A 57498-nucleotide genomic window follows, 5' to 3' on the forward strand; every position below is an offset into this window, starting at 1 on the left:
GTTCTCCGCGTTCACCGCCTTGAGCTCGTAGATGCAGCCGCCCCGGTCCGCCAGGACGATGGCCCCGGTGACGTCGTTCTGGAGCGGCTCGCACGCGTCGGTGCCCGCGCCCGTGCCGTCCTCCGCCAGGGCCAGCGGATGCTGGGACTGCTGGATGCGCTGCGGGCCGAACTCGGCCTTGCCCGTGACGTAGCGCGTACCGCCCACGGTGAACGCGCGCGCCTCCTCCGTGTCCCAGAGCGAGAACTCCAACCGGGGCGACAGCCCGTCCCGGGGCACGTACGCGCTGGCCAGGTTCCGCGCCTGCGCGTCCGGGCCCAGGTTCTGCGCCTCGGCCAGCACGGGGTCCCCCCCCAGCCCTCCCGGAGCGTGACTCACGTCCTGTGCGTTGCCCGCCGCCTCGTCGAAGCCCGAGTCGTAGAAGTAATCGTGCAGCCAGTTGGTGGTGTAGAACAGTTGCACCACCGAGGCGGACACCTGCTCCACGCTGTCGAGGGGCGCGGCTTCCGGGTCGTAGACGTGGGGGAAGTCGCGCGTGCCGGGCGTCACCTGCGCGCGTCGGTCCTGGCCCTCGGTGTAGCCATCCGGGTCGAAGTGGTCCGCGTAGGCGTGGACGTTGTTGCCCCAGGTGGTCGTGGCGCCCTGGGGGAGCCACGGGAACACGCGACCCGACTGCGCGTGCACCCGCCCCTCGTGCGTGAGCTGTCGGGGCGCGACGAAGCCGGGCTCGGCCGTCTCGGGGTTGCCCGTGCGGTGCGGCGAGTAGTCCTCGTGGGGGTTGTCCGCGGGCGTGCCGTCCGCATCCGCCCAGACGCGATACGAATAGGCGTCCTGCGCCACCCGGTCCTCGCGCAGCAGCACCTGGCCCGTGGCCGCGTCGAGCACGTGCAGGAAGCCGCGCGCGGGGGCGTCCCCGGCCCGCGTGGAGAGCGCGTCCACGGCGTAGGCGGGCACCAGCCGGCCCCCGGAGGGGAAGTACAGCCGCGTGACGCGCGCGGGCTCCACCAGCCGCAGGCCCGCGCGTTGGAGCGTGCCGCCGGGCGCCAGGTCGAAGCGGGGCGCGTCCGCGTGCGCGAAGCCGGCGGCCACCACCTCGCCCACCAGCGACAGCCCATGCACATCCCCCAGGGCCCGCAGCACCGCCTCGGACGCGGGCAGCGTGAAGCCTCCGTCCCGCGTCAGCCGCGTCGCGTCCGCGTGCATCGCCGCCACGCCGCCGTGCAGGTTCCCCGTGAGCCCCACCAGCTCCAGCCCCCGGTCCAGCAGCACCTTCAGCTCGGTGCGCCCCACCTCCAGGCCCGCCACCCGCTGGCGGAAGAACACGATGATGCCGCCCCGGCCCGTGTCGTGGACCCGATGGACATACACCGACGCCAGCTCAGCGGCACTCAAACCATACAGTGACGCTTGTTGTTCCAGATAGACGCGGGCCGCGGCCTCCGGGGTGTCATGGACACGCAGGCCTGGCGCCGCGCCACGCTGCCCGGCCCACACCACCGTGGGGTGGCCCCGCGCCTCGTCCCGCGACAGCACTGTCACGATGTGAGGTTTTTCCGCCGCCCCGTCGGCCCGCGAGCGCGAGTCGACGGGGCTTGGCGTGGGGGGCTCCACCGCGCACCCGCCCCAGCAGGCGAGGGCCAGTACCACGACGGAGACACCGCTCCCTGGACGCTTGGGCACTTGACCCCCCACGAAATGTCGCGCGAGTCCCCGCGAGGGGACCCGAAGCCTTCATCGACAGATATCACTATCCCGCAGCTGGCCCAGATGGCCAACCGCATTGCCTGTCATCGAGCGCGCGTAGAGGCCGCCCACCCAGGCTCCATCACTGAAGGAGACGTGGGCATGGGGTGCAAGGACTGTTCCGTAGAAGCCATAGTCAAACGCGGTGAGCGTGGTGGCCTCCGGGAGGTTGAAGAGCACGCCGTGCTCGTCGATGCCGCCGGCGAAGACATGTCCGAAGTTGGTGAACAGGGGGGAGGTGCCTCGGACGTTGATGACGACGAGCGAGGTGGCGGGGGCTTCGATGGTGAGCAGCGCCGCGCTGGCGATGGCGCTGGCCTGGACGTGGAAGACATTCACCTTGGGGTGGGTGCCCCGCAGGAAGATTCCACCCCAGGGCTCGAGGGTGGTGGTGCCCTGCTGGGGTAGGGCGGCCAGGTCCGCGGAGAGCTTGCGCAGCGAGCCGAGGACGTCGGTGAAGGGGACGGGCGTGCCGCGGGTGACCGAGCCGCGCGGGAAGGTGAGGGTGCCCGCGGGCAGGTAGCGGTCGCCGAACCGGGCGTGGCCCCAGACGGTGCCGTTGTTCAGGTTCAAGTCCCTCCCGGCGACCAGGAGGTTGTCGGTGTCGGTGTCGGGCAGGTTCCAGCCCACGCGGAAGTCCTTGAGGAAGATGCTGCCGCCGGCGGCGACGCGGCCCGCCACGTCATTGCCCTGTCGGTAGTCCTCCGCGACGAGGAGGTTGTAGTCAGCCAGGCGGACCTGGATGCAGTGCTCCACGCGCTGCTCCACGACGGTGACGGAGATGCTGGTGACGGCCGGTCCGTTGCGGATGACGATGGTGGCGATGCCAGGCCCCTGCGCGGTGACGACGCCCGCGGTCGACACCGTGGCGATGGCCTCGTTCGATGACGAGTACACCGTCCCCACCGCCTGGGAGGTGATGTCGCGCTTGATTCCGTCGTTGTAGAGGCCCGTCACCACCAGGTTGCGCGTGGAGCCCACCCCGTGCAGGACGCCATCTCCGTTGAGCACGGAGATGAGGTTGAGCTGCGCGGAGGAGACGACCTGCAGGGACACGGGCGGCGACGACCTGCGCTGGCGCGCGTCGTCGATGCCCGTGGCGACCAGCTGCACCGTGCCGATGGCGTGGGGTGGCACCTGGAACGTGGTGGTGAAGGGCGCCTCGGGGATGACGACCGCCTTGTCGGTGCTCGAGACATAGACCAGGTGGGGCGCGAAGCCGCCGGTGCCCTCGGTCACCACGGTGAGGGTGCTCCCGGGGCTCACCGCCGTGCCGGGCGCGGGGGACACGATGCGCATCCCGCCGGAGGCCAGCAGGGGCGAGGGGCGCTCCCACCCGGTGATGACGGGCAGCGGCTCCTCTTCCGGCGCGAGCTGCTCGTCGTCGGGCATCCACGCCCCGCCGCCTCCCGCGTCCGGCGGCGGGCAGTTGGTGGCCGCGACGGGGGCGGGGAGGGACGGGGCGAAGCTGTCACTGGCCACGGGGCTGTTGAGCAGGTTGACGATGCTCGCGTAGTAGCTGGTGTTGGAGGGCGTCTTGAAGTGCTCGAGGTCCGGCACGCTCGCGTCCATGGCGAAGGACGTCGTGGCGGTGGTGGGCGCGCCTCCGCGCTGGTCCGCCTCCGAGGCGAACATGTCGTAGTCCTTGTCGCAGAACAGCCGGCTGGGCTGCGCGGCCTGCTGCGGGTTGCGCGAGGTCTTCGCGCGCATGATGAGGTTCCAGTTCGCGGGGGGCGTGAGCTTGTCCACCAGCGGGTGGTACGCCTCCATGTTGGTGTAGAGGACCTTGATGTGGTCGAAGAGCATGCCCTGTCCCTGGGGACGCTCGATGTTCTTCCCGTTGAGGCTCACCAGCACGTGGGTGGGCACGTTCGTCACGCCCACGGAGGTGAGCAGGGGGTTGCCCGGCTGCAGGTCCTCGAAGGACGTGGTGCCCGAGTTCACCTCGAGCGAGACGTTGAAGTCCCGGAGCATCTCCAGCTTCAGCTCGTCCCAGGCGACCTGGTAGCTGGCCGTCCCCTTCATGTGGTTGCGGGTGTCGACGATGGCCTTGGCGATGGCGCTGCCCGCGTGGGGCGTGTTCAGCAGGATGAGCCGGTTGAGGTCTCCCTTGTTGAAGTTGTCGGCGCGCAGGTAGTCGCTCCTCGCGGCGAACCTGCGCGCCATGATGCCGCCCATGCCGTGGGCGAGCGCGTCCACCTGGGTGACGGCGATGTAGCGCAGGCGCATCTCCAGCAGCGCCTCCCGGATGGCCTTGCCGAGCGCGGCGCGGTTCGCCTCCGAGTCGATGCTCTCCGAGCTGGTCGTCGAGTAGTCGGCGCACGTCACGTCGAACAGGATGTTGGAGGAGATGCCCGCGTGCCATTCCCAGTACTGGCAGTCGGACCACAGGTCATGGATGGCCACGATGGGCGGACGGACCACCTCGATTTCGTGGGTGTCCGGGAAGGGCGTCCCATTGGCCGGGGTGTAGAGGGTGGAGAGCGTCACGGCGCGCTTCTTGAGCAGCCTGTCGGCGGTCTCCTGGCCCGGGCGGATGAAGTCCTCGGGCGCGGTGTAGAGCGCGAAGGCGTAGTACTGGTTGGTCGCGACCTGCTGGGCGGTCGCGTCGATGACGTTGGTGGGGGCGTCCGAGGAGCCCACCAGGCTGAGCCCTCCGTTGGCGGGCAGGTGCGTGTCGCCCAGCTTGAAGCGCAGGGTGCCGGGGCCCGGCAGCCGCGCGCGCAGCAGGATGACGCTGACGCCGTCGGCGGCGACGCCGCTGGCGGGCGTGCCCAGCGTGGCGAGCCGGCCCGGGTTGGTCTCCACCTTGCGCAGCAGCGGGTCGATGAGGATGGGGTTGGGGTCGATCTTCTCCAGGCTGGAGATGCTCACGTTGTCGATGACCACGCTGGAGTCCAGGATGCCGTCGCCCAGGTCGCGGATCTCGAAGACGAGCGTCACCTGCCCGCCGCCGGCGATGGCCACGTTGACCGTCTTGAAGTCGGTGATGCCCGCGTCCGGGAAGAGCTGGATGCCGTCCGGGTAGGTCGCCGGGAAGAAGTCCACGCCCGAGGGGTCGTCCGCGAGCAGCACGTCGAACTGGGTGTCCTTGGCGCGCGTGGCGGAGGCGTCGAAGAAGTGCGCGCTGTTGACCGAGGTCTGCTCGGCCAGGCGCGTGCCCTGCGCGTCCTGCACGTGCGCGGTGAACTGGTCGTTGTACTCGCTGCCCACGAAGTCGGGCGACTCGGCGCTCAGGAAGCGGTAGTCGAACGACAGCCGCGTCATGCCCGCGGGCACGTTCAGCGTCAGCCGCAGGGTGACGACGTCCCCCTCGGCCCCCTCGGGGGCGAAGTCGGTGCCGGGCTCGGGCAGCCGGGCGCGGTCATTGACGTAGCCGGTGCCCAGCACGATGAGCGAGGGGCCCTTGCGCGGGGTGATGATGCCGTAGTTGGACATGACCTTCGTCGTCTGGTCGGGCGCGGGCGCGGTGAGCTGGCTGCTCACCAGCATGCCCGCGGGGATGTCCAGCGCCGCGGCCAGGTCGGGCGCGGTGGCCTGCGCGAGCTGGGCCGCGGGTTGCACGACCTGGCGGCTCGCGATGCGCCGCCGCTCCGCGCGCTGCGCCTCCTCCCGGAGCGTCGCTTGGGATTGCTGTTGGGGCGGTGAGGCTTCGGGAGGGCTGGCGTCGCCACATGCCAGGGCCAGCGCGAGGACGAGCGGGAGCAGGGGGACGTTGCGAGGCTGCATCAGGTTCACTCCGAGGTCTGGGGCGGCGGGAGGCGAACGGCGGGGCGGCAACGGGCACGGCCATCCAGCGGACTTCCACTGGATGGCCGGCGGTCTGGAAGGGTGATGACGTCGGGCGAGGGGCGCGGAGGCCTTCGGGGCCGCGCCCTCGCTGCTGGGCGGCTACTGGCGCCGGGCGGCCAGCTTGTAGTCGCGGTGCCACCGGGACGGCAGCGAGGCCAGCACGTCGGCGCTCTTCTGCGTCTGGGCGATGGACTCGTACTTCTGCTGGATCTGCCCGTCACCCACGACGAAGCCGTTGGCGTAGACCACCGTCTGGTCCTGGGCGAGCGCGAGCTTCTCCGCGTCCGAGCCGACCTTCACGTTGTACACCTTGCCGGCGTACGGCTCGCGGCTGACCTCGACGAGCCTGCTGGGGCCCGCCTGGGTCATCACCACGTCGCCCTGCTTGAGGGCGCGGGCCTGCACCATGCCGCGCGCCAGGACCTGGATGGGGTGCATCTCCGTCATCAACAGGCTGTGGCCCGCCGCGCTGCGGATGCGCACCATGGGCACCGTCTCGGTGCCCACGGCCGTGTCCATGACGGTGAGCGTGGGCTGGTGCGGGTTCTTCACCTTGTCGCCGGCCTTGAGCGACTCCACGGGCGCCACCTTGCCCTCGGCCAGCGCGATCTGCGTCCCCGCCGCCAGGCAGCTGTTGGTGACGGTGATCTTCTTGAAGGTGTAGTCCGGGCGCGGCACGGCGCGGTCGTTGCTCAGCGTCACGGAGGACTGGTACGTGGCGCCGCCCGTCCCGACGACGGGCAGGACGATCTTCAACGTGAGCTTCACCTCGTCCTGCACCTGGCGGCAGCCGTCGTCGAAGAAGGCCGCGTGGGCGCCCGTCAAATCCCAGGAGAAGGTCTTCTTGTCGGCGCTGAGCGAGGCGCGGTCCCAGAACTGCCCCATCCTCGCCTCGATGAGGTTGCCGTCCGTCACGTCGCAGCCGCCGCCCGCGTTGGTGAGGATGAGCTTGAGGTGGCCCACCTCATACGTCGGCGTCCCCAGGGCCAGGTCCGCCTTGAACTGGTTGATCTTCGCCTGGTCGAAGGTGTGGGGCGCGGAGGTGAGCGACAGCTGCCCCTTGAGGGGCAGCTTGATGGCCTGCGGGGTGCCGGTCAGGTCGTAGTCGCAGTCCTGGGTCCACGTGCGGTTGAGGCACACGGAGATGAGGTTGTCGTTGAGCACCGTGTCCACGGGCGCCTGGACGGTGAGCGCGGAGTACGTGGGGCGCGTGGAGGTGGTGCCCGGCGGCGAGCCGAACTCCGAGTAGAGGTACGAGTCCTTGAACCCCTCGACGGAGTCCTCGACCTTGTACGAGGAGACCCGGTAGCGGCCCAGCTGGGTGAGCCCCAGGTTCGCGGTGGTCGGGACGGTGAGGTTGGTGCCCTGGTCGTACTCCTCCGCCCAGGCGAGCTGGGTGAGCGGGTGGCCCGTCTGGTCGGTGAAGTTGGTGTCCGTGTACGTGTAGTACGTGCCGCCCGGGAAGGTGGACGTGGACACGCCCTGCCCGTCGTTCTCCTCGCGCGTGGTCTCACCCGCGTTGGCCGACTCGATGGCGTGCATCTCCTTGCGCTCGGCGGACGTCGCCAGCCCGGCGTCCTCCGACGACAGCTGGCCCGGCGCGAAGCCCCGCGACACGTGCTCCTTCTGGCGCGCGGCCAGCGCCTCGAACAGGTACGGCGAGTTCTCCGGCGTCTTGCCCGCCAGCTTCAGGCGCGCCTTCGCGAAGCGGTACTGGGCCGGGTCCGCCAGGTTCAACCGGACGCGCACGTCCGGCTTGGCGATGGAATGCAGGTAGGCCTCGTCCGCCCGGTACGTGGTCCACTCGGCCTGGCTCAGCCGGGTGGCGTCGCCGAGCCCGCGCAGCGTGCGGCCGAAGTCCGCCACCTGCTGCTCGTGGGGACTGGAGGTGCAGCCCGACAGCAGGGCCAGGCAGGCGGTGCTACCCATCACCAGAAAACGACGTGCTCGTGACATGGTGTTTCCTCCTCCGCTTGGAACGGCTCTCACATGCAGACTTGCTGGAAGTCGGGGCAGCAGTCGTTGAACTCCAGGCAGCTCGGGTCGCAGAAGCAGCCCTCCGCGCCCACGCCGCACAGGCCCACGCAGCTGTTGGCCTCGCCCACGCAGAAGCCGTTGCCCTGCGTCAGGTCGCTGAAGAGCAGCGAGTCGGGCGAGCCCTTCAGGTCCTCCACGCACTCGAGCGTGGCGGAGTCGCGCAGGTTGGCGACGATTTGCGCGGGCGTGGCGGTGCGGTGGGTGCCCAGGTATTGCGCCACCGCGCCGGCGACGTGGGGGCTGGCCATGGACGTGCCCTCGTCGACGACGCTCGCCACCGCGTCGCCCATCCAGGCGCCGAGGATGCTCACCCCCGGCGCGAAGATGTCCACGCACGGGCCCCAGTTGGAGAACGTCGCCCGGGCGTCCGCGTCGTCGACGGCGCCCACGGTGATGACCAGGGGCTCGCTCGCGGGGGACTGGGTGCAGGCGTTCAGGTCGTCATTGCCCGCGGCCACCACCACCGGGATGCCCGCGTTGACCAGCGCCGCGGCGGCCAGGTTCGCCGGCACGTACAGCGGCCCGGTGATGCTCACGTTCGCGACGCAGGGCCCGTCCTGCCGGGGACAGTCGGCGCGCACGAAGTCCATGCCCGCGATGATGGCCCCCCAGGTCCCCAGGCCGTTGCACCGCAGCACCCGCACCGGGTGCACGGTGGCCTCCTTGGCCATGCCATAGAGCGTGCCCACGGCGGTGCTGGCCACATGGGTGCCATGGCCGTGGCAGTCCTCGACCCCCCGGCCGTCCGGCACGAAGGTCTGTGACGAGCCCACCCGTCCGGTGAACTCCGAGTGCTCCGTGTTGAGCCCGGTGTCGAGCACGTACACGTGCACCCCGGCGCCCGTGTTGTCGAAGTCGTTGTACTGGCCGTCGCGCCCCTGGCGCTGGTCCACCCGGTCGATGCCGTCCGCGGGGCTGGGCACCGTGGCGCTGAGGGAGACCTGCTGGTCCTCCTCGATGAGCGCCACGCCCGGCTCGGCGCGCAGCCGCTCCACCTGGGCGCTGTCCAGGCGCGCCGCGAACCCGGGGATGAGCTGGTAGCGGTGCCGCACCTGATTGATGCCGCCCGCGCGCGCCACCCGGCCCACGGCCGAGTCGATGGCCTGCCCCGTGATGCCCTCGGAGAAGACGACGATGTACTCGTCGGGGACGCGGCGCGCCTCGGGCGCGCGGCCCAACGGCGCCAGCTTCGGAGCCGGGCCGGGCCCCTGGGCGGAGGCGCCCTGGGGCGGGCGCTCCTCGCAGGCGATGAAGCCCAGGACGAGCGCCCCCAACAAGGGCAGGGCCTCAAGCTTCATTCCAAGCAAGGGATGGGCACGTCGGGGCAGGGGCCGCATGGTGTCTCGGTCTGGGTGGGCCGAGCGACGCCCGCGCCGACACGGGGCCTCTCGGGATGGACGGGGGATGTCCGCGGCGGCGGAGGGCTTCCGCTACCGCGGGGGGAGGCGTGGACGTGGATGGCGTGAGCGCGAGCCCCAGGCGGGCCCGAGCGACGTTCGCGTCTTGAAGACGCACGCCCGAATCAACCTATGCATCAATTCTCGATATTCACTTTGGGTGAATTGTTTCATCGAGGATGCGCGTGAGGCTGAGATGCAGATGGCTCTCCACGCTGCGCAGGACGCTGGTGAACTCCTGGGAGGAGAGGTCCAGGCGTTCCTTGAGCAGGCGCCGCGTCTCGTCGTGCACGGCCTGCTGGGCGCTGTGCAGCCAGCGCGAGACGGTGGACTGGTTGACGCCGAAGAGGGTGCCGAGCTTCGGGGTGGAGAGGCGGTCCACGAAGTGGAGGCGCAGCAGGTAGCGGTGCTCTCCGGGGAGGATGGCGAAGGCGTCCTCCAAGGCCTTCCGGAACGCGTCGTGGTACCGGCGTTGGATGGCCTCCAGCTCGGGGTCGGGCGCGGGCGTGGGCAACAGCTCCAGGACGGTGTCGCTCGACGGGCAGGGCTCCTGGGACTTGCGCAGCAGGCTCAGGGCCGTGCGCAGGGCCACCACCCGCACCCAGTTGGCCAGGGTGCCCCGGCCGGAGTACTCGGCGATGCGGGGCGCGGCGGCGGTGCGCACCAGCAGCCGCTCACGGACCTGCTGCCGCACCTCGTCCACCATCGCCGCCGGCAGCCGCATGTGCGCGAGCACCGTCGGCACGCTGGCCATGTGGTGCCGCTCGAAGGCGGCGAGCGCCGTGCCCAGTCCCTGCACGCAGCCGCACGCCAGATAGAGGTCGCCGGCCTCGAGCCGCTCCAGCGCCGTCCCCCAGTCCTCGCCCGGCGCCAGGCGCGGGAGGTGGAGGGCCAGGTGTCGCATGAAGCTCTCGGCGCCCAACGGGATGTCCGGCCAGTGCTCCCGGCCTTCGTTCCAGAGCCGTGACAGCCACGGCTCCAACACCTCGGGCGTGACGTCCTCCGGCGGGACGCCCGCATGCGCCAGGAATAACGGTGCGAATGCCAAGCCCCCCTCCTCCATGCCGCCATTATAACCGATGGAGCCTGACTTACTCTGAGTGCGGGTTAATCTGGGTGAAGGTCGTCTTTGGGCATGAAAGGGGAGATTTTCTCGCTTTACCGGATGAAGTCCGTTTTGTGAGAGGCTCTGACCGGGGGCATACAGGGGGGTGTCAAATCCTTACATCCGGCTGCCTGTGCGAGGAAGACGTGGTGGCGCTCGTCGAGGAGCGGCTGGACGGCGCGGCGAGGGGGCGCGTCCATCGCCACGCCGCCGAGTGCCCCGCGTGTCGGGAGCTGCTGGTCGCCGTCATGCGCAGCCAGACGGGGAGCGTGGACGCGCCCGCGCCTGCCTGGGGGCCCACGGTGGCGCGGACCTGGGTGCCGCCCGGGGTGCTGGACGAGTTCCACCTGGTGCGGCTGTTGGGGCGGGGGGGCATGGGCGCGGTGTACCTGGCGCATGACACGTCGTTGGACCGGCTCGTCGCGCTCAAGCTGAGCGTCGCGCTGGAGCCGGACACCAGCACGTTGGACAGCTTCGCCATCGAGGCGCGCGCCATCGCCCGCATCAAGCACCCCAACGTCGTCACCGTGTTCCGGGCGGGGCAGGTCGAGGGGCGGCCGTATCTGGTGTACGAGTACGTGGACGGCAAGAGCCTGGCGGAGCTGGCGCCGCCCCTGCCGTGGCGGTACGTGCTGGACATCGCGCTGGGGCTTTCGCGGGGCTTGAGGGCCGCGCATCAGCGCGGGGTGCTCCACCGGGACGTGAAGCCGGGCAACGCCATCCTGGACGCGGATGGCAGCATCAAGCTGCTCGACTTCGGGCTCGCGGCCTTCGTGGGGACGGACCGCTCGAAGCCGTGGGCCGTGCCGGGCGTCGTCGGCACGCCGCGCTACATGGCGCCCGAGGTGCGCCTGGGGGCGCCGGCCACGCCGCAGAGTGATTTGTATGCCCTGGGGCTGCTCGTGTACGAGCTGTGCACGGGGCGTGTCCCGCCTGTGCGCGCCTCCGGTGCGGACCTGGAGGCGGGCCGGGTGGCGGCCGCGCTGGTGCCGCTGGTGGACCTGGTGCCGGGAATCGACCTGGACTTCGCGGAGGCCGTCGAGCGCTGTCTGGAGGAGGACCCGTCCGCGCGCTTCGGCCGCGTGGATGCGCTGTGCACCGCGCTGGAGCGTCTGGTGTCGCAGGGGCCGGCCGCGGGCTTCGCGCCCGTGCGGTCCGCCGCCATCGCGGAGACCCGCCCGTGAGCGGGTCTCCGGCTGCTTGGGGCGCTACAGCTCCACCTTCTTCTCCGTCTGGTTCGTCCCGTCGAAGCGCAGCATCACGCCCTTGTTGTCGTAGCGGGTGATGATGTTGACGGGGCGGCGCCACAGGGACTGGAGGTTGCGCAGCGTCTCGCGGGCGTAGTCGCCCTTGAGGTCCTGGCCGTCGTGCTTGTGCGCGAGCAACAGCTCCCCACGGTTCTCGTGGTTGCCGTCCACCACCTCGATGATGGGCTGGCCGAAGTTGGTGAGCCCCTGCAACAGCTTGCTCTTCACCTTGCGGAACTCGCGGTCGAGGATCTCCCACGAGTTGCGCTTGTCGTTGAAGCCATACACGAAGAGCTTCTGCTCCATCGCGAACTCGGGCGTCAGGAACGTGTCGATGAAGGTGATGTCGTTGTAGTGCTTGCGGACCTCGAAGATCTTCTCGCGTCCGGCGCCCAGCTTCTTGTCCCAGTTGCGGCGGGCGCGCAGGTCATCACACTCGTCCCACTCCTTGCCGAAGCGGCCCTTGTTCCAGCGCTCCTCGATGTCCCGCCACAGCTCGATGCCCAGCTTGTAGGGATTGATGGCGCCGGGGCGTGTCCCCATGGTGCCGGAGTGGTGGTCCGCGTAGTCGATGATTTCGTCGTCGCGCAGCGCCCTGCGGGTCATGATGGTGGAGTGCCAGTAGCTGGCCCAGCCCTCGTTCATGATCTTCGTCTGACCCTGGGGCGCGAAGTAGTAGGCCTCCTCGCGGAGGATGGCCAGGATGTCCGACTCCCACGGCTCCAGCGGCGCCTCCTCCAGGAGGAAGAGCAGCACGTCGCGCTGGGGGCGCTCGGGGAACTTCTTGGCCCGCTGCTTCTCGTCCTCCACCTTCTTGCGCTGGGAGTCGAGGAACTCGGACGGGTTGATGTAGCCGCGCATGTACTCGCGGCCGACCTTGAAGCCCTCCACGCGCTCGTTGGACTTGAGCTCGTCCTCGGCGCGCCTGGGGTCCGGGTTGCGCCGGATGTGGGGCGAGTGCTGGTCGATGAGGTTCTCCAGGCTCAGGGTCCGGTCGATGAAGTCCTCGACCTTCTCCACGCCGATCTTGTCCACCCAGCGGCGCACCCGCGTGGCGTGGTTGGCCATCTCGTCGATCATCCGCCGGTTGGTGTGGCGGAAGGAGAAGTTGTTCTTGAAGAAGTCGCAGTGACCGTAGACGTGGGCCATGACCAGCTTCTGGTCCACCTCCGGGTTGCTCTCCATCAAGTACGCGTAGCAGGGGTCGTTGTTGATGACGAGCTCGTAGATCTTGCTCAGGCCGTACTCGTAGCCCTTGGAGAGCTGCTCGTACTCCATGCCCCAGCGCCAGTGCGGGTAGCGGGTGGGGAAGCCGCCGTAGGCGGCGACCATGTTCATCTCGTCGTAGGACACCATCTCGAAGACGGTGTCGAAGAAGTCGAGTCCGAACTCCTTCGCGTAGCCGTGGATCTCATCCCTCAGCGCGGCGAGACGGGGCGTAAGGCTCTTGGGCATCGGGAAGTCTCTCCGGAGGACAGGTGGGGGCGCTGGCTCTTCAGCGTCCCTTGCCGAGGAAGTCCTTGATGGACGCGTAGATGGCGTCCTTGTCCGCGATTTCGCTGAGCGCGACGTTGGGGGTGTCACCCACCGCCTCGCGAAGGTCCTTGATGAACTGACCGCTGCCGTAGGGGGACTCCACCTGTCCGTAGGCGAACTGGTTGACGTTGGGCAGCACGTCGTTGCGCAGCATCTCGATGCACTGGCGCGTGTCGTCCGCGCTCCAGTTGTCGCCGTCGCTGAAGTGGAACGGATAGACGTTCCAGGCGCTCTTCGGGTAGTCGGCCAGGATGATGTCGCGGCAGAGCTTGTAGGCGCTGGAGATCATCGTCCCGCCGGACTCGCGGGTGTGGAAGAACGTGTCGCGGTCCACCTCGCGCGCCACCGCGTCGTGGATGATGTAGCGCGCCTCCAGGCCCTTGTATTGGTGGCGCAGCCACGTATCGAGCCAGAAGCTCTCGATGCGGACGATCTCCTTCTGCTCGTCACCCATGGAGCCGGACACGTCCATCATGTAGATGATGACGGCGTTGGTCTCCGGGAGGTCCTGCAGCTTGTAGCTGCGGTAGCGGCGGTCCTCGCGGGTGGGGATGATGACGGGCCTGGCGGCGTCGTAGGTGCCGGCGGCGATTTGTCTGCGCAGGGCCTGCTTGAAGGTGCGCTTGAAGTGGCGCAGGGATTCGGGGCCGGTGGTGTTGATGCCGGTGTAGCGAATCTTCTGGGTGATGATCTTCTCGTTCTGGCGCCGCTCGATGTGGGGCAGCTGCAGCTCCTCGCCCAGTATCTGCGCCAGCTCCTCGAGCGTGACATCCACCTCCAGGGCGTGGTCTCCCTCACCCTGGCCGGCCTGGTGCCCGTCCCCGGGCTCCACCGCCCCGGGGCCGAGCTGCTGGCCCACCTCGCCGTCACCCTGTCCGACGCCGCCCTGCTCCTTGTGGCCGTACTTGAAGCGGGGGATGTCGATGAAGGGGATGGGGATGCTGATGGCATCCTTGCCCTTCTTCCCAATCATCTCGCCCTTCTGCACGTACTTGCGCAGGTTGGCTTTGATCTTCCCGCGGACGATCTGTTTGAAGCGGGAGTGGTCCTGGTGGATCTTCAAGGTCACGACGGCTCGCCCTTCTCCTGAGGTGGTTACTCCTTCGCGTCGCCGCGGGCGAAGATGCTCGCCACGAAGTTCAACACGTCGGTGGAGCAGATCTCGCAGTAGCCGTAGTTCTTCATCATCCGGTCCTTCACCAGGTCGATCTTCTCCTGGGTCTCCTTGTCCACGACGGAGGAGACGAGGTTCTTGAGCTTGATGCTGTCCTTCTGGTCCTCGAACAGCTTCAGCTCGAGCGCCTTGTGCAGCCGCTCGTTGGTCCGGTAGTTGAAGGTCTTCCCCTCCACCGCCAGCGCGCCGATGTAGTTCATGATTTCGCGCCGGAAGTCGTCCTTGCGGCTGTCGGGGATGTCGATCTTCTCTTCGATGGCCCGCATCAGCCGCTCGTCCGGCTCCTCGTAGAGGCCGGTGTACTTGTTCTTGACCTTCTCCTTCTGGGTGTAGGCCTTGATGTTGTCGATGTAGTTGCCGCACAGCTTGCCGATGGCGTCCTCGTCGGCGCTGATGGCGCGCTGGACCTCGTTCTTGACGATGTCCTCGTACTCCTGCTTCACGGAGGTGAGCAGCTCCTTCATCCGCTTGCGCGCGTCCTCGTTGTTGATGAGCGAGTGCGTCTTGAGGCCCGCCTCCAGCTCGTTGAGGACCATGAAGGGGTTGATGCAGCCCTCGCCCTTGTCGCTCACCAGCGCGTTGGAGATTTTATCCTGGATGTAGCGCGGGGAGATGCCCTCCAGGCCCTCGCGGATGCTCTCCTTGCGCAGCTCCTTGATGTTGTCCTCGGTGAAGTTGGGGAGCGTCTTGCCGTTGTAGAGCTTGAGCTTCTGCAGGAGCGACAGGTTGTGCTTCTTGGGCTCCTCCAGGCGCGTGAGCACCGCCCACATGGCCGCCATCTCCAGCGTGTGCGGCGCGATGTGCTTGCCCTTGATGGCGCGGGAGTTGAAGTCCTTCTCGTAGATCTTCACCTCCTCGGCGAGCTTGGTGATGTACGGCACGTCGATCTTCACCGTGCGGTCGCGCAGGGCCTCCATGAACTCGTTGTTCTCGAGCTTCTTGTACTCGGGCTCGTTGGTGTGGCCGAGGATGACCTCGTCGATGTCCGTCTGCGGGAACTTCTTCGGCTTGATTTTGTGCTCCTGCGACGCGCCGAGCAGGTCGTAGAGGAAGGCGACGTCCAGCTTGAGCACCTCGACGAACTCGATGATGCCGCGGTTGGCGATGTTGAACTCGCCGTCGAAGTTGAACGCGCGCGGGTCGGAGTCCGAGCCGTACTCGGCGATCTTCCGGTAGTTGATGTCACCGGTGAGCTCGGTGGAGTCCTGGTTCTTCTCGTCCTTGGGCTGGAAGGTGCCGATGCCCACGCGGTCCTTCTCGCTGAAGACCAGCCGGTTGACGCGCACGTGGTCCATCACCCGCGCGAAGTCACCGTGGTACTGGGTCATCAGGTCCTTGAAGACGAAGCGGCAGGCGGGGCACAGCTCCGAGCCGTCCGGGATGGTGTAGCCGGAGTCCGGCGGCGACAGCTCCTGGTAGACCTTGGCGCGCCACTCGCGGGGAACCAGGTTGAGCGGCTCCTCGTTCATGGGGCACTTCATCTTCTCCTTCACGACGGTGCCGTCCGGCAGCTTCTTGTCGGTGGTCCAGGAGAAGGTGTACGCGGCGCCCTCGGGCGTCTTCGAGTAGTCCTCGGTGCCCTTCTTGAGCAGGCGCGCGATGGTGGACTTGGACGAGCCCACGGGGCCGTGCAGCAGGATGACGCGCTTCTCGGTGCCGTAGCCCTGGGCGGCGGACTTGAAGACGTTCACCAGCTTCATCAGCGGCACATCCAGGCCGAAGATGGCGTCCTTGCCGCCGAACTTCTCGTCGCTGAAGAAGTGGTAGCGGATGAGCTTCTTCTTGTTGTCGATGTACTCCGTCTTCCCGTGGCTGAGGATCATGTCGTAGATCCTCTGGAAGGCGGTGCGTGTCACCTTGGGGTTCTTCCGGACGATTTCGAGGTACTCCTCGAAGTTGCCTTCCCAGTTGAGCTCCGCGTAGGTCTTCGCGTCCTGGAGCGCGGCGATTTTGGAGACCCACGAACCCTTCTCAGCGTCCCTCATGTCTCTCCCTCGGAAGCCGGCCTGGGGTGCGAGGCACTCGCGCCCTAGGGGGCCAGAATGGTGAACCTGGAGGGCTGGATTGCCATTCCACAACCATCCCGCCGAGGTCCCAGGCACGACAGCCCTGCAGCCAATTCGGGACCCCGCCGCGGAATGGGACCGCGCGTTACGCTCGTGTCAGGGGCAGGACGCCGGAACAGGCGCGCCCCCTCCACGGGGTGAAGAGGCAAGGGTGATTATAGGGCGGCGCGTGCAACGGGGTAGGTGCCCCCCCGGAACGCGAGGGGTATTGAACGCCTGACGGCCTTGCCGGAGGCGGACTGTTGGCTGGCTGTGGGGCGGCGTCTGTGTTCCTTCCACATGTCGGCGGTGCAGGTGAGGGGCGCCAAGACATCCCTGACAGCAGCCAGGCGGGCGTGCCTGCACCGAAGGGTGATACATTCGCCACGCGGTACACGTTGGCTCGGGCCCGCTGTGCCTCCGGGGCGCGCGAGGGCGGCGGTGTGCTCGCTCCGGCGCGCGGTTCGCTGAGGGTGAAGTCGGCTGCGGGGAGGCTGGAGAAGACAGGGTCGCCGGCTTGGCTTTGGGCCGTGCCTGCGTATCCTGCCGCGCGTCATGGCGACCGCACCTACCTCTGTCTCCCACCCTCCGTCCTCCGTGCCGAGTCTCGCGGCGGTCCCGTCCCCCGCGCCCGAGCCGAGCACGCGCCTCCTCATCGGAGTGCTGTTGGCGGTGGCGCTGGTGCCCCGGCTGCTCGTCTTCTTCGTGAACGAGAACCTGTACGGCGACGCGGTGGTGCGCACGGAGCTGGCGGAGCGGTGGCTGCGCGCCCCGCACCTCATCACCGCGTACGGTGATGGCGCGTACCAGTTCGGGCCGCTGCACCTGTACCTGGTGGGCCTCGCGCTGTCGGTGTTCGACCGGGAGGTGGCCGGGCGCGTGGTGAGCCTGCTGTTCGGCGTGCTGTCGGTGGTGCCGTTGTTCGCGCTGACGCGGCGGCTGTTCGACTGGCGTGCGGGCGTGGTGGCCGCGCTGGTGTTCAGCGCGTGGGGCATGCACCTGCAGTTCTCCACCACCGCGGGCAGCGAGGCGGTGTCGCTGTTCTTCATGCTGGCCGCGTTCGCGTTCTACGCGGAGGGGGTGGACGAGAACCGCTTCGCGCCGCTGTTCCAGGCCGCGCTGATGCTCAACCTGGCGTGCGCGCTGCGCTACGACGCGTGGATGTACATCCCGCTGTTGTGCCTGGGGCTGTTCTTCAGCAGCCAGGACAAGGTGGCGGCGGTGACGCGCGCGGTGGGCTTCGGCCTGGCGTGCCTGCCGTTCCCCCTGTTGTGGATGCAGGGCAACGAGCTGATGCACGGCGACCCGTTCTACCCGGTGAAGGCGGTGGAGGACTTCCACCGGGACTGGGTGCTCTCCTCGGCGGGCTCGGGGGCGGCCATCGGCTGGCGCGCGCAGCAGCTGTTCTTCTGGCCGGGCGTGGCGCTCTTCACCCTGACGCCGGGCGTGGGGCTGCTCGGTCTGTGGGGCATGGTGAAGGCGTGGAAGGCGCGGCCGGACACGCGCTGGCTGGTGGCGGCGGCGGCGGTGCCCGCGGCGTACTTCACGTTCCGCGCGGTGGTGCTGCTCAACTTCGTGCCGCTGGGGCGCTTCACGGTGACGCAGCTGGCGGTGGTGCCGGTGTTCGTCGCGTTCGGCTTCTGGGCGCTGATGGGCTCGCGCGGCGAGGGCGCGCGCAAGGCGGTGGCGGGGGTGTCCGCGCTGCTCGCGGTGGTGCTGCCGGTGGCGCTGGGCCTGTACACGTTCCGCGACGACGGGCGCCTGCAGACGTCGCTGCGGCCGGTGAGCCCCACGTCGACCAACCCCGTGCCGGTGATGCGCGTGGCGGACTTCGTGAAGGCGGAGGTGGCCGAGAAGGGCGGGGCGCTCGCGCTGGATACGGACCCCAACTACATGGACCTGCAGGTGGCCTTCTTCTCCGGGCTGCCCGAGGAGCGCATCGCGCGCGTGCGTTGGGACACCTTCCGCAAGCTCATGGGGGAGGCACGGCCGGAGGTGCTGGTGCGCTTCGACCAGGGCTCGCTGGCGAAGGACCCCGGGGTGAGGCTGGAGGGGCGCACGCTGACGTTGGACGGCGTCGCCTACGAGGAGCTGGACGGCTTCACCGCTCCGCTGCACGTCTACCGGCGCCGGCCGTAGCCGCCCGGCGTCACCCGGAGTGTCCGGGCTCGTCGTCGTCGTAGTCGTCCGGGTGGTAGTCGGTGTCCCTGGGGCGGCGCGCGTCCAGCCAGCCCTGGAGGATGAACTGGGCGGCCACCTGGTCGATGACCTCCTTGCGGCGGGCGCGGCTGACGTCCGCTTCCAGGAGCGTGCGCGTGGCGGCCACGGTGGACAGCCGCTCGTCCCAGAGCTCCACCGGGATGCCGAGCGCCTGCGTCAGGGCGTCCGCGAACTTGCGCGAGGCCTCCGCGCGCGGGCCCTCCGAGCCGTCCATGTTGAGCGGCAGGCCGAGGACGAAGCGGTCCGCCTCGTGCTCGCGCGCCAGGGCGCCGAGGGCGGCCAGGTCCGCCTTGAGGGACGTGCGGCGAATGGTGGTGACGCCCTGGGCGGTGAGGCCCAGGCCATCCGAGACGGCCACGCCGATGGTCTTGGTTCCGAAGTCCAAACCCAGGGTTCGCATGCGTGGCGCAACTTAACCGCATCCTCCCTCACGGACCGCGCCGTCCGTTGACGGGGACGTGCCCGGGTTGTCAGTCCGGCTAACCGACGGAATTCGCTCGCGTGGTCGCCGGGCCGCCTGCCGGCACCGTCGCTGCAACCCCCACGAGTCATCGCGCGGCACTCCATCAACCCGCCGCGTGGGAGGACTCATGGTGGACTTCTTGAAGAGCGCGACGAACCTGCTGGCCCGCCCGGAGGGCACGGCGATGGAGGGGGCGGGGGACGCGGGGACTCTCTCTCCGCTCGTCTCCAGCTCCATCAAGGCCGCCACGGGCGTCATGACGGGCAACGTGCTGCAGGCGGCGACGGGCGTGGCGGGCGTGGCGGAGGAGCTGAAGAAGAACCCGGCGGCGAAGACGGAGTACGCGACCTCGGCGGGGGCCGCCGGGAAGACCCAGGGCTATGCCCCGCTGCTGCCCGCGAGCACCAGCGCGTTGGACCCGAAGATGCTGGAGTACGAGGCCGCGCTGAAGGTGCTGGAGGCGAACTTCGAGCAGCTGGACCTCGCGGACGGGAAGAAGTCCGGCTCGCTGTCGAAGGAGGAGCTGCGGCGCGCGGCCAACGACGCCAGCCTGTCCCCGCAGCTTCGCGACGCGGCCCGGTTCCTCACGCAGAACGCGGCGCTGTTCGAGCGGGTGGACTCGCGGGGGCTGCTCTCGTCGCTGATGCCGGTCCTGGGGAGCATCTACAACGACGACCGCATCAAGCTGTCGGGCGTCCGCGCGGAGCTCAAGCGGGTGGGGGAGGAGTTCGCCCGTTATGGCCGGCCGACGGCGCCGCCGGTGTCCCCGCCCAAGCAGGAGGACTGCCCGCCCGGCACGACGCCTCCGCCCACCACCGGTGGGCCGTCCCCGGGGCCGCGTCCCACCACGCCGGGCAATCCGTCACCGGGGACCGGAGATGGCACGGGCGGTACGGGAGGCACCGGTGGCACGGGTGGTTCGAATGGCTCGGGCGGCGCGGGGCCGGTGGGGGGCGGCAAGCCGCCCACGTCGAAGGACCCGGACTTCCGCGAGTACCTCGAGGCGGTGGCGGTGCTGCGCGACAACTGGGGGACGTTCGACACGGCGTCGGGCGTGAAGGATGACCGCGTGACTCGCGCGGACATGCTGGCGCTGCTGAACAATCAGGGAGCGTCCTCGACGCTGAAGAAGGCCGCGCAGTTCTTCAAGGACCACCCGGAGTACTTCGACCGGCTGGAGATGGCGGCGGGCATCGACGGGCGCGACGGCATCATCGGCTGGTTGGATGTGAAGGCGGAGCTGGAGCAGTCGAAGGACGTGAAGACGAACACGCCGAGCAAGGCGAGCTCGAGTGTTCGCGGCATCGTCGACAACCCGCGCATGAGCATCGAGGACAAGGTGCAGGCGATCCTCGGCGCCATCTCCAGCGACACGGACACCGAAATCATGGAGGTGATGGAGCAGATGGCGACCGCGGGCGAGGACCGCGCGACGCTGGGCACCACGGACGTGGACAAGAAGAAGGCGGCGAAGCTCGACGGGGACATGCGCGAGCTGGAGCTGCGGCTGCAGCGGCTGCTGGAGAAGCGCAAGGCCATGTTCGACCTGATGAGCAACATGTCCGCCAAGTTCAACGAGATGGCGAAGACGGCCATCTCCAACCTGCGCGGAGCCTGAGTCCATGGGCCGCGTCATCAAACACGAGGGAGTCGAGGGCATGCGGATGGAGACCGGGGCGGTGCACAGGATGCGGTCCTTCGCGCGGGGCGAGGCGACGTGGGCGGAGGTGGAGGGGATGACCTTCGAGGAGGCGAAGGCGATTGCGCAGGTGGGGTGTGACCTGGCGGCCGCGGGGCGGCTGGAGGAGGCGCGCATCCTCTTCGAGGGGCTGGTGGCCGGGAATCCTCGGGACGCGGGCGCTCACGCGGCGCTGGGCACCGTGTACCAGAAGCTCGGGCGGCTGGAGGAGGCCATCGCGGAGTTCAGCGCGGCGCTGGCGCGGGACGCGGGGCATCCGGTGGCGCTGGCGAACCGGGGGGAGCTGTACCTGCGCAAGGGGGAGCGGCAGGGCTTCACGGACCTGTCGAAGGCGGTGGAGGTGGACCCGCACGGTGAGACGGCGGCGGGGCGCAGGGCGCGGGCGCTGGTGAAGGCCATCACGTTGGTCGCGGTGGAGAAGCTCAAGCAGGACGCCCAGCAGCCGTAGCTGGGTGGCGTGGGGGGGAGGAAGTGCCGCTGGCGCTCGGGGGAGTGGCCCGGCGGCGGCTGTCGGCGGGTGGGCTCGGGTGGAGAGGGGAGGGGAAGGGGAGAGCCCACCTGCCGGCCGCTTTTTCACGTCAGGGCGCGGGCAGGTCGGCCAGGCGCTCGCCCACGGGGGGATGGCTCATGCCCTTGAGGACGACCCAGCGCGGAGGGTCGGGGTCCATCTTGTTGACGCGCGCGGCCTTCACCAGCATTCGGCGGAACGCGTCGACGTCGTGGGTGAGGTTGAGGGCGAAGCGGTCCGCCGCGCGCTCGCGCTCGCGGGAGAAGGCTCCGGCGATGGGCGCGCCCAGCAGCAGCACGAGCGACAGGAGCAGCGAGAGCAGCGGCAGGGTGCGGATGTCCGCGAAGCGCGAGGTGCCGAACCAGCTCCGCGCCGCCGCGACGCGCAGCATCCGGTCGATGGCGAAGAGGAGCGCGACGACAGCCAGGGAGGAGGCGATGCGGCCCGGCCACTTCTGCTCCTGCACGTGGCCGGCCTCGTGGGCCACGGCCGCGAGCACCTCGTCCTCGGAGAGCTCCTGGAGGATGACGTCGTTGAGGACGATGGCGCGCGTGGGGCCCTGGCCCGCGAAGTACGCCTGGATGCGCCGCGAGGCCACGGAGGTCTTCTCCACCAGCACGTCGGAGAAGGTGATGTTTGCCTGGGCCATCAGCGCCGTCATCCGCGTGCGCAAAGGCCCCGGGGGCAGCGGCTCCTGCTCGAAGTAGAGCCGGCCCCGGTACGTGTCCAGCGCGGAGGAGACGAGCATCAGCAGGGCCACGGGCACGCCCAGCACCCACCACCAGTGGCGCGTGCGACGGGCCAGTCCATACAGGCCGATGACGAGCGCGGCGATGGCGAACCCGCCCAGCAGGTGTCCCTTGAGCATGTCCCGGGCGAAGGCGGCCGGGGTGTAGTTGGACATGCCGTGCTGGTGCTCCAGCGTGTACGCGAACCAGATGTCCACGGGGGCGTAGACCAGCTTCACGAACAGGTCCGTCATCAGCGCGAAGAGGACGGCCGCGCCCCAGCCGGACTCACCCCACAGCCGGTCCATGGCGCTGAAGAAGGCGCGGCTGACGGGCGCGGTGCGCAGGAAGCCGAAGCGGCGCTCCAGCCCCGCCGCGGCCGCCGTGGCCATGCGGAAGAAGGGCCGCACCAGCACGCCCAACATCAGCGCCAGCAGGGCGAACCGTGCGAAGGGGTTCACCGCCGCGCGGATGTAGTGGGGCAGGTGGTAGGCGTGAATCTCCGCGAGCTGCTCGGGCGTGAAGAGGGGCTCCATGGCAGGGCCCCAGGCTACGCCGCCCGGCCCGGGGCTGCCCAGTGCGGCGGCCTCCGGGCGACTTCAGCCGCGGCTCACGTGTGGGGCTCGTCCTTCGACGCGGGAGGCTCGGGAAGGGGCTCGCCCTCCGCGTCCGCCAGCAGCAGGGCCTTCACCTTGGCGAGGCTCTCGCGCGTGCGGTCCACGAAGCTGCTCTGCGAGCCGATGCGCTCGGCCGTCTCCAGGGTGCGCTCGTAGATGTTGATGGACTTGGTGAGCAGCACGCGAATCTTCTTTCGCAGCTCCTGCCGGTAGACGACGGCCTCTTCCGCGTTGAGCTCCGCGGGCGCGGGCGAGCTCACCATCTGCGCGTAGAGGTCCTCGTACATCGCGCCGATGCGCGAGCCCGACGCGGTGGCCCAGTAGCCGTTGCCCACGCGGATGGAGCGCAGGTAGTGGCCCTGCGAGGAGAGCAGCAGCTCCGCCTTGTAGTTGAGGTCCTCGGCCAGCTTGTCCGCGCCCTTGGAGGGGTCCAGCTTCACGTCCTCGTAGTCCAGCCGGTACAGCTCTCCCACGAAGAAGTGCGCCTGCGCGGGGAAGTAGTCGTCCACCTCGTCCTTGTCGGACAGGGCCTCGTAGGCGGACAGGGCCTTGCGCAGCGTGGCCTCGGCGGCGTCGGTGCGGCCCGCCTCCAGCTCACACACGCCCTGCTGCACGCGCGCCTCGATGCGGCGGTTGACCGGGATGTCCTCGCGCGCGGCGAGCGTGGACAAGAGGGCCACGGCCTCGTCGTAGCGCTCCAGGTGGTACTGCGTCTCCGCCACGCGGAAGGACGCGTCCAGCGCGTCTCCCTGGCCCGCCTTCGCGTCCGCCAGCTCGGAGAAGCGCAGCCACGCCTCCTCCCACTCCTTGAGGCGCTGGTGGGCGAGCCCCGCGTTGTAGAGCGCCGCGCGACGGTGCTGGCTCTTCGGGTGGAAGTCCACCAGCCGCCCGAAGAAGCGCGCCGCCTGCTTGAAGTCGTTGGCCGCGAAGGCGGACGTGCCCCCGGCGAAGAGCTCCTCGTCGTTGAGCTTGTCCAGCTCCAGGTCCGCGGTCACCGTCACCGCGTCGAACTCAATCTCCTGCTTGGCCGGGGCCACCTGGGCGGTGTCCGAGCTGCCCGCCGCGCCCGTCGTCCGACATCCGGCGACACCCAGGCCCAGCGCCAACACCCAGCCCCAGCGACTGACCGACATGTACGTTCGCTCGTTCCGCGTCACGGAATGCGTCCTCCTGGCCCTGCCGTCTCCGGACAACGCGCCGTGCCCTGGAGTTCCCACCGCCGAGGGTGGGCGCGCCCAGTTTAATGCGTCCGGGGCGCGCGCGCCGCCGTCCCGCCTGTCCGGCCCCCGGGTGGCTGCTGGCCGCGACGAGGGGTGAGCCCGGGCCCGCTCAGAAGGGGTCGTCTCCCAGCAGGTAGCGTCCGGTCTGCCACAGGCTGGTGATGTCGTGGACGTCCAGCCCGAAACGCGGCACCCGGATGAGGGGGATGCCCGGGCAGGCGGCCTGCAACTGGGCGATGCCCTTCTGGTCCTGCTCGGCCAGGACCTGGAGCTCGCGCAGCGTCTCCTCCACCTTGGCGCGGCGGGTGGGCGTCAGCGTGGCCGCGTCCGCCCACATGGCCTCGGTGGGCAGCGGGTGCACGCGGTTCACCACCAGGGACACCACCTCCATGCGGTGCTGCTTGAGGAGGCTGTTGAAGTGGATGGCCTCGTCCATGCGCTCGGGGTGGGGGCTGGTCACGAGCACGAAGCCCGTCGTCTTGTCCTCCAGGAGCGAGCGCACGCCGCGCGCCCGCTCGCGGAAGCCCTCGTTCATGCCCGACAGGGACAGCATGAAGCTGGAGAGCTCCTGGAGCATCTCCGTGCCGGTGAACTTGGACAGCGCGCGCAGCACGTAGCCGCTGCGGTTGAAGAGCGACAGGCCCAGCTTGCCCGCCTTCAGCGCGGGCGCCAGCAGCCACTTCGCCGCCTCGTTGTCCAGGAAGTCCAGCACGCGGTTGGGCGCGTCCAGGAAGTCCAGCGCGTGCGCGGTGGGTGGCGTGTCCAGCACGACGAGCTCGTACTCGCCCTTGCGGCGCAGCTCCCACACCTTCTCCATGGCGATGTATTCCTGGCTGCCCGCCAGGGCCGTGGAGAGCGACTGGTAGAAGCGATTGGCGAGGATGCGCTCGCGCTGCTCCGGAGGCGCGACGCGGGTGATGAGGTCATCCCACGTCTGCTTCATGTCCAGCATCATCGCGTACAGCGCCGCGCGCGGCGTGACGCCCAGCGGCTGCAGCGCGGAGGCCGGCACCTGTGTCTCCGCGTTGCCGAGCGCGGACAGGCCCAGCGAGTTGGCCAGCCGCTTCGCCGGGTCGATGGTGCACACCAGGCTCTGACGGCCCTCCACCGCCGCGCGCAGGGCCAGGGTGGCGGCCACCGTCGTCTTCCCGACACCGCCGGAGCCGACACAGATGAGGACGCGCTTGTTCGCGAGCGCGGGCGCGAGGGCCGTGGTGCTCACCGCTCCCCCATCACCAGTGTTTCGAGGTGACCCATGACCTGCTCGATGGCGTCCCGCCCGAAGGCGGGGAGGAACAGCCGGGGGATGTTGAACACCGGCGTGTGAAGGTTGCGCTCCAGCTTGGTGCCCGCGAGCACCGTCAGCGCCGCGCGGTCATGGTGTGCCTGGGCCACGTGGTGCAATTCGGGGTGGCCCGCCAGGGCCTCCAAATCGGCCTCCGTGAAGCGCTCGGGGATGGCCTGGTTGAGCACCGCCGCGTGCGTGCGGAGGTTCACCCGGTCCGTGAGCGCGGCGTGCAGCTCCAGCGCCTCGTTCACCGGCATCTCCTCCGGGAGCGCCACCAGGATGGCGGCCGTCACGGACGGGTCCACCAGCAGGTCGCGCATCTTCTGGGCCTCGCGCGACATGGGGCCCGGGGGCACCGTCTGCACGAGCACCTGGGGCACGCTCAGGAAGGAGATGGCGTGGCCGGTGGCGGGCGCGTCCAGGACGATGGTGTCGAAGCGCCAGCGCCCGTCCGGCAGCTTCTCCTGCAGGTGGTACATGATCTTCCCCAGCAGGACGAGCTCCTGCAGGGACGGCACGAAGCGCAGGAAGTAGCGCACCAGCTTGTTCTCGAAGACCGTCTTGTAGAGGGCCTCGAAGCGCAGGACCATCAGCCCGTACTCGCGCATGGCCTCCTGCGGGCGCACGTCCACGGCCCAGAGGTTCTCCTCCAACAGCTTCACCTCGGGGCCGGCGGGAGGGTGCTCGAGGAAGCGGCTGATGCGCTCCTGCGTGTTCACCTCGCACACCAGCGTCCGACGCCCCGCGCGCGCCGAGCGCAGGGCGAGCGCCGCGGCGACGGTGCTCTTGCCCACGCCGCCCTTGCCGGAGACCACCCACAACCGCTTGTCCAGGAGCCCTGCCATAAGCGAGCGGCGAACCGTAGGAATCGAGTCTCCAGGAGTCAACGCGTTTGGCCCGGGGTTGTTGCCTTGCTTGACACGTCGCGTTGCCCCCTCGCAGAGTGCGGCGTCTTTTTCCCGACGTCCCGACGGTGGGGTTCCACCGGGCGGGTGAAAACCAGGCGTCCCATGCTGAAGAACAACCCGGTGATGAAGAAGCTCGTGGAGACGGGCGAGGAGCGCGTCGGCAAGCTGGCGCAGCAGCTGCTCTCCAACGAGAAGTTCGTGGCGGCGGTGCAGACGCTGGTGTCGCGCTCGCTGTCGGCCAAGGGCACGCTGGACAGCGCGCTGCGCTCGGCGCTGTCGGCCATGAACCTGCCATCCACGGCGGACCTGGAGCAGCTGCGCTCGAAGGTGGATGACCTGGAGCGGCTCTTGGCGTCGGTGGAGAGCAAGGTGGACACCCTGGTGGCGCAGAAGGCGCCGTCGAAGAAGTAAGCACCCGGACAGGTCCGGGGGAGCCCGAGGCCACCATGCGGCGCATCGCCTTCATCAACGAGAAGGGCGGCACCTGCAAGACGACGCTGGCGGTGAACACCGCCGCCTGGCTCGTCAGGGAGCGCGGCCTGCGCGTGCTGCTGGCGGACCTGGACACGCAGGGCCATGCGAGCAAGGCGCTCGGCCTGGACGTGCGCACGCTTCCTCGCAACGTCTTCCACCTGCTGACCGACGACACCGTCGCCCTGGCGGACGTGGTGCGGCCGTCGGCCGTGGCCGGCCTGGACGTGCTGCCCTCGTACAAGGAGATGGCGGACTTCCCGGTGGTGGTGGCGTCCCACGCGCGGCGCTCGCACCGGCTGGCGGACCGCCTGGAGGCGGCGAAGGACGCGGGCTACGACGCCGTCGTCTTCGACTCGCCGCCGTCCATGGGGCTCACCACGCGCAACATCCTGGTGGCCGCGACGGAGGTGGTGGTGCCGGTGGCGCTGACGTACCTGGCGCTGGATGGCTGCGCCGAGGTGGCGGACACGGTGCGGCAGGTGGGCGAGGCCGAGGGCCGCTCGGACCTGAGCGTCACCAAGGTGGTGCCCACGCTGTACCGCAAGACGGCGCTGGCCACGGCCATCCTGGAGCGGCTCAGGGCGTACTTCCCGGAGTCACTCGCCACGACGCCGCTGGGCTACGACGTGAAGGTGGACGAGGCCCAGAGCCACGGGAAGACCATCTTCGAGTACGCGCCCCGCAGCCGGGGCGCGCAGATGCTGGCGGCCATCGCCTCGGAGATTCACGGCGGGCCCGCTCCCCGGAAGCGGAAGCGGGCGGCGCCCAGGGCCTGACGGCTACTCGGACTTCTTGGACTGCTCGAGCTGCTCGAGCTTCTTCTCCAGCTCCTCGAGGCGCTGGGTGAGCGACTGCATGTCGCGGCCCAGGGCGGGGAGGTTGCCGGTGAGGTTCTCGACGACGTGCTTCACGCGCTCGTCGATCTTCTTCTGCCAGTCCTCGAAGGCACGCTGGCTGGCCTTGAGCAGGTCGGCGGGGGACAGGCCACCGGCGGGCAGGTTGGCGTCCGCGGCCTGCTGGGGCTCCTCGGGAGGAACCTCCAGGCCGGCCTTCACGGCCTCTTCGCGGCGCAGGAGCTTGTCGAGGCGGGACTCGGCCTCCTCGCGGATGGAGGCGACGCGAGGGCTGACCTCCTTCTGGATGAAGCCCGAGATGGACTCGCCGGGGTGGCGGATGATCTCCCGCAGCACCGACAGCGGCATCTGGTTCTTCTTCTTCTCCTCCTCGAAGATGATTTGCGCGAGGGTGACCGAGGTCAGGTCTTCTTTCGTGCGGTTGTCGACAATCCGCACCTCGGTGCCCTCCTTGATCATCGCGGCGATCTCATCGAGGGTGACGTACCGGCTCTCCACGGTGTCGTAGAGCTTCCGGTTCGTGTACCGCTTGATGATCTTCGGCTCCTTGCTGCTGGGAGCGCCTGCTTGCTCGGCCTCGCTCATCGGTTTCTCCGCCCCTTTTGGGCTCGACTCCAAGCCAGCTTCCATGCCTGAGTCTCGCAGGGGCGAACCTCGTACCAGAGGGGTTGGAGGCGAGCAAGCAGCGAGAACCCGTCTCGCCGGACCCGCCCGGTGCCTCTATACTCGTGCCTGCCCCAGGCCTGCTGAATGATCGTCAAGTGCGCGCGGTGCCAGACGCGGTTCAAGATCCCCGACGAGAAGGTGACCGAGAAGGGGGTCAAGGTCCGCTGCACCAAATGTCAGAACACGTTCCGCGTCACCCGTGAATCAGGCGGGGAGGATGCCGGTGCGTCCTCGCCTTCCTCGTCGGCCGGGCAGGCCGACCCCTTCGCCGCCTTCGGGGCCGCTGCCGACCCCAAAGGCGTTGAAATCACGCGGCCCGGCTTCTTCGCCCAGGGCGTCGCGGCGACGCGAACAGCCCCCGCGGGCCCCCCTGGGGGTGGCTCGTGGAACAGCATGGATGGGGACCTCGACACGGAGGACGGCGTCTTCCGCGAGCCCACCCGCGTGGGTCCCATCCCGCTGCCGCCGGCGCAGTCCTCGGGCCCTCCCGTGGCCGGGGCTCCTGGCGTCGCCGCGGTGCGCAACGCTGGCGCGGTTCCACTGCCCGGGGCCGCGCAGCCCGTTCGTCCGCCAGTCGACACTTCCTCGGGCTTGTACGGTGGCGCGGTGCCTCCGCCGGTCGATGAGGCCGCCGCATCGCGGCAATCGGGGCCCGTGCCCCTGCCCGGAATCGCGTCCCGGCAGCCTCCGGGAGTCGCGGCGCCTCGGGGGGCGCCAGCCCGCACCGCGCCGCCTCCGCCTCCCGGGGCGGGAAGCGCCGCGTCGCGAGGCGCGGACCCGTTCGCTGATTTCCTCGCCGCGCCCGTTGGGGCGGTGGGTGGGGCGGATCCGTTCGGTGCGTTGCCTGCGCCCGTGGGGCCTGGCGCGAAGCCTCCCGCGCCTCCGGTCGATGCGGATCCGTTCGCGTCCATCGACATCGATGACGCGCTGCCTGCGCCTCGGACCGCCGCTCCTCCCGCGGCCGAGGATGACCCGTTCGCGTCCATCGACATCGACGACACGACGATGTCGGCGCCGCCTCCGTTCGCTCCGGCGAGTGCTCCGGTGGCGGGGCAGAACGCTGCTCCTCGTGGCGTGACGGGGCAGCCGCCTCCTCGGGCTCCTCAGGCGGGGGCACCTGGCGCCCCGCGTGCTGGTGCGCCAGCGGCAGGGCGGCCCCCCGCGCATGGGGCGGCGGGTGCCTCGCCGTTCACGGCGCCCGAGGAGGCGACGCTTCCGGGGCGTCCTCCGGCTCCACCGTCGGATCCGTTCGCCTCGCTCGACCTGGATGTAACGCAGGCGGGTCGACCTCCGGCTTCTCCGGCGGACCCGTTCGCTTCGCTCGACCTGGGTGATGCGACGCAGGCGGGGCAGCCGCCGGACCCGTTCGCGGCCCTTGACTCGAGCGACGCGACGCAGTCGGGTCGTCCGCCTGCTGCTCCTGGTCGCGTGGAGCTCTTCGCGGCCCTGGCTCCGAACGAAGCGACGCAGGCCGGGCGTCCGCCCCCGGCGCCCGCTCGCGCAGGAGGCGCGCCGCTCAATCCGAGTGATGCGACGCAGGCCGGACGGCCTCCCGCCACGGTTGCTCGCGGGGCCGCGCCGCTCAACTCGAGTGATGCGACGCAGGCCGGACGGCCTCCCGCCTCGGCTGCTCGCGGGGGCGCCGCGCCACTCAATCCGAATGATGCGACGCAGGCCGGGCAGCCTCCCGCCTCGGCTGCTCGCGGAGGCGGCGCGCCGCTCAATCCGAGTGATGCGACGCAAGCCGGGCAGCCTCCCGCCGCGGCTGCTCGCGGGGCCGCGCCGCTCAACCCGCGCGATGCGACGCAGCCGAGCCGTCCACCTGCTGCTCCTGCTCCCGTGGACCCCTTCCTCGCCCCGAGCGACGCGACGCTCCCGGGGCGTCCTTCCTCGGCCGCAGACCCGTTTGCTTCCCTCGACCTGGGTGACGCGACGCACCCAGGCCATTCGCCCACCGCCGCGTCACCGGGACATCCCCCTTCGTCGCCTCCCGGCGCGCAGGACCTGTTCGACCTGAACTCGGACGGTGGCGAGGCCTTCGGCGAGCACGCGGGACTCGAGGCCTCGGACACCGGGCGCGCGGCGCTGTTCGGTGACGTGTCACCAGGCGCTCTCGACCACGATGGCTCGCACGGCGGTTCGTTGGGCTCGCTCCTGGACGACGTGCCTCCCGTGGACGCGGGCCAGGGTGGAGGCGTCACCCTGGGACGCGTGGGGAGCGGGGTGGGGCAGCGCGAGGTGCTGGAACTGGACCCGAGCATGTCCTCCGCGCCCGTGGTCTCCGTGGCCAAGCCCACGGCCCGGCCCGAGGACGTCGGAATCCCCCAGGCCCGCCCGCCCAGTCGCGCGCGCAAGGTGACGGCCCTGTTCGTCAACCTGGTGGTCGCCGCCGCCCTCGTGGTGGGTCTGGGCGCGCTGGGCTGGGTCTACCTGCACGAGGGCCGGGTGGACTTCTCCGTCCTCTCTCCCGAGCGCCTGCGCTCACTCGTCGTCCCCGCGCCCACGCCGCTGGTGGCTCTCGACGTGTCCAACGGCCTGTACGAGACGCAGTCCGGCAAGCCGCTCTTCTTCATCCGAGGGGACGCGGAGAACCGCACCGGCTCGGCGACGCACCTGCGCGTGCGCGGCGCCCTCTTCGATGGGAACCAGCGCGTGCGCTCCGTCGAGGGCCTCGCGGGCTCGGTGGCCACGCCCGAGGAACTCTTCGCGGTGGGCAACACCGAGTCGGCCCAGGCCCTGCGCCAACGCATGGACTCCTCCGCCGTCTCCGTGGCCCCCGGCGCCAGGGCACCCTTCCTGCTCGTCTTCCACGAGTACCCGGCCGCCCTCGATGGCTTCCGCCTCGAAGTCACGGTGGAGGCCGTCCCCGCGCCCGCCGCGGCCACTCCTCCTCCCGCCGAGCCCACCGCGCCGGCCCAGGCCAAGCCCACGGAGTGAGCCGCCATGCCCTCGCTGGAGGAAGCTCGCAACGTCGCCCGATTCCTCCACGCGCTCGGTGGCGGTGCGTCGGTGCGTCGCAAGGCGGCCGCGAGGGAGCTGTCGCGCGGAGACCCGCTCGACGCGAATGAACTGGTAGGGCACCTCATCTCCCTGGCCCGTCAGGGCTGGGAGCCCGCCACCTGCGTGCTGTCCGACTTCATGGCCGCGCTCGCGCAGGAGGCCGAGCACATCCCCCACGTGGGTGCGCTGCGCAGGCTCGCGCATGTGCAGTCGCTCGACACCGTGGCGGACCTGTTCGCGCAGGGCCCCGCGAAGCGCGAGATGAACCCCGATGCCGCGGCGCGCGCGGACGCCAACGCCTTCTCGCAGTCGCTCGGGCACCTCAAGCAGCAGGCCCGACTGACGAGGGACCCGGACACGCTGTCGCGCCTGGCCACGGTGAGCAACCCCTCCGTCCTGCGCAACGTCCTCATCAACCCCCGCCTCACCGAGGAGCTGGTGGTGCGCGTGGCCGCGCGCCGTCCCGCGCGTCCCGAGCCGCTGCTCGAAATCTGGAGGTCCCCGCGCTGGTCCGTGCGCCACGCGGTGCGCCGGGCGCTCGTCTTCAACCCGTACCTGCCTCCCGAGGTGGGCGCGAAAATCGTCCCGCTGCTCAACACGGGGGACCTGCGCGAGCTCATCTCGGACAACGCCGTGCACGCCTCGCTGCGCGAGCAGGCCTCCCGGCTCCTGGCCGAGGGCCCCGAGTCCCTCCGCCCCGCGAGCCCTCGCGCGACGGAAGTCCCCGGAACTCGCGTCGGGCACCACGGCCCGGACTGAATCGAGGAGCCTTCCGCTTCACGAGGCCCCGAGCGCCGGGAACCCACGTTGGACTCGACGGCGCGGGCCCGCGCGGACAGTCGAGAAGCAGCGGGGAGGGGCGGCCGACCTAGCGGCGGCGCGGGGCGTCCTGCTCGGTGTACTCGGCGTCGGTGGAGCCCCGACGTGAGGACGGCAGCGACTTGGCGTCGATGAGGTCCTCGCCCTTGGACGCCTTGCGGAACGAGTAGACGAACTTGCCCACCGCGTTGCCGAGCTGACCCATCCGGGCGGCCGAGAAGACCACCAGCAGGATGAAGCCGAGGACGATGAATTCTCCGAGGCCGAGGCCCATGATGAAGGCACAGTGCAGCAAAGGGGCGGGGGAGGCAAGCCGCGCGTCCAGCCGTGGACGCCTGCCCGCACTTCGGCTGCACGCGGCGGCCGCTTCCGTCGCACACTGCGACCATGCTCCTGCTTGCCCACCGAGGCGCCTCCGCCGACGCCCCCGAGAACACCCTGGAAGCCTTCACCGAGGCCGCCCGTCAGGGCGCCGACGGCGTGGAGCTGGACGCCATGGTGTGCGGCTCGGGCGAGGTCGTCGTCTGTCACGACGAGCGCCTGGAGCGCCTGGCCCGCCTGCCCTGGGAGGTGCGCACCACCCCCTGGTGGAAGCTCCAGAAGGCCGACGTGGGCTCACCCCTCGGCTTCGCTCCGGCCCGCATTCCCCTGCTGGAGGAGGTGCTGCTGTCACTGCCCCCACAGTTCATCGTCAACATCGAGCTCAAGTGCGAGCGCTTCGATGACGACGGCCTGGCGCGCAAGGTGGCCCGGCTCGTGCGCGACCTGGACATGGCCGAGCGCGTGGTCATCTCCAGCTTCAACCCGCTGTGCCTCTTCCGACTGCTCGCCGTCGCGCCCGAGCTGCGCCGGGGCTACCTCATCGACCCGGACCGGCGCTGGGGCGTGCAGGCCTACGCGGTGAGCCCGCTGGTGTCCTCGCACTCGGTGCACCCGTACCACGTGGACTGCACGCCGGAGCGGGTGGCCACCTGGCGAGCCGCGGGGCTGCGCGTGGCTGCGTGGACCGTGGATGACGCCGCCCGCGCGAGCGAGCTCGAGCGCATGGGCGTCAGCTACCTCATCACCAACAGGCCGGGCGCGGTGCGCGAAGCCCTGCGCGCCGCGGCCTGAGGGCGCCGCTCAGAAGTCCAGGCCCAGCGTGGTGCTGAACGCGAAGACACCCGGCAGGCCCCGGTCCTCGCTCGCGCCCGGGTCCTCGACGCTGCCCGTGCGGGTGATCGACAGCTCCGCGCCCAGTTGCAGCACGCCGCCGATGAAGCGCACGCCGCCGTAGAAGCGCTGGTTCACGTTGTCGCCGAAGGACACCTTCCGGTACGGCGCCGTACCCTCCAGCGCCGCGCGTGAGTCGTTCCCGGTGGAGTCCTCGTAGGAGCGGTTCGGCTGGAAGTCGATGCGGCTGCTGGTGGCGCCCACGAAGCCCAGGTCCAGACCGCCGTAGGGCGTCAGCGTCACCATGCCGCCCAGGGGGAACTGCTTGCCCACGCCCAGGTCCAGGCCCATCACCGTGAGGCTCAAGTCCCTGGTGCCGAACAGCTTGGTGACGTGGCCGCGCACGCCCACGTCCGGCAGCCACGTGAAGCCCTCGTTGACGGCCCACTTCACCTCGCCGGTGGCCACCACCTGGCTGCTCTTCTCCACCCAGCCCACGCGCCCACCCAGCTCCAGCGAGAAGGGCAGGCCCTTGCGCACGTGGAAGGAGGGGATGAGCACCGTGGAGGGCTGCTCCGGGTTCTCGGTGGGGATGCGCACGCTGTCCGGAAGCGACACCACGGACAGCTCCGCGTTGATGGCCCAGGCCGAGTGCCCCGTCGTCTCCGGCGGCATCAGGTTCGCCGAGGTGATGGCGGCGCCCATGATGCGCGCGAAGGCCTGGAAGTCCGCGTTGGCGGAGGAGTTCGCCGTCGTCGGGTCCCCGAACTCGGAGATGCGCAGGTCGTTCTGGTCCGCGTATGCGGTCGCTCCCGAGACACACGCCGCCAGGGCGAGCCACCGACTGAACGTCCGCATTCGAGTCACCGCCTCCCGAGCACCCGCCGGCCGGGGGCGCCCCACGGCGTCGGACGCTAACGCCTGCTCGCGAGGAGCGTCAACAAAACGGGCGGCCCCTCCCGCCAGTCTCCGTGAGGAGGACTGGCGGAACGGACCGCCCGGATGGCTGCGTCCGGCCCGTGGGCCGGAGGACTACTGCTGCCGAGGCTTCACCGTCCCGGCCGGCTGCCCCGGCGCGGGCACCGTCTGGGCGACCTCCGCCGGACGGCGGCGGATGACCAGGGTGCGGCGGCTGGCGAAGTCGGTGCTCTCGCGCGCCACCACCAGCACGTTGTTGTTGCCCTCCTTGAGCGTGAACTCGGTGGAGAACTTCAGCGTGTTGGGCTCGCCCTTGGCCGGGTCCACGCCCTTGAAGAAGACCTTCTGGTCATTCACCAGCACGTAGACGTCCAACAGGCCGTTGGGGTCCGTCACCACGCCGGACAGGGTGAACTTCTCCCCGTTGGCCACCAGGCCGCCCGAGGACGGGTCCGCGTCCAGCTTGATGTCCGGCGGACGGCGCGTCGTCGTCCAGGCCATCTTGGGCGCCACGGGCTTGCCGGCCTTCACCTCGCGAGCATCCTGGGTGCGCACGAAGGCGAAGCGGTTCTTCTCCAGCTCCACGCGCAGGAAGCCCTTCGTCGAGGCCTCCACCGGCAGCACCGCGGCGGCGTTCAGCTTCGCCACCGGGCGGGCGTTCTCCACCGGCGAGCCGAACAGCTCCACCTTCTCCGCGATGCGCACCGAGCCCTTCTTGGGCTCCATCGTGGCCACCGCCGCGTCCTTCACCGGCAGCTCCATCTTCTCCATCACGAACTCCTCGAGGGGCTCGTCGATGATGGCCAGCTTCAGCGGGAAGGTGTCGCCCTTGTAGCCCTTCTTCACCTCCACCTGGAAGCGCGCGGACTTCGTCTCACCCGACTTCAGCTCGCCGAGTTTGAAGCGGCCCTTCTCGATGAAGATGTTCGCGTCGCCGCCGTTCTTGATCTGCGTGAACGAGTCCAGCGCCGTGCCCGGACCCACGTTCGTCACGTCCAGCAGCACCGCCACCGACTCACCGCGCTGCACCACGCCGTCGCCGTTGCAGGCGGCGCAGTCGTCGATGACCTGCCAGTTGAACGCGAAGGACGGACGCGGCAGCTCGGCGAAGTTCAGCTCCGACACGCGCGTCTCCGGCAGCGCGCCCTGGTCGTCGAAGAAGCGCACCGTCACGTCGTCGCGGCGGCTGGTCAGGTCCTTGGGCAGGCGCACCTTCACCTTCCAGGACTTCTTCTCGCCCGGGTTGAGCGCGCCGAAGATGAACTCGCGGCGGTCCAGGAACGCGTTGTCGCTCTCGGTCCAGGCGCGAACGCGCTTGAGCGGCTCGCCGCCCTTGTTCTCCGCCGTCACCACCATCTCCAGCAGCTCGCCGGCCATGATCTTCGCGTCCGGGGACGGCGTCAGCGTGCCCGTCAGCTGCACGTTCTTCGGCGTGGGACCGGCGCTCCAGTCCACCCCCAGCGCGGCGATGGCGTTGTTGATGCGCGTCTCCTCCTCGCGGCGCTTCTGCTCGATGAAGGACTTGCCCTGCTCCAGCATCTTCTGGCGGGTGGTGGCCGGCGCGCGCAGCACGTAGTCGCGCGCGAACTGCACCTCGAAGTCCTCCTTGATCTCATCCTGGGACTCCGCGTCGAGCTGGTCGTCCAGGTCCTCGCCCTGGCCCGCCACGTCGAGCAGCGGGTCGTTCTCGCCGTGGGGCTTCTTGTCCACCTTCTCGGTGGCGGCGGCCTTGGGCTTGGGCTCCTCCTTGGCGGCGGCGGCCAGCTTCTCCTGCTGCTTGGGGTCCACCTTCAGGTACTTGAGGCTCTCGCGCGGCTTCTCGCGGTCCAGCACGTCCTCGCGCTTCTTGGCGACGGTGGTGGAGTCCGGGTTGCCGAAGTGCTGGTCCAGGTCCGCCTCGCCCATGGAGCGGCGCGACGCGAACACGTCCACGCGCTCGTCGGTGACGCGGGTGGGCACCAGCTGGATGTCCGGGACGATGCCGACCTCCTGGATGGAGACGTCGCCGGGCGTCAGGTACTTCGCGATGGTCAGCTTCAGCGCGCTGTCGTCCGGGAAGTCGTACAGCACCTGCACGCTGCCCTTGCCGAACGTCTGCCGGCCGATGATGACGCCGCGGTTCAGGTTCTTGAGCGCGCCCGCCACGATTTCGGACGCCGACGCGCTGCCCGCGTTCACCAGCACCGCGATGGGGTAGGCGTCCTCGCCCTCCGTGGGACGCGCGCGCTTCTCCTCGCGCAGCTTGTCCGACAGGCCCACCGTCGCGACGATGGTGCCGCTCGACAGGAACGTGTCCGACACCTGGATGGCCTGCTCCAGGAGCCCGCCCGGGTTGCCGCGCAAATCGAGCACCAGGCCCTTGAAGCCGCCCTTGGTGTCCGCCTGCTTGCGCAGCTCGCCCAGCGCCGCCTCCAGGTCGCGCGTGGTGTTGCCCTGGAAGTTCTTCAGCCGGATGTAGCCGACGTTCCCGGAGAGCATCTTGTGCTGCACGCTCTCGATGGAGATCATGGCGCGCGCCACCGTCATCACGCGCGGCTTCTCCCAGCCGTCGCGCTCCACGGTGATGGTGATGCGGCTGTCCACCGGGCCGCGCAGCTTGGACACGGCCTCGTTGAGGTCCATGTTGACGGTGGACTCCTCGCCAATCTTCTTGATGCGGTCATCCTTCTGGATGCCGGCGCGGTGCGCGGGCGTCTTGGGCAGCACCTTGACGACGGTGAGGTTGCCCTCGCGCATCTGGATGACGAAGCCCAGGCCGCCGAACTCGCCCTTGGTGGACAGCTTCATCTCCCGGTACAGCTCCGGGCGCAGCAGCACCGAGTGCGGATCCAGGGTGGACAGCATGCCGTTGACGGCCGCGTACTCGATGTCGCGCGTGTCCTCGATGGGGCGCATGTTCTTCGACAGGAAATCGAAGACGTCCTTGAGCGCGAACGACATCTTCCACAGCGAGTCGACGTGCGCGATGTCGAACTCGCGCGACTTGCCGTTGACGTTGACCGCCAGCTTGCCCGTCTCCGGGTTGCCGTCCACCAGCACGTCCGGGACGCTCTTCTCCACGTACTCGAGCGAGGAGATCATCATCTCCTTCGGCTTGATGCGCTTGGGGTCGACGTAGTTCTCCTTCACGTAGAGGATGACCTTGGTCAGCACGCGAAGGCTGTTGAGGTCATGCGGCGCCTTCTCGCCCTTGGCGGAGGGCAGGCTGCCGTCCCAGGTGCCCTGCCCCTGCCCGGCCTCCGCCGCGCCCATCATCAGCGGTATCGGCGCGCGATGGCTGCCCACGAGGGCCCATGCTCCGAGGAGCACGGCTACGGCGGAGATGCGGCGGAGAAAACGCGGCATGTGATTCATCCAAGCTGGAGCACCGTGCGGCACTCCGGGGTGTGACGTGAAATGCCTAGAAAATCCGAACCCTTGAAACGGTAGCTGGGCATTGAAGCGGCCGGGCAAGCCTAATCACGGCTTTCTGGTGCTTCAAGGCGTCGACTCTCCGCTGAAGAGGCAGAACGTCCCTGGCGGGCACTGCGTTCCCGCCCTGCTGGCTCCGACAGCCGGTGGAGGCGTTTATTTCAGGGCAGCGCCCCCCGGCTGGCCCCGGGAGGGGGCGGCAGGAGGCCCGCCTTCAGGAACCCCCGGTAGAGGAGGGTGCCCGCGACGATGGCCACCGGGAGGAAGAACGTATTGAGGATCGGCACCCAGAGCAGGAGGTAGACGCCCGCCCCCAGGCCCAGGCAGAGGGCGCGGCGCTGGCGGAGCATCCGGCGCACCTCGGCGAAGGGGTACAGGTGGCGCGTCATGGGGGCGGCCAGGAACTCGCCCGCCATCCAGGTCATGGTCCACAGGGCCCCCAGCACCGTCCACAGCACACTGCCCACCCCGGGGATGAGGTGCAGGGGTAGCAGGAGCGTCAGCCCGGCGAGCAGGAAGAAGAGCCGGGCGAGCGTGTGCAACAGGCCCGTGGTGATGCCCCGCACGAAGCCGGCCAGGGTGAAGGGCGGGCCGTCGTTTCCTCCACAGAGGGCCTCGGTGGCCTCCGACAGCGGGTCCTGCAGGGGCGCGAGCAGCAGGGGCGGGACGATGTTGGCGCCCACTACCCAGAGCACCAAGCCCGCGAGCACCAGCACCGTGTACCAGGCGCCCCGGCCGTACCAGGACTCGGGCTGGGTCCAGACGGAGCCCAGGGCCAGGGGGGCGTAGTGGTACAGCAGCCACGCCAGGCCCACCAGGGCGATGGCGGTGACGACGGCGCACAGGGCGGACAGGGCGAAGAGGCGGCGGGAGCGCAGGATGAGGCCCGCGGCTCGGCCGAGCAGTCCCAGGCCCTGGAAGAAATCGGACAGGCGCGGCTGGGGGGACACAGTGGGGATGGGAGAGGGAGGGCTCATAGCGGGCCAGTGCGCGAATCGACAGCGGGTCCGGAGGTCCCCGTTATATAGGGCGCGCCCATGTCACTCGACCTCAAGCGAGCCGCCTCCGAGCCCATCACCTCCGTCGACATGCTGGTGTCGGGATTTCGCGCCGCCGAGAAACCCCAGGGCGAGCTACGCCTGGGGCTCGAGCACGAGAAGCTCCTCTACCCCGTGGGCTCGTCCGAGCCGGTCCCCTACGAGGGTGACTCCGGGGTGGGCGCGCTCCTGAACCGGCTGGCCCCCGACGGCTACGTCCCGTTCCGGGAGACGCCCGACTCCCCCGTCATCGCCCTGCAGCGCGAGCGCGGCGAGGCCACCATCTCCCTGGAGCCCGGCGGCCAGTTCGAGCTGTCCGGCAGCCCCTTCCACACCGCGCGCGAGGCGCACGCGGAGAACCTGGCCCACCTCAAGCAGGTGAAGGCGGCGGCGGGGGAATTGGGGCTGCGGCTCGTCACCCTGGGCTACCGGCCCACGGGGACCACGTTCACCCAGCCGTGGATGCCCAAGAGCCGCTACCTGGTGATGCGGCGCACCCTGCCGGAGCGCGGCCGGCTGGCGCTGAACATGATGTTGATGACCGCCACCGGACAGGTGTCGCTCGACTGGAAGGATGAGGCGGACTGTGTCCGCAAGACGGTGGTGGTGGCCCGGCTGTCCCCCATCATGAACGCGCTGTACGCCAACAGCCCGCTCGTGGACGGAAGGCCCTCCGGCTATCTGTCCTTCCGCAACCGCGTCTGGGATGAGGTGGACCCGACGCGCTGCGGCTACCTGCCGGCGTTCTTCGACGGCTCCTTCTCCTACCGGGCCTATGTGGAGTGGGCGCTGGACGCGCCGCTGCTCTTCCTGCGCCGCCAGGGGCAGTACCTGCACCCGAAGCTCACCTTCCGACAGTTGATGGAGCAGGGCTTCGAGGGCAAGCCGCCGGACCTGGCGGACTGGACGGACCACCTCTCCACGCTCTTCCCCGAGGTGCGGCTGAAGAAGGTCGTCGAGGTGCGTGGCGCGGACTGCGGCAGCGCGGCGATGACGGGCGCGCTGGCGGCCCTGTGGCGCGGCATCCTGTACGACGCCACGGCGCTGGACGAGGCGGAGCGGCTGTTGCCCAAGCTCACGTACGTGGAGCACCTGGCCTTCCACGACACGGCCCGGCGCGAGGGCCTGGCGGGGCGGCTGGGCGCGCGCGAGCTGTACCGGCTCGCGGAGGAGATGGTGGGCATCGCCCGGCGGGGCCTGAATCGGCTGGACGCGGCGGATGCGCCGCTGCTGGAGCCGCTCGCGGAGGTCGCCGCGTCGAAGCGCTCGCCGGCGGCGGAGCTGCTCGAGGCGTGGGAGAAGGACCCACGCCCCGAGACGGTGCTCGCGCTGCGCACGGTGTGAGCGGACGGGCTAAGTAGGTCGCCAGAAGTTCTCTAACAAATCGCGTAGCCAGAAGCCCTCGGCGAGGCAGCCGGCCTTGCGGAGGGCGTCCCGTGCAGAAAGGCCCAGCACCCATCGGATGGCGGCGCCGACGTGCTGCTCGACCGTGGGGTACTGACGGTTGGCGGAAACGCGTTGCTTCAGGGAGCGCCACAAGTGGTCCATGCAGTTGAGTTCTGAGCGCTGCTTGGGCAACAGCAGCAGGTGGATTCCGAGGCGAGCGGCGAGCTGCTGGGACTTCTGGGCCGTGTGACAGCTGGCGCGGTCCAACACCAGCAGCAGAGGGCGACCGGGGTAGGCGGCACGCAGGGCGCGCAGAAAATCCATGAAGTCTTCGCGTCTGGCGCGCTGGGTTGCCAGCAGCACGCGCTTGCCGGTGCGAGGGTTGATGGCGCCCCACAGTGTGCGCTTGGCGTTCTCGCCTGTAATCGGCACCACGGCCTGCTCTCCCCTGGGGGCCCAGGCGGCGCGCAGCGGCGGAAACCACCGCAGCACCGTGCTGTCCATGACGAGCAGCACGGCCCGGGGGAACAGGCGTTTGAGCCGTTTCAGACGGCGGACAAGGCCCCCTTTTTCTGCCCTGGATGGGGCGCCGCCGTGGCGTACACGTACCGTGGCCGCTTCCACGCCAGGCCCGCCTCGTGCAGCCGGCGGCGCAGTGTACGGGGCGACACCTCGATGCCCTGTCGCTTCAGGTGCGTGCACAGCAGCGGCACCGTCCAGCCGTGGCTCGCCCAGGACTGCTTCTCTGGGCTGCCTCGGACGACTTCGCGCAGGCGCTCGGCCGTCAGGCGCGGCGCATTCCTCGGCCGCCCCTGCCGCGGGGCATCTCGCAGCGCTTCGGGGTCACGCTGCGCCAGATAGCGCTCCAGCCAGAAGTAGACGGCTGGCCGGCTCAGGGCTGCCAGATGCGCAGCCTCGCCCGGGCCTTTGCCCTCTGCGAGGAGTCTCACTGCCAGTAGTCGACGGAAGTGGCGGGCGTCGCGCACGCTTCGCAGCGCATGCTCCAGCTTCCGCCTGTCCTCTGCTGTCAGCCCCAGTTCGGCAGGGCTCCTTGCCGGTCGCATGGTCCAGAAAATGCGCATGCGACCGGCATTTGTCTCGGAACTTCCGGCGACCTACTTAGAAGCGGCCGCCCAGGGTGAGGTTGGCGTTGAAGAGGCTGCCCTTGGCGGCGCTGGTGGTGCCGGGGCGGTCCACCATGTTCTCGCCGCCCAGCAGGCGGTAGGTGGCCCGGGCGCCCGCGAAGAGGACGCTGCCCAGGCGGTAGTCCACGCCGGCGGCGAGCGGGAGCTCGGTCATCCAGTCGCTGTCGTAGACGCCATCCGCGCCGTCGGAGGGGTCCACGTAGCTCAGGCCCACGCCGGCGCCGACGAAGGGCCGCCACTTCTCGTCGATGAGCGGGCCTGCCTTGGCCATCAGGCCCAGGTTGTTGCGCCACAGGCCCGCGTCCTCATCGTCGATGCGCCGCGAGTCGACGGGCATGCGCTGCAGCTCGTAGCCGACTTCGATTCCCACGTACTTCCAGGCCTGGGCGTCGGCGTTGATGCTGAAGAGGGGGCCCACGCCCACGTCTTCGCCCAGGTCCCCCGTGAAGCTGCCCAGGCCCAATCGCACGTCGAGGCCGACCTCGGGCTGCTGCCTCACGTCCAGGGCCCCCGCCACCTTCTGGGCCTCAATCGCGAACGCGGGGCTCGCCAGCGCCACGGTCGCCACGGCGACTCCTCCCACCATCGAACGTCGCATCGACTACCTCCTCGTAAATCCGGTCAGCGGAAAGCTGGGCATCCGTTGAGTCGGCTACAGAGAGAGGCCACTGGAGCGGCGGTGGTTCGGAAGGTCCGACAGGAGCCGGACGAAGGGGCGCTCAGCGGCGGCCGAAGAGCTTCTTCAGCCCGGAGAGCAGGCCACTGGGACGCGCCTCGGGCTCGCCCACCAGCGGCGAGCGGGCGACGAGCGCCTCGCGCCCCGCGTCGTCCAGGTCCTCCAGGGCGAGGGAGACAGGCTGGCGGCGCACGCCTGGCAGCGTGGCCTCGAGGGACAGGGCGGCGTCGGCGGTGAGCGCGAAGTGCAGCTCCACCTCACCCGGGCGTTCGACGTTGAGCGAGAGGCGGCCGAGGTATTCGTTCTCCGCGACGAGCGGCGCGGTGCCCTGGAAGAGGGCGAGCTCCAGCGGGCCGGGCGCGGGCACGGGGATGACGAGTGTCTTGCCTGCGGGCAGTCGCGTCGTGCGCTCGAGCACGCGGCGCTGGGTGCCTCCGCGCTCGGCGACGCCGATGGGGGCGGAGAGGACCTCGGAGACGGAGGCGGCGGGCTTGCCGCCCTCGGCGAGCACGATTCCGTGGCCGAGCAGGGCCGCGCCCAGGGCCACGGCGCCGCGCGCGTCCACGTCGTCGCGCACGGGGACGCCGAGGCTCTCCTCCAGGCGGCGGCGGACGAGGGGCGTGCGGCCCTGGCCACCCACGAGGAGCACGGCGTCGAGTCCCTGAGGCGAGAGGGCGTTGGAGTCGAGGACCTCGCGCACGACGGACGTCACGCGCTGGGCGAGGTCCGCGGTGAGGGCCTCCATGCGCTCGCGGCTGAGCGGGGGGACGCTTCCCGAGGGCAGGCAGACGTCCACCTGGTCCTTCTCGGTGAGGGCCATCTTGGCGGACTCGGCGGCGCTGCGCAGGGGGCCCCAGTCGAGCGGGTGCTCGGGGCGGGGGATGCCCTGGGCCGCGAGGTCGCTGGCGAGGGCCTCGGCGATGCGGGCGTCGAAGTCGAGGCCGCCCACGGTGGGGTCTCCGCCGGTGGTGATGACCTCGAGGTCGTCGCCGGTGACCTGGACGACGCACACGCCGAGCCCGCCGCCACCGAGGTCCACGACGAGCACGCGCTTGCGAGCCAGGCCCTTGCCGTGACCGTGGGCGAGGGCCGCGGCGGCGGGGGCGGTGAGGATGCGCTGGGCATCGAGTCCGGCCATGGTGGCCGCGTCACGCAGGGCGGCACGCTGTCGGTCGGTGAAGTGGGTGGGGGCGCAGATGACGGCGCGAGTGGCCTTGCGGCCGACGAACGTCGACGCGGCGTGCTTCAGCTCGCGCAGGAGTAGCGCGGTGACGAGCGTGGGGGCGACGAGGCGTCCCCCGAGCTCCACGGAGGCATCCCCGCTCGGGTCCGCGGCGACGGGGAAGGGGAGCTGCGGGGCAAGGGTGCGCAGGCGGGGCGAGCGTGCGCGCAGGCCGAGCAGTCGCATGAGCCCGGGCGCGGCGCGACGTGGGGCGCGAGTGGCCTCGACCTGAGCGGCGGGGCCGACGAGCAGCTCTTCGTTGCCGTCCACGGCGACGAGGGCGGGGAGCTCGTGGCCGTCGGTGCCCGGGAGCGGGACGAGCTGGGCGATGCCGTCGTGGAAGACGGCGACGCGCGCGTGAGAGGTGCCCAGGTCGATGCCGAGGACGACCTCGGGGAGCGAGGGGGAGGTGGTGGGCGCGGAGACGGGGACGTCGAGCAGCGCGCGGCGGCGATTGCGCGCGGTGTCGGCATCTTGTGGAGGAGTCGGGGCGTCGCTGGGCGCGGTCCGCGCTTCGGTGGGGGGACGGGTCGCGGGAGTGGGGGCGGTGGTGACGGACGTACCTGCGGCACCGGTACTGTTGGGCGGTGCAGCGGTGGCGTGTGCCGACTGACCAGGTTCTGTCGTGCCCGTGGTGGCGGTCGCGTCTGTCGTACCGACGCTGGTTGAGGCAGTGGACTGTGTCGACGGGGCCGAATCTGTCGTGCCGTCAGTGTCTGCCGCACCGACGCTGGTCGATGCCGTGGACTGTGTCGACGAGGCCGACTCGGTGGTGACAGCCGTGGCGGTCACGTCTGCGGTACCTGCGCCGGTCGATCCAGTGGGCTGTGTCGACGAAGCTGACTCGGTCGTGCCCTCGGTGTCTGCCGCACCGACGCTGATCGACGCAGTGGGCTGTGTCGACGAGGCTGACTCGGATGTGCCCGTGGATGCCGTCGCGCCTGCTGCATCGAGGCTGCTCGATGCAGTGGACTGTGTTGTCGGGGTCGAATCGGTCGGGCTCGTGGATGCCGTCACGCCTTCCGCGCCGACGCCGGTCGATTCAGTGGGCTGTGTCGACGAGGCCAACTCAGGCGTGGTCGCCGTGGTGGTCGCGTCTGCTGCATCGAAGCTGCTCGGCGCTGTGGGCAGTGTCGAAGCCGACTCGGTCGTGTCCGCGGTGGTGATCACGCCTACCGCACCGATGCCGCTCGGCGCTGTGGGCAGGGTCGTCGAAGCCGACGCGGTCGTGCCTGTCGATGCGGTTACGCCTGCAGCATCGATGCTGGTCGATGGAGTGGGCTGTGTCGTCGAAGCCGACTCAGTCGAGCCTGTCGATGCGGTTACGCCTGCTTCATCGATGCTGGTCGATGGAGTGGGCTGTGTTGCCGATGCCGACTCAGTCGAGCCCGTCGATGCGGTTACGCCTGCAGCATCGATGCTGGTCGATGGAGTGGGCTGTGTTGCCGAAGCCGACTCAGGCGTTCCTGCGGTGGCGGTCACGTCCGCTGCACCGATGCTGGTCGATGCAGTGGTCGGCGCTGCCGCGGCCGACTCGGTCGTGCTCGTAGATGCCGTTACTTCCGGTTCATTGAAGAAGTTCGACACAGGCTGTGTCGATGACGCCGGTTCGGTCGTTCCCTCAGTGGCAGGCACGCCAGCCGCGCCGACGGTGGTCGATTCAGTGGGCTGTGTCGACGAGGCCGACTCGGTCGTGCCCGTGATGGAGGACACCTCGTCGGCCCTGGTGATGTTCGTGAGGCTGGGCGTCGATGAACTGGATTCTGTCGTGCTGCCCGTGGCCACGGACGTGTTGAGGGGCACTTCTGGGCCACTGGAGACATTCGCGGTGCTGGACTCCACCGAATCGGTGGTCTGGGTCGACGGAGTGGGTTCTGTCGTGCCCGTGGATGCGGATGCTACGGCGAGGGTGACGCCTTTGGTGCCGTGCCCCGAAGAGGTCGTCGGGTCGACTGACTGGAAGGCCCCGGCATCGCTCGTTGGAGCTGTGCCCAACGTGTCCGCAGCATCGGGGCTCGTTGATGCCTCGACGCCTGTAGCCGAAGTCGTCGAAGGCTCCGAACCGTCCGTCACGGCCTCGAAGCGAGACGCATCACTCGCTGTCGAGGCAGGAGTCGATGGCCGCTGCGTCGACTCGGACCGTGCTTCCGAGATGAAGTCTGAATCGGCACTCGTCGCAGGTTCCGCTGTCTCAGCGGGCTCCGCGGTCGGCGATGAAGGCGGGGTGTCCCGCGCGTCGAAGTCGTCGCCGAAGAGCGCCTCAGCCGTGAGAGTCGACCGCGATTCTGGCGAGGCCGTCGTCCCCAGCGACTCCGCCGTCAGCGGCCGCGTTTCAGGGGGGCGGGAAGCATCGGCGGGCTCGTCGTCATCGGGACCGAACAGGCTCGCGGTGATGTCGAAGTCGAGCCCGGTATCGCCCACGGATGCATCGGGAGGCGGAGCGGTGCTCGCATCCACCTGCGCGTGTGCCGGCTCCGCCTGGTTGTCGGCCGTGCCCGCCGTCGTCGATTCCGAAGTGACGGGCCCTGTCCCAGAACCTTCGTCATGCCGGGCCACGGCCTCATGCTCAGGCTCCGCGCGCGATGCTTCAAATCCCGCGGACGGTGACGCGGCTTCCGAGGCCGCATCACGTGGAGCCTCGACGTCAGCGGCCCGCGACTCCGCCTCCGAACCGAAATCGCGCGGAGCCTCGTACCCAGGCGCGGGAGGCGCAGCCTCCGCGTCCGACGCCCGCTCACCCAGTTCGGACGGACCAGGCCGGGCCGCCTCGGAGTTCGAGCCCCCGGGACTCACCGGCGGTGCCGCGGGTGCCGGCGTGGGCCGTCCCTTGCGCACCAACCCGGGAACCAGTTGATGCGGCGCGGGCTCGGGCGGCCCCTTCCGCGCGACGACGCGGTCGACGAGCGCCTTGCTCGCCGCGTCCAGCTTCACGAAGCGCACCGTCATGCCGGAGCGCCCCGCGCCCGACTCCACCTGCGCCTTCACCACCACGCCCTCGCCGCGCAACAGCCGGCTCCCATCCGCCAGCACGAACTCGAACGCGAGCCCCGTCCCCTCGGGCTTCAGCGCGCGCGTGGCGATGAACACGCCGCCGCGCGCCACGTTCGAGCCATACTTGTCGATGAACTCCTCCTCCGTGCCGTACGGAAGACGGATGCGCAGCGGAAGCAGCTTGGGAACAAGCCCGCTCATCGCAGGGGGATCCGCACCTCTCCCCCCGTCCCCGGGATGACCAGCTGGAGGTCACCTTCCTTCAGGGCCGGCGGGGGCAGCTCGAACATGAGGATGACGTCCGAGCGCTCCTCGAGCGCCCACGTGCGGCGCAGCGGACGCGTCCCCGCGAGCACCTGCGCATCCCGGGCAATCCCATACGTCGCTTCCCGCGCGCCCACCACCCGCGCCGCATCCCAATCCATCGTCACCGGCGCGGGACCCACGTTCTGCGTCACCAACTGCACCCGGAGGAACAGCTCCTCCGTCGTCATGCTCAGCTTCCCCGAGCCCTTCACCGAGTGCGAGGACTCCAGGCCCGTGAGCTTCACCGCCACCGTGTCCACGTGCACCGTGGCATTCGACTCCGGCAGCTCCAGCCGCCGGGGCGCCGCATCGTCCAACCCCGCGGCGAGCCCCGCGAGCTGCGCGTTCGGGTCTCCCCGAGTCGACTCGGGACCGGGCGTGGGACGGCCGCCCTGGTTCACCCGGTCCACCTCCTGACGCAGCTTCTGCAGCGTGCGCTCGTCCGCCGTGCCCAGGGCCCCGGACGCAGGCTCCTCCTTCGTGCAGCCCCCCGACAGGAGGGCCACGGCCAGGAGCTGCGTCACCGACACCAGGGCCAGGCGGACACGAGGGCTCACGCGGCGCCAGCTCCCTTCACCAGCTCGTACAGCTTGTCGAGCGCGGCGGGCAGCTTCGCCGAGTCCGGGCCGCCAGCCTGCGCCATGTCGGGCTTGCCACCGCCCTTGCCGCCGACCTCCTTGGCCATCTCCCGGACCAGCTCGCCCGCGCTGATGCCCTTGGCCACCACGTCCTTCGTCACCGCGACGAGGATGATGGCCCGGCCGTCCTTCTCACCACCGATGGCCACCACGCCCGACTGGATGCGGTCTCGCAGCTGGTCCGCCATGCCGCGGAACACCTTGTCGTCCGCCGGGTCCACGCGCGTGGCCAGCACCTTCATGCCGTTGACGTCGCGCGCCTGCTCCAGCAGGTCCTTGCTGCCCGCCGTCTGCGCCTTGACGGAGACCTCCTCCACCTTGCGCTCGAGCTCCTTCACGCGCTTCTGCGTCGCCTCCACGCGCTTGACGACGTCCTTGGGCGACGTCTTGAGCAGCTCCGCCACCTTGCGCAGCTCATGCTCCTGCTCGCGCACGTGCTGGAACGCGCCCACGCCCGTCAGCGCGATGATGCGCCGCACGCCGGACGCCACGCCGCTCTCGCTCGAAATCTTGAACAGGCCGATGTCGCCGCTGCGCTTGACGTGCGTGCCGCCGCACAGCTCGGTGGACTCCGGGTGCACGGTGACGACGCGCACCGTCTCGCCGTACTTCTCCCCGAACATGGCCACCGCGCCGGACTTCTTCGCGTCCTCCAGCGCCATGACGCGCGTCTGCGCCGCCGCGTTGTCGCGAATCCAGCCGTTGACCAGGTCCTCGACCTTCTCCGACTCCTCGGTCGTCATCGGACCGAAGTGCGAGAAGTCGAAGCGCAGGAAGTCCGCCGCGACGACGGAGCCCGCCTGCTTCACGTGCTCGCCCAGCACCAGCTTGAGCGCCTTGTGCAGCAGGTGCGTCGCGGAGTGGTTCGCGCGGATGGCCTTGCGCCGCTCCACGTCCACCGCCGCCTGCACCATGTCGCCGACCTTGAAGGTGCCCTCGGTGATTTCCACCGTGTGGACGATGAGCCCCTGCACCGGGCGCTGCGCGTCCAGCACCTTGGCCTTCGCCTTGCCGCCGTGGCCCACGATGTTGCCGGTGTCGCCCAGCTGGCCGCCGGACTCGCCGTAGAACGGCGTCCGGTCCAGCACCAGCTCCACCTTGTCGCCCTGGGACGCCTGGACCGCCTCCACGCCGTCGCGAATCAGCGCGCGGATGCTGCCCTCGCCCTCGTGGCCCTCGCCCTCGTAGCCCAGGAACTCCGAGGGCCCGAGCTTCTCGATGAGCTTGAGGTAGACGTCGCCGATGGCCTTGTCCTTGGTGAGCTTGCCGCCCTCGTTGAGCTCACGCTCCTTCCTCAGCTCCTCCTCGAAGCCGGGGATGTCCGCGTCCAGCCCATGCTCACGCAGGATGATCTGCGTCAAATCCCACGGGAAGCCGTAGGTGCCATGCAGCAGGAACACGTCCTTGCCGGACATGAGCTTCTCGCCGGACTGCTTCAGCCGGGAGACGCTCTCTTCGATCATCTTCATGCCGCGGCTGAGCGTGTGCCGGAAGCTCTCCTCCTCGTGCTCGGCCACCTTGAGGATGAAGGGGCGGCTGTCGCGCAGCTCCGGATACGCGTCACCCATCAGCTCGATGACCCGGTCCACGATCTTGAAGAAGAAGTAGACCTGCTCCAGGCCCAGGAGCGTGCCGTGGCGGATGGCGCGGCGCATGATGCGGCGCAGGACGTAGCCGCGACCCTCGTTGGAGGGCTGCACGCCGTCGGCGATGAGGAACGCCGCCGCGCGCGCGTGGTCCGCAATGACGCGGTGGGAGGCGCCCGTCTCCTGCGAGTACGGCTTGCCGGAGACCTCCACCACCTTGGCGATGATGCTCTGGAACAGGTCGGTGTCGTAGTTGGAGCGCTTGCCCTGCACGACGGAGGCGATGCGCTCCAGGCCCGCGCCCGTGTCGATGGACGGCTTGGGCAGCGGAATCAGCGGCGCGTCCTTCTCCTTGCGCTCGAACTGCATGAACACGAGGTTCCAGATTTCGAGCCACCGGTCGCAGTCGCACGCGACCCCCTGACACTTCTTGCCCGCCGCCTCCTCGACACAGGGGATGTTGTCGCCCTGGTGGAAGTGGATTTCAGAGCAGGGGCCACACGGGCCCGTCTCTCCCATGGACCAGAAGTTGTCCTTCAGGCCGAGCTTGTAGATGCGCTCACGGGCGACGCCCTGCTTCGCCCACAGCTCGAACGCCTCTTCGTCCCAGGGGATGCCGCCCTCGCCGTTGAACACGGTGATGGCCAGCCGCGCGGGGGGAAGGCCGAGCGTCTTCGTCACGAACTCCCAGCCGTACGCAATCGCGTCCGCCTTGAAGTAGTCGCCGAAGGAGAAGTTGCCGAGCATCTCGAAGAACGTGTGGTGGCGCGCCGTGTAGCCCACGTTGTCGAGGTCGTTGTGCTTGCCGCCGGCGCGCACGCACTTCTGCGACGTCGTGGCGCGGCTGTAGTCACGGCGCTCGCGGCCCGTGAAGACATCCTTGAACTGCACCATGCCCGCGTTGGTGAACAGCAGCGTCGGGTCGTTGGCGGGCACCAGCGAGGAGGACGGGACGCGGCGGTGTCCACGCTCCTCGAAGAACTTGAGGAACGCCTCTCGAATCTCGGAGGCGGTCAGGGCGGAAGGCATGGTGTGGGTATATGCCACAAGAGTGGGCCGCGCAGGAGTTCTTGGAGTTTGCATGGAGGGGTGGACGCCCCGACCGACGAGACTCCGACAACCCCCGAGCCGCCTGGATGGCCGGTGGGGGAGGGGACACCGGACAGGGGCCGCCTCCCGGAAGGCCCCGCGTCAGTGCCCGTGTGACATCGTCTGCTTCACCTTCACCACCCGGGCGGGCATGCCCGCCACCACGGCCAGGGGCGGCACGTCCGCCGTCACCAGGGCGCCCGCGCCAATCACCGCGCCGTCCCCCACGGTGACGGGGCCGATGATTTGAGCTCCCACGCCCACGTAGACGTTGCGGCCGATGCGCGGCACGCCGGGCACACCCAGCTGCGGCTCCACGCTGACGTTCTGGGACAGGAAGCTGCCCTCGCCCACCTCCACGCCGGGGGCCACCACCACGCCCACGCCGCCGTAGCCCAGTCCCACCGAGGCATGCAGCCGCGCGTCGATGTCCACGTGGCTGTGCAGGAGTCGGTCGCCCACCGCGGCCACCATGCCCGGCAGCATCGGGACACCCAGCGTGCGAAGCCGCCTCGCGGCCCGGTAGAAGGTCAGCGCCGTCGGACCCATGTCCCACCCCGTCCCGTCCCCCGGCGGCTCGACGACGACCGGGCCAGGAGGCGCTCCTCGGCCCAGGACGCCATCCCGGAGTGGGAGGCAGCGGGCGTCGGAGGAGGCATCCAGGAGGACGGGCGCGTCGAAGCCATGGCTCCGCGCCAATCTAGGGGGAGCCCGCGTCCCGGCCAGTTGCTCGTTGGCCAGGGGCCCGCGAGCGTCCGCCAGCCAACCTCACCACGCCCCCTTGGACCTCCAAGTGCCACCGGTCCGACACTCGCCCCGGTGGCCAAGGGGGCTCAGGAGGCTTCGCCGTCGCGCAGGCGCTTGAGCGCGTCCTCGACGTACTGCACGCCCTTGGCAGTGATGGCCTTGCCCTTCTTGGTGTCCTGGGCGTACCCGGCGTGCAGCCTCAGGGCCTTGGCCGCGTTGGGGGCCGCGTAGGTGACGCCCAGCTCGCCCCAGAAGCGCGACGTCGTCCCCGACGTCACCTCCATGTCCAGCTCCGCGGCGCGCGCCAGGTAGAGCGGAATCAGTGAGCGCACGAGCTGGTCCTTCAGCTTGCCCGCGGAGGCGAGCTCCTCGTGACGCGGATGCGTCCGCAGCGCCGCCATCAACCGGTCCACCGCCTGTCCCGCGTCCGCGGTGGGCGATGCGGCCGCGGCCGGGCTCTCGCGCTTCTTCGCGCGGGGCTTGCTCCGGGCGGGGCTGCTCTTGCCCGGCTTCGGCGCGGGAGCCTTGGGGGCGCCCTTCGCGCTCTTCGTCACCTTGGCCTTTCGCGCCTTCGCGGCCTTCGTCGGAGGCGCGGGCTCCTCGGCCGCGACCTCGGCGGCGGGGGCTGGTGGCTCCTCGATGATGGGGCGCGGGCGCGGGGTGCGCTCGACGCGCGTGGGCTCGGGGGCGCCGGGGGGCGCGGGGGCGACCGGAGACTCCCTGCGCTCGATGGGGCGGGGCGCGCCATGGCCGTTGTGGGCGGGGGGAGGATTCGGGCGCGCGTAGCCCAGGCGCGTGCGCACCTCCTCCACCACGCCGCTCAATCCCACTTGCTGCAGCAGACCTTCCAACCGGGAAGCGAATGACACCGGGCATGCCCTCCTGGACCGGGCGCACGTTACCCCAGGATGGCCCCAGGTCGGATCCACGACGCCTACGAGGGGAGGGGAGGTGGGTGTGAACGGCCCGCCCTCCAGGCAACTGTTCGTCACCGGGCACACGGCGCTACACTGCGAGTCGCCCTCCCCCGCCATGCGGCTGCCCGCTCTCTCCCTGCTCCTGCTCCTCCTCGCGCCCGGCGCGACCCTCGCCCAGGGGGATACCCGTCTTGCGTTCCTGGGGCGCCAGCTCCAGCAGGGCAAGGACCCTCGCTCCCGCTCCCAGGCGGCGCTCGTGCTGGGCGCCACCGAGGACCCGGAGGCCGTGGCCGTGCTGTGCCCCGGCCTCAAGGACGCAAGCGAGCTGGTGCGCGCCGCCGTCGCCAAGTCGCTGGCGAAGCTCCTGGAGTCCTCCGCGCTGCCCTGCCTGGAGGCCCACAAGGACGAGGCGGACGCGGCGGTGCAGGCGGCGGTGCGCGAGGCGGTGAGCGCGCTGAAGGAGTACCAGGCGCGACCGGCCCGGCTGTACATCGCCATGGAGGGGATGAAGGACCTGACGCGCTCGCTGCCGCCGGAGCTGGTGAAGGCCACCGAGGCACGGCTGCGCTCGCGGCTGGTGCGCCGGGGGGCGGTGCTGGCGCCGGCGAAGGAGACCAAGGCGCAGGCCAAGGGCGCGCTGAAGAAGCTGGGCGTGCGGGGATTCCGCATCACCCCGGAGGTCCACCCCATGGAGGGTGGGGGCCTGCGGGTGGCCATCGTCTGCATGACCTACCCGGACCTGTCCCTGCTGGGGCAGGTGGACGTGAAGGCCGGGGGCGCGCAGCCCGCGGACCTCCTCAAGGCGCTGGTCCCCCGCGCCGTGGAGGACGCCGCCGAAACCTTCGAGTGGAGCAACGACACATGACGACGAGCAGCACGGCGCAGCAGGCGGCCCCCAAGCGGCGCTGGCGCAACTTCCTGCTGGATACGAGCTTCCAGCTCAAGCTGACCGCGTACATCGTCGGCGTGACGCTGGTGCTGTCGGCGCTCTTGGGCGTGTTCCTGGTGCGCTCGGCGCGGGCGCTGATGCAGGAGACGGCGACGGCGGTGGAGGCGCGCTCGAAGGCCGCGGAGGTGAGCCGGGAGCTGTCCAGCGCCACGCTCTCCAACGAGCTGCTCGCGCGCATGGATGACCCGGCATTCGAGGCCGCCTTCCGGGAGAAGGCGCAGACCATCGACGCGGCCTACGAGCAGGAGCGCGCGGCCATCGTCGCGCAGCGCGCGGAGCTCGAGTGGCGCCAGCGCGCCACGTGGTGGGTGCTGGGCGCGTTCCTGTTGGCCTTCATCGCCGTGGTGGCGCTGGGCACCATCGTCGTGACGCACCGGGTGGCGGGCCCGCTGCTGCGCATCCGGCGCATGGTGGGGGAGGTGGCGGAGGGCAAGCTGCGTCCCCCGTCGTATGGCCTGCGCGATGGTGACGAGCTGAAGGATTTGTTCGACGCGACGCGGACGATGATGCAGCGGCTGCGCGAGCAGAGCGAAGAGGACGCGCGGGCCTTGGCGAAGGCGCTGGAGGTCGCGGAGCGGAGCGGGGCGTCGGGCGAGTCGCTCGGCGAGCTGCGCGCGCTGGAGTCCCGCTTCCGAGCGCGCCTGGACGCTTGAGCCGCGCTCAGCGTGGCGGGGCGTCAGGCGAGCTGCGCGCGCTGGAGTCCCGCTTCCGAGCGCGCCTGGGCGCGTGAGCCTTGTTCAGCGCGGAGCGGGTGAGTCCACGAGGAGCCCCGTCTGCTTGAGCACGCCGTGGATGCGCAGGCGCGCCTGCGCCCACGGCAGCGCCTCCACGCGGTAGCCCTCCAGGGCGTTCATCAGGTACGCGCGGTAGCTGGGGTGCCCCGGGTCCGCGATGATGACGACGCCCCGGTCCGTGGTGGAGCGGATGAGCCGCCCCACGCCCTGCCGGAGCAGGAGCAGCGCGCGCGGCAGCCGGTACTGGAGGAATCCCTGATACTCGCCCCCCGCGCGGGCCAGCGGCTCCTCGCGCGCGGCGACCAGCGGACGCAGCGCGGGCTCCAGCGGGAGCTTGTCGATGAAGACGCACCCCACGCCCCGGCCGGGGATGTCCACGCCCTGCCAGAAGCTCTTCGTGCCCAAGAGCACCGTGCCCGTGTCGCGCTCCTGCCGCGCCGCCAGGGAGCGGCCGTGGCCTCGGGACTGCCGCAGCACCTCGATGCCCAGCGGCTCCAGCCGGTTGCGAGCCTCCGCGCCCACGCGCTCCATGCGCCGCGTGGACGCGAACAGCCCCAACAGCCGCCCGCCCATCGTCTGCGCGAGGCCGGAGATGCGCGTCGCGGCCCAGTCGACGAAGGGTTCCTCGTGCGCGCGCGGCGCGTCCGTGACGAGCACGACGAGCGCCTGCTCGTGCAGTTGGAAGGGTGAGGGCGCGCGCAACAACCGGGGCGCGGGCTTGTCGCCCCGGCCATCCAGCCCCAGGCGCTTCAACACGAAGGGCGTGCCGCTCCCGTTGCTCGGGCCCAGCGTGGCCGAGGTGAGCACCAGCGCGCGCTTGTTCGCGGCGAAGTCGCGCGACACGTGGAAGGACACGTCCACCGGCTGCGCGCCCACGCTCCAGCGCTGACGCCGGGGCTCGGCCGTGGCCGAGTAGCACCGCCCCGCTGCCGCCTCACCCGACAGCTCCGTGGCCAGCGTCGATAGCTCCCCCAGCTCCGTCGTCGCGCCGGACAGCTCGCGCTCCAGCGCCGGCATCCGCGCCGCCAGCTCCGGCAGGGCCTCCAGCACGCGCACCGCGAGCAGCGTGTGCAGCGCCTGCAGCGCGCCGCGCACCAGCTCCAGCCCCTCTCGCACCGGCGTCCACGCGGGCAGCGCGCGCACGGCCTCCGTCACGCGCAGCTCCGGGGCATAGGCGCCCTCGTCCGGGTCCTCTCCGGCCGCCGTCGCCGAGGGCTCACACAGCTCCGTCACCCGCGCGCCCAGGTCCCGCGCCTCGTCCATCAGCCGGCGCAGCGCGTCCTCCACCTGGCCCATCAGCGCGCGGGACTCCTCGCGCCGGGAGGCGGACAGCGCGCGCCGCAGCTCGGCGAACAGGCCGTGTCGTCCGTCTCGTCCGTGCAGCCGCTCGGTGAGCCGGTGGAAGGCCAGGTCCGACAGCTCCACGGTGAGCGCCGTGGTGGCCACGTCCTCCACCTCGTGCGCCTCGTCGAGAATCAGGTGCTCGAGCTTCGGGTAGCGCGCGGGCCACGCGAAGGCGAGTGACTGGTTGATGACCAGCACGTCCGCCTCGCGCGCCTGGGCCACCGCCGAGTGGTAGAAGCACCGGTGGTGATGCGGGCACTTGTCGCCCAGCGTCGTCGCCGCCTCGGAGCGCACCGCCGGCATCAACCCCATCAGCACCGGGAAGCGCTCGCGGAACCAGTGGCTCAGCCGGTCCAGGTCTCCCTCGACGCTGCGGCGCAGGTACGCGCGCAGGTACGCCCGGGGCGCGCGGGCGTTGTGCCCCATGCCCGGCTCCACGCGCGTGGCCTCCAGCGCGCGGCGGCGGCACAGGTAGTTCGACTGGCCCTTGAGCAGCGCGTAGCCGAACGTGCCCCCCAGCGCGCGGTGCAGGCGCGGCAGGTCCTTCTCCAGCAACTGGTCCTGCAGCGTCTTGGTGTGCGGCGCCACGCCGACCTTGCGCCCGTTGCGCGCGGCGAAGAGGGCCGCGGGCGTCAGGTACGCGAGCGACTTGCCCGTGCCCGTGCCCGCCTCCACCGCCACCTGCTCCCCGTCCGACAACGCGCGCGCCACCGCCTGCGCCATGTCGAGCTGCGCGGGCCGGCTGCGGAAGCCTTCCTCGCGCTGCTCCAGCGCACCGCCCGCACCCAGAATCGCGGACACCTCGTCGGCCCGCACCGGCACCACCGGCGTCTCGGCCTCGGGCTCCGCGACCGCGGGCACGCCCGCCGCGCGACGCCGCTCCGGTCGTCCGCGCAGGAAGCCGCCTTGCGTCTCGAGCGCGAGCGGCGTGGGCCTCGCCCGGCAGGCCGCGTTCAGTCGCGACAGCAGCTCCAGCAGCGGCCACTCGTCGTAATCGAACGCGCCCTCCTCGAGGACGTCAGCGGAGCCCAGCCGCCGCGCCGCCCGAGGGTCCAGTGTGGCCACGAGGTCCGCGAGGTCCTCGCCGCGCCCGTCGCTGATGCAGCGCTCCATCGTCTGCACGAGCACCGCGTACACCGCCTCGCAGTCGGACACCGCGCGGTGCGGCTGGCGGATGCCCAGCCCCGCCCAGCGCAAGAGCGACTCCAGCGAGTGGCTGGGCAGCTCCGGGTGCAGGTAGTGCATCAGCTCGCACGAGTCGAGCACCGGCGCGCGGATGGAGCCCAGGAGGTCCGGCAGGAAGCCCTTCTCGAACGAGGCGTTGTGCGCCACCACCGTCCAGCCCGTCAGCCGCGCCTTGAGGTCCTCCAGGTCCACGCCGAAGCGTGGCCGGCCCTCCAGGTCCGCGTCCGTCAGGCCCGTGAGCCGACGAATCGTGAGGGGCAGGGGCTTGGACGCCGAGTACAGCCGCGCGAAGCGGTCCACCTCGCGCCCGTTCTCGAAGAACAGACACCCCAGCTCGATGATTTCGTCGGCACGTGGATCCAACCCCGTGGTCTCGAGGTCCAGGAAGACATGCCGCGTGAAGAGCTCCGCCGCGCCGCCCATGCAGGGCCGGCACACTACTCCTCCCCGGCGCGGTGCCCAGATTTCGGCCTACGTCTTCACTCCACCAGGAAAACGCCGGAAATCATCTTCCCCATGGCGCAGCCGTACACCAGCTTGCCGGACGTCTTGGGCGTGAAGGTGATGTCCACCGGCTGGCCCAGCGGCAGCGCGGTGTTGATGCCGTAGTCGTCCATCACGACTTCCGTCGCGCACGTCTGGTCCGTCTTGCGCGTCACCACCAGCTTCACCGGCTCGTCCTTCTTGAGCTGCACGGGGCTGGGCTCGTAGCCCTTCTCCGTCACCGTCAGCTCCACCACGCGCACGCCGTTCTCCCGCTTCTCCGGGACGGTGGGCGCGGGGGCCGCGGCGGCGGCGGGCGGGGTGTCCTTGGTGCAGCCCTGCTGGGTGGCGCCCACCATGGCGGCCGTCGCGGCCAGCGCGAGCCAGGGCTTGATGATGCGGGAGATGAAGGGGCGCATGGAGTGGGTGCCTCGCTCGGCGAAAGATGGAGGAAGGGGCGGCGCCCCCGCGAAATTCCGCGGCCTTGGCTTCAGGCCTCGGTGGCGGGAGCGCTCGCGGCGACCGGCTCGAAGCGCAACAGCGCGTGGAGCGGGACGAACACCTCGTGGCCCGTCTCGCCCAACAGCAGGTCGAAGCGGCCCACGTGCATCAGCGGCAACTGGAGCGTGATGCCGTTGCGCAGCACCAGCTTCACCTGCTGGCCCAGGTGGTCCAGGAACGCGCGCGGGTCCGAGTACGGCCGCTTGTCCGGCTGACGGGCCACCGTGGCGGGCTTCTGGGTGAGCTTCGCGTCGCGCTCCAGCCCGGGCAGCAGCCGCTCCCACTCCCCGCGCCGCGCCAGCAGCACCACCTGCAGCTTCTCCAGCCGCCCGGTGCGCTCCAGCGTGAAGGCGATGGGCTCCTCGGCGACCAGCGTGTCCAGGAGCGAGCGCTCCGCCAGCACCACGGAGACCTCCGTCTTGCCGGCGATGAGGCCCGAGAGCAGCTCGGCGACGACGGCGTTGTCCACCTCGCCGCGCGCCTGCTTGATGGCCGCCTTGCGCTGGGTGCGCTCCTTGCGCGCCATGAACTCCGCCACCGTCATGCCGCTCTGGAGCACGCCGAACGCGTCCCCCAGCGACAGCCCCGGCGTCTGGCCCATCAGCTCGTAGACCTGGTCGAAGCGCTTGGCCTCCTCGGCGTGGAGCTTGCGCCAGATGCGGCACTTCATCTTGCCTTCCAGCTCACCCTTGGCGATGCGCGCCGGAACGTGCTCGCGCTGCGCGAGCGCGAGGATCTGCTCGGGCGTGGGCGGAGGCCGGGGCGCCGAGGAGCGGAAGCCCCCGGGACGGCCACCGAAGCCGCTGGGACGTCCACCCGGGCCACCGGGCCCTCCAGGCGAGCGCGGAGCCATCGGCCGGGCGCCCGGTGCCACGCCCGCGGGGCGGGGGGCGCTGGAGGCCACCGGCACCGAAGGACGCGGCGCGGGCGAGGGGGCTGGCGCGGCGGGGCTCGCCGGGGCGGCCGCCGCCGGAGTGGCGGGACGGGGCGTGGGCGCCACGCCCGCGGGACGGGGCGCGACGGGGGCCGCCGGACCCGCCGTGGTGGGGCGGGGCGTGGGGCGCGGCGTGGGCGCAGGGGAGTCCGAGGGGGACGGACTCTGCCCAGCGCTGCCGGGCGTCGAGGCCGGCCGCCGGATGACTTCGACCGCGGGGATGACCCGCCGTGTCTTCCGATCGTTCACAGTCGTACGTTACCTGATGCGAGGAGCCCGGGCATGCCCGGCTTCACGGCTGGAGGGAGGCTGAGAGGTCCACTTTCCACCCAGACGGCTCCCGGACCATCCGGACCTCATGGGTGCTGCCTGACGAGCGCACGAGCACGGTCGCCTCGTCGCCCGCCTCCCGGACCAGGGAGACCTCCGTAACATCCGGAGGAGGGGGGACATTCGCGAAGAACAGGCCCAGGGGCTCGGCCTTCACCGCGCCACCGGAGGCATCGCTCACCGCCTGCGCCCGCTGCTGGAGGGCCGCCTGCGTCGGCTGGGACAACGCGCCCCAGGCCTGACGCAGCTCACCGCGCTTCACCAGCCGGTGGAAGGA

At 70.3% G+C, this 57498-nt stretch carries 42 protein-coding genes and 3 pseudogenes (2 of these 45 cut by a window edge); 14 read left to right on the forward strand and 31 right to left on the reverse strand.

The annotated features are described in order from the left end of the window. From VZQ01_RS29430 to VZQ01_RS29450, 5 genes are all read right to left on the reverse strand, one after another. On the reverse strand, nucleotides 1-1539 hold the 5' end (the start) of the coding sequence (locus tag VZQ01_RS29430; RefSeq protein ID WP_426745302.1) for a M36 family metallopeptidase. 2382 nt of this gene lie to the left of the window's left edge; the window shows 1539 of its 3921 coding nt (coding positions 1-1539); the start codon lies at nucleotides 1537-1539; the stop codon falls past the left edge of the window. A gap of 192 nt (nucleotides 1540-1731) precedes the next feature. Next, nucleotides 1732-5472 carry a choice-of-anchor A family protein gene (locus tag VZQ01_RS29435; RefSeq protein WP_426745303.1) on the reverse strand — a complete coding sequence of 1247 codons (3741 nt, stop codon included), beginning with the start codon at nucleotides 5470-5472 and terminating at the stop codon, nucleotides 1732-1734. Between the two features lie 162 nt (nucleotides 5473-5634). Then, the gene (locus tag VZQ01_RS29440) at nucleotides 5635-7491 is read right to left on the reverse strand and encodes a Hint domain-containing protein (RefSeq protein WP_223748087.1); all 1857 of its coding nucleotides are present in this window, start codon (nucleotides 7489-7491) and stop codon (nucleotides 5635-5637) included. A 29-nt stretch (nucleotides 7492-7520) separates the two neighbouring features. After that, nucleotides 7521-8870, reverse strand: coding sequence for a S8 family serine peptidase (locus tag VZQ01_RS29445; RefSeq protein WP_426745304.1), 1350 nt, complete (start codon nucleotides 8868-8870; stop codon nucleotides 7521-7523). A gap of 250 nt (nucleotides 8871-9120) precedes the next feature. Beyond that, nucleotides 9121-9954 carry a sigma-70 family RNA polymerase sigma factor gene (locus tag VZQ01_RS29450; protein WP_408889426.1) on the reverse strand — a complete coding sequence of 278 codons (834 nt, stop codon included), beginning with the start codon at nucleotides 9952-9954 and terminating at the stop codon, nucleotides 9121-9123. 269 nt (nucleotides 9955-10223) lie between these two features. Here VZQ01_RS29450 and VZQ01_RS29455 point away from each other — a divergent pair, with 269 nt between their 5' ends. After that, complete coding sequence (locus tag VZQ01_RS29455; RefSeq protein WP_426745305.1) at nucleotides 10224-11258, forward strand: serine/threonine-protein kinase; 1035 nt, start codon at nucleotides 10224-10226, stop codon at nucleotides 11256-11258. Nucleotides 11259-11282: 24 nt separating this feature from the next. On the opposite strand, the gene VZQ01_RS29460 is transcribed toward VZQ01_RS29455, so the two are convergent. Genes VZQ01_RS29460 through VZQ01_RS29470 form a run of 3 tightly spaced genes read right to left on the reverse strand, consistent with a single transcriptional unit; the run spans nucleotide 11283 to nucleotide 16016 of the window. Beyond that, nucleotides 11283-12776, reverse strand: coding sequence for a SpoVR family protein (locus tag VZQ01_RS29460; RefSeq protein ID WP_223748090.1), 1494 nt, complete (start codon nucleotides 12774-12776; stop codon nucleotides 11283-11285). Nucleotides 12777-12816: 40 nt separating this feature from the next. Next, on the reverse strand, nucleotides 12817-13926 hold the full coding sequence (locus tag VZQ01_RS29465; protein WP_141332034.1) for a DUF444 family protein: 1110 nt from the start codon (nucleotides 13924-13926) through the stop codon (nucleotides 12817-12819). Nucleotides 13927-13952: 26 nt separating this feature from the next. Next, nucleotides 13953-16016: a PrkA family serine protein kinase gene (locus VZQ01_RS29470; RefSeq protein ID WP_141332033.1), complete on the reverse strand. Its 2064-nt coding sequence runs from the start codon at nucleotides 16014-16016 to the stop codon at nucleotides 13953-13955. 615 nt (nucleotides 16017-16631) lie between these two features. Between VZQ01_RS29470 and VZQ01_RS29475 the strand changes: the two genes are divergently transcribed. After that, the gene (locus VZQ01_RS29475) at nucleotides 16632-18215 is read left to right on the forward strand and encodes an ArnT family glycosyltransferase (RefSeq protein WP_426745306.1); all 1584 of its coding nucleotides are present in this window, start codon (nucleotides 16632-16634) and stop codon (nucleotides 18213-18215) included. 10 nt (nucleotides 18216-18225) lie between these two features. Here the strand turns inward: VZQ01_RS29475 and ruvX are convergent, their stop codons facing one another. Next, entirely contained in the window at nucleotides 18226-18696 is a 471-nt protein-coding gene (gene ruvX / locus VZQ01_RS29480; RefSeq protein ID WP_223748092.1) for a Holliday junction resolvase RuvX, read from the reverse strand. Nucleotides 18697-18886: 190 nt separating this feature from the next. Here ruvX and VZQ01_RS29485 point away from each other — a divergent pair, with 190 nt between their 5' ends. Beyond that, nucleotides 18887-20377: a hypothetical protein gene (locus VZQ01_RS29485; RefSeq protein WP_426745307.1), complete on the forward strand. Its 1491-nt coding sequence runs from the start codon at nucleotides 18887-18889 to the stop codon at nucleotides 20375-20377. 4 nt (nucleotides 20378-20381) lie between these two features. After that, nucleotides 20382-20906 (forward strand): tetratricopeptide repeat protein, encoded by a 525-nt coding sequence (locus VZQ01_RS29490; protein ID WP_141332029.1) that lies wholly within the window; start codon nucleotides 20382-20384, stop codon nucleotides 20904-20906. 130 nt (nucleotides 20907-21036) lie between these two features. Here the strand turns inward: VZQ01_RS29490 and VZQ01_RS29495 are convergent, their stop codons facing one another. From VZQ01_RS29495 to VZQ01_RS29510, 4 genes are all read right to left on the reverse strand, one after another. Beyond that, nucleotides 21037-22230, reverse strand: coding sequence for a M48 family metalloprotease (locus VZQ01_RS29495; protein ID WP_426745308.1), 1194 nt, complete (start codon nucleotides 22228-22230; stop codon nucleotides 21037-21039). A gap of 74 nt (nucleotides 22231-22304) precedes the next feature. Continuing rightward, entirely contained in the window at nucleotides 22305-23444 is a 1140-nt protein-coding gene (locus VZQ01_RS29500) for a tetratricopeptide repeat protein (protein ID WP_223748095.1), read from the reverse strand. A gap of 196 nt (nucleotides 23445-23640) precedes the next feature. Beyond that, the gene (locus VZQ01_RS29505; protein ID WP_223748096.1) at nucleotides 23641-24753 is read right to left on the reverse strand and encodes an ArsA family ATPase; all 1113 of its coding nucleotides are present in this window, start codon (nucleotides 24751-24753) and stop codon (nucleotides 23641-23643) included. Continuing rightward, the gene (locus tag VZQ01_RS29510; protein ID WP_223748097.1) at nucleotides 24750-25664 is read right to left on the reverse strand and encodes an ArsA family ATPase; all 915 of its coding nucleotides are present in this window, start codon (nucleotides 25662-25664) and stop codon (nucleotides 24750-24752) included. Before VZQ01_RS29510 ends, VZQ01_RS29505 begins: the two co-directional genes overlap by 4 nt. Nucleotides 25665-25829: 165 nt before the next feature. On the opposite strand from VZQ01_RS29510, the gene VZQ01_RS29515 reads away from it, so the two are divergent. Together VZQ01_RS29515 and VZQ01_RS29520 are read left to right on the forward strand one after the other, a co-directional pair. Then, nucleotides 25830-26138: a hypothetical protein gene (locus tag VZQ01_RS29515; protein ID WP_141332524.1), complete on the forward strand. Its 309-nt coding sequence runs from the start codon at nucleotides 25830-25832 to the stop codon at nucleotides 26136-26138. Nucleotides 26139-26173: 35 nt separating this feature from the next. Beyond that, nucleotides 26174-26977, forward strand: coding sequence for a ParA family protein (locus tag VZQ01_RS29520; protein WP_223748098.1), 804 nt, complete (start codon nucleotides 26174-26176; stop codon nucleotides 26975-26977). A 3-nt stretch (nucleotides 26978-26980) separates the two neighbouring features. Here the strand turns inward: VZQ01_RS29520 and VZQ01_RS29525 are convergent, their stop codons facing one another. Beyond that, nucleotides 26981-27640 carry a polyhydroxyalkanoate synthesis regulator DNA-binding domain-containing protein gene (locus VZQ01_RS29525; RefSeq protein ID WP_141332526.1) on the reverse strand — a complete coding sequence of 220 codons (660 nt, stop codon included), beginning with the start codon at nucleotides 27638-27640 and terminating at the stop codon, nucleotides 26981-26983. Nucleotides 27641-27805: 165 nt separating this feature from the next. On the opposite strand from VZQ01_RS29525, the pseudogene VZQ01_RS29530 reads away from it, so the two are divergent. The 3 genes and pseudogenes from VZQ01_RS29530 to VZQ01_RS29540 form a co-directional block, all read left to right on the forward strand. Further along, nucleotides 27806-27865 (forward strand): annotated as a pseudogene (locus VZQ01_RS29530) (MJ0042-type zinc finger domain-containing protein); the annotation flags it as partial. A 249-nt stretch (nucleotides 27866-28114) separates the two neighbouring features. Next, nucleotides 28115-30658, forward strand: coding sequence for a hypothetical protein (locus VZQ01_RS29535; RefSeq protein WP_426749044.1), 2544 nt, complete (start codon nucleotides 28115-28117; stop codon nucleotides 30656-30658). A gap of 6 nt (nucleotides 30659-30664) precedes the next feature. Next, nucleotides 30665-31480: a hypothetical protein gene (locus tag VZQ01_RS29540; RefSeq protein WP_426745309.1), complete on the forward strand. Its 816-nt coding sequence runs from the start codon at nucleotides 30665-30667 to the stop codon at nucleotides 31478-31480. Nucleotides 31481-31589: 109 nt separating this feature from the next. Here VZQ01_RS29540 and VZQ01_RS29545 read toward each other — a convergent pair whose 3' ends face one another. After that, nucleotides 31590-31814: a twin-arginine translocase TatA/TatE family subunit gene (locus VZQ01_RS29545; protein WP_141329496.1), complete on the reverse strand. Its 225-nt coding sequence runs from the start codon at nucleotides 31812-31814 to the stop codon at nucleotides 31590-31592. Nucleotides 31815-31927: 113 nt separating this feature from the next. Here VZQ01_RS29545 and VZQ01_RS29550 point away from each other — a divergent pair, with 113 nt between their 5' ends. Beyond that, nucleotides 31928-32653, forward strand: coding sequence for a glycerophosphodiester phosphodiesterase (locus tag VZQ01_RS29550; protein WP_223781735.1), 726 nt, complete (start codon nucleotides 31928-31930; stop codon nucleotides 32651-32653). A 9-nt stretch (nucleotides 32654-32662) separates the two neighbouring features. Here VZQ01_RS29550 and VZQ01_RS29555 read toward each other — a convergent pair whose 3' ends face one another. From VZQ01_RS29555 to VZQ01_RS29565, 3 genes are all read right to left on the reverse strand, one after another. Then, complete coding sequence (locus tag VZQ01_RS29555) at nucleotides 32663-33550, reverse strand: hypothetical protein (protein ID WP_223748102.1); 888 nt, start codon at nucleotides 33548-33550, stop codon at nucleotides 32663-32665. A gap of 174 nt (nucleotides 33551-33724) precedes the next feature. Then, on the reverse strand, nucleotides 33725-36964 hold the full coding sequence (locus VZQ01_RS29560) for an MXAN_5808 family serine peptidase (protein ID WP_426745310.1): 3240 nt from the start codon (nucleotides 36962-36964) through the stop codon (nucleotides 33725-33727). A 218-nt stretch (nucleotides 36965-37182) separates the two neighbouring features. Further along, entirely contained in the window at nucleotides 37183-37998 is an 816-nt protein-coding gene (locus tag VZQ01_RS29565) for an EI24 domain-containing protein (protein WP_223748104.1), read from the reverse strand. Nucleotides 37999-38058: 60 nt separating this feature from the next. Between VZQ01_RS29565 and VZQ01_RS29570 the strand changes: the two genes are divergently transcribed. Beyond that, nucleotides 38059-39402: a glutamate--cysteine ligase gene (locus VZQ01_RS29570; RefSeq protein ID WP_223748105.1), complete on the forward strand. Its 1344-nt coding sequence runs from the start codon at nucleotides 38059-38061 to the stop codon at nucleotides 39400-39402. A 9-nt stretch (nucleotides 39403-39411) separates the two neighbouring features. Here the strand turns inward: VZQ01_RS29570 and VZQ01_RS29575 are convergent, their stop codons facing one another. From VZQ01_RS29575 to VZQ01_RS29590, 4 genes are all read right to left on the reverse strand, one after another. Then, nucleotides 39412-40068 (reverse strand): IS630 family transposase, encoded by a 657-nt coding sequence (locus VZQ01_RS29575; RefSeq protein ID WP_223786110.1) that lies wholly within the window; start codon nucleotides 40066-40068, stop codon nucleotides 39412-39414. Further along, nucleotides 39990-40394, reverse strand: coding sequence for a helix-turn-helix domain-containing protein (locus VZQ01_RS29580; protein WP_426744686.1), 405 nt, complete (start codon nucleotides 40392-40394; stop codon nucleotides 39990-39992). Before VZQ01_RS29580 ends, VZQ01_RS29575 begins: the two co-directional genes overlap by 79 nt. A 169-nt stretch (nucleotides 40395-40563) precedes the next feature. Continuing rightward, the gene (locus tag VZQ01_RS29585) at nucleotides 40564-41187 is read right to left on the reverse strand and encodes an outer membrane beta-barrel protein (protein WP_141329484.1); all 624 of its coding nucleotides are present in this window, start codon (nucleotides 41185-41187) and stop codon (nucleotides 40564-40566) included. A 121-nt stretch (nucleotides 41188-41308) separates the two neighbouring features. Beyond that, complete coding sequence (locus VZQ01_RS29590; RefSeq protein ID WP_223748287.1) at nucleotides 41309-42928, reverse strand: Hsp70 family protein; 1620 nt, start codon at nucleotides 42926-42928, stop codon at nucleotides 41309-41311. 184 nt (nucleotides 42929-43112) lie between these two features. On the opposite strand from VZQ01_RS29590, the gene VZQ01_RS29595 reads away from it, so the two are divergent. Then, nucleotides 43113-45341: a hypothetical protein gene (locus tag VZQ01_RS29595; protein ID WP_426749045.1), complete on the forward strand. Its 2229-nt coding sequence runs from the start codon at nucleotides 43113-43115 to the stop codon at nucleotides 45339-45341. Nucleotides 45342-45430: 89 nt separating this feature from the next. On the opposite strand, the pseudogene VZQ01_RS29600 reads toward VZQ01_RS29595, so the two are convergent. From VZQ01_RS29600 to VZQ01_RS29620, 5 genes and pseudogenes are all read right to left on the reverse strand, one after another. Next, nucleotides 45431-45679 (reverse strand): annotated as a pseudogene (locus VZQ01_RS29600) (PilZ domain-containing protein); the annotation flags it as partial. Beyond that, complete coding sequence (locus VZQ01_RS29605; protein ID WP_223748106.1) at nucleotides 45676-46341, reverse strand: hypothetical protein; 666 nt, start codon at nucleotides 46339-46341, stop codon at nucleotides 45676-45678. The pseudogene VZQ01_RS29600 and the gene VZQ01_RS29605, both read right to left, overlap by 4 nt. Further along, nucleotides 46338-49037, reverse strand: coding sequence for an alanine--tRNA ligase (gene alaS, locus VZQ01_RS29610; RefSeq protein WP_426745311.1), 2700 nt, complete (start codon nucleotides 49035-49037; stop codon nucleotides 46338-46340). Before alaS ends, VZQ01_RS29605 begins: the two co-directional genes overlap by 4 nt. Before the next feature lie 192 nt (nucleotides 49038-49229). Then, a pseudogene (locus VZQ01_RS29615) lies at nucleotides 49230-49646 on the reverse strand (DapH/DapD/GlmU-related protein); the annotation flags it as partial. 284 nt (nucleotides 49647-49930) lie between these two features. Further along, the gene (locus tag VZQ01_RS29620; protein WP_223748109.1) at nucleotides 49931-50713 is read right to left on the reverse strand and encodes a hypothetical protein; all 783 of its coding nucleotides are present in this window, start codon (nucleotides 50711-50713) and stop codon (nucleotides 49931-49933) included. Nucleotides 50714-50876: 163 nt separating this feature from the next. Here VZQ01_RS29620 and VZQ01_RS29625 point away from each other — a divergent pair, with 163 nt between their 5' ends. Then, a complete protein-coding gene (locus tag VZQ01_RS29625) occupies nucleotides 50877-51626 on the forward strand; it encodes a HEAT repeat domain-containing protein (RefSeq protein WP_074950705.1) in 750 nt (249 codons plus the stop codon). Further along, nucleotides 51623-52363, forward strand: coding sequence for a sensor histidine kinase (locus tag VZQ01_RS29630; RefSeq protein WP_223748110.1), 741 nt, complete (start codon nucleotides 51623-51625; stop codon nucleotides 52361-52363). The genes VZQ01_RS29625 and VZQ01_RS29630 overlap by 4 nt, the downstream gene beginning before the upstream one ends. Nucleotides 52364-52447: 84 nt before the next feature. On the opposite strand, the gene VZQ01_RS29635 is transcribed toward VZQ01_RS29630, so the two are convergent. The 4 genes from VZQ01_RS29635 to VZQ01_RS29650 form a co-directional block, all read right to left on the reverse strand. Continuing rightward, a complete protein-coding gene (locus VZQ01_RS29635; RefSeq protein WP_223782052.1) occupies nucleotides 52448-55396 on the reverse strand; it encodes a helicase C-terminal domain-containing protein in 2949 nt (982 codons plus the stop codon). A 56-nt stretch (nucleotides 55397-55452) separates the two neighbouring features. Further along, the gene (locus tag VZQ01_RS29640) at nucleotides 55453-55875 is read right to left on the reverse strand and encodes a cupredoxin domain-containing protein (RefSeq protein ID WP_223748112.1); all 423 of its coding nucleotides are present in this window, start codon (nucleotides 55873-55875) and stop codon (nucleotides 55453-55455) included. Between the two features lie 71 nt (nucleotides 55876-55946). Continuing rightward, nucleotides 55947-56810, reverse strand: coding sequence for a hypothetical protein (locus VZQ01_RS29645; RefSeq protein WP_426745312.1), 864 nt, complete (start codon nucleotides 56808-56810; stop codon nucleotides 55947-55949). Between the two features lie 373 nt (nucleotides 56811-57183). Then, nucleotides 57184-57498 carry the 3' portion of a hypothetical protein gene (locus VZQ01_RS29650; protein WP_141329371.1) on the reverse strand. Its footprint extends 102 nt past the window's final position, so only the last 315 of its 417 coding nucleotides appear in the window; its start codon lies off the right edge, out of view; the stop codon is at nucleotides 57184-57186.

It is taken from the genome of Myxococcus faecalis (assembly GCF_050039385.1).
Taxonomy (GTDB): Bacteria; Myxococcota; Myxococcia; order Myxococcales; family Myxococcaceae; genus Myxococcus; species Myxococcus fulvus.

Bases quoted from the DNA above. Each gene is read 5' to 3' on its own strand.
- VZQ01_RS29435 (WP_426745303.1), bottom strand. From the start codon at position 5,472: ATGCAGCCTCGCAACGTCCCCCTGCTCCCGCTCGTCCTCGCGCTGGCC.
- VZQ01_RS29440 (WP_223748087.1), bottom strand. From the start codon at position 7,491: ATGTCACGAGCACGTCGTTTTCTGGTGATGGGTAGCACCGCCTGCCTG.
- VZQ01_RS29445 (WP_426745304.1), bottom strand. From the start codon at position 8,870: ATGAAGCTTGAGGCCCTGCCCTTGTTGGGGGCGCTCGTCCTGGGCTTC.
- VZQ01_RS29460 (WP_223748090.1), bottom strand. From the start codon at position 12,776: ATGCCCAAGAGCCTTACGCCCCGTCTCGCCGCGCTGAGGGATGAGATC.
- VZQ01_RS29470 (WP_141332033.1), bottom strand. From the start codon at position 16,016: ATGAGGGACGCTGAGAAGGGTTCGTGGGTCTCCAAAATCGCCGCGCTC.
- VZQ01_RS29475 (WP_426745306.1), top strand. From the start codon at position 16,632: ATGGCGACCGCACCTACCTCTGTCTCCCACCCTCCGTCCTCCGTGCCG.
- ruvX (WP_223748092.1), bottom strand. From the start codon at position 18,696: ATGCGAACCCTGGGTTTGGACTTCGGAACCAAGACCATCGGCGTGGCC.
- VZQ01_RS29485 (WP_426745307.1), top strand. From the start codon at position 18,887: ATGGTGGACTTCTTGAAGAGCGCGACGAACCTGCTGGCCCGCCCGGAG.
- VZQ01_RS29490 (WP_141332029.1), top strand. From the start codon at position 20,382: ATGGGCCGCGTCATCAAACACGAGGGAGTCGAGGGCATGCGGATGGAG.
- VZQ01_RS29495 (WP_426745308.1), bottom strand. From the start codon at position 22,230: ATGGAGCCCCTCTTCACGCCCGAGCAGCTCGCGGAGATTCACGCCTAC.
- VZQ01_RS29500 (WP_223748095.1), bottom strand. From the start codon at position 23,444: ATGTCGGTCAGTCGCTGGGGCTGGGTGTTGGCGCTGGGCCTGGGTGTC.
- VZQ01_RS29510 (WP_223748097.1), bottom strand. From the start codon at position 25,664: ATGGCAGGGCTCCTGGACAAGCGGTTGTGGGTGGTCTCCGGCAAGGGC.
- VZQ01_RS29515 (WP_141332524.1), top strand. From the start codon at position 25,830: ATGCTGAAGAACAACCCGGTGATGAAGAAGCTCGTGGAGACGGGCGAG.
- VZQ01_RS29520 (WP_223748098.1), top strand. From the start codon at position 26,174: ATGCGGCGCATCGCCTTCATCAACGAGAAGGGCGGCACCTGCAAGACG.
- VZQ01_RS29525 (WP_141332526.1), bottom strand. From the start codon at position 27,640: ATGAGCGAGGCCGAGCAAGCAGGCGCTCCCAGCAGCAAGGAGCCGAAG.
- VZQ01_RS29535 (WP_426749044.1), top strand. From the start codon at position 28,115: ATGGATGGGGACCTCGACACGGAGGACGGCGTCTTCCGCGAGCCCACC.
- VZQ01_RS29540 (WP_426745309.1), top strand. From the start codon at position 30,665: ATGCCCTCGCTGGAGGAAGCTCGCAACGTCGCCCGATTCCTCCACGCG.
- VZQ01_RS29545 (WP_141329496.1), bottom strand. From the start codon at position 31,814: ATGGGCCTCGGCCTCGGAGAATTCATCGTCCTCGGCTTCATCCTGCTG.
- VZQ01_RS29550 (WP_223781735.1), top strand. From the start codon at position 31,928: ATGCTCCTGCTTGCCCACCGAGGCGCCTCCGCCGACGCCCCCGAGAAC.
- VZQ01_RS29555 (WP_223748102.1), bottom strand. From the start codon at position 33,550: ATGCGGACGTTCAGTCGGTGGCTCGCCCTGGCGGCGTGTGTCTCGGGA.
- VZQ01_RS29560 (WP_426745310.1), bottom strand. From the start codon at position 36,964: ATGAATCACATGCCGCGTTTTCTCCGCCGCATCTCCGCCGTAGCCGTG.
- VZQ01_RS29565 (WP_223748104.1), bottom strand. From the start codon at position 37,998: ATGAGCCCTCCCTCTCCCATCCCCACTGTGTCCCCCCAGCCGCGCCTG.
- VZQ01_RS29570 (WP_223748105.1), top strand. From the start codon at position 38,059: ATGTCACTCGACCTCAAGCGAGCCGCCTCCGAGCCCATCACCTCCGTC.
- VZQ01_RS29585 (WP_141329484.1), bottom strand. From the start codon at position 41,187: ATGCGACGTTCGATGGTGGGAGGAGTCGCCGTGGCGACCGTGGCGCTG.
- alaS (WP_426745311.1), bottom strand. From the start codon at position 49,037: ATGCCTTCCGCCCTGACCGCCTCCGAGATTCGAGAGGCGTTCCTCAAG.
- VZQ01_RS29625 (WP_074950705.1), top strand. From the start codon at position 50,877: ATGCGGCTGCCCGCTCTCTCCCTGCTCCTGCTCCTCCTCGCGCCCGGC.
- VZQ01_RS29630 (WP_223748110.1), top strand. From the start codon at position 51,623: ATGACGACGAGCAGCACGGCGCAGCAGGCGGCCCCCAAGCGGCGCTGG.
- VZQ01_RS29635 (WP_223782052.1), bottom strand. From the start codon at position 55,396: ATGGGCGGCGCGGCGGAGCTCTTCACGCGGCATGTCTTCCTGGACCTC.
- VZQ01_RS29640 (WP_223748112.1), bottom strand. From the start codon at position 55,875: ATGCGCCCCTTCATCTCCCGCATCATCAAGCCCTGGCTCGCGCTGGCC.
- VZQ01_RS29645 (WP_426745312.1), bottom strand. From the start codon at position 56,810: ATGGCTCCGCGCTCGCCTGGAGGGCCCGGTGGCCCGGGTGGACGTCCC.